Below are 57,671 nucleotides of genomic sequence, written 5' to 3' on the forward strand. Positions count from 1 at the left end.
TTCGATCGTGTGCGGGGGATCTCCGTCGATGACGGGTTCCTCACGGTCTAACAGGTCGCGGTCCTCGTCATCGAGCTCCGTCTCGACGACCACTGGGCGAACATTGCGGGCTCGATACATGAGGCCGTGTTGCGGTGAGGCAGATAGGTCCTCGCGCTCGAAGTCGACGTACTCGCCAGGTAGCAGCTCGGGCGTGCCTTCCACATCCAAGATCTCGCCAGCCTCAACCCAGCAACCGCCCGGTGTTTCGGTAGCGTCGAGAACTCCCCATTGGCCGTGCCAAACGCGAACAGTCCCTCGGACCGGCAACGCGACCTCCAAGCCCTCGCAGATAGACATTGACAGTACCGAGCGGACTACTGCAAGCACCGTTCCGGACAACTGTCGTCGAGCGGGGACAGGAGTACCGCCTTACCGCGTCGGATAGTGGCAGTCTTCCGGAGCCACCGCGATTGGGATCATCCGTGGGTTCGTGAGCGATCGAGCAGGTCGGCGACATCGAGTAGCAGCGGCTCGGTCATTGTCTGATCCGGGATGGCATGCAAGCCACGCGGAGTGGCGGCGACCCACACAGTGCCGGCACCGTCCATGGTGACGTCCGGCTGGGAGCTGCGGATCGGTGTGCTCGAGATCGGCTCGCGGGTGTGAGCATCAAGAAGGGTGAACAGCCAGTATTGGTGCTCGGTTGTGTAGGTAGGACGCCCGGGGAGCGGCCACCACCCCCCGCGGCCCGTGCCGTCGGAGGGATGCCCGACGATCCACATCACGTCCCCGATCTGCCCACCGCCCAGGACCCGGACGGGCAGCGCAACTGCGTCGACGACAGTGAGATCGTCGAGCACACGATAGGCATTGGTGCCGTCGAAGACGGTCGGTGGTATGCCGGCCAGAAACGGTCGGTACGAGTCCACCGCTGTGTTCAGCGGCGGCCCCAGGGTCGCGATGCCGTGCACGTCGACCCGGACCAGTCGGGTCGCGCCCAGGGCACCGGTGCTGACGTCCCGCTGGCGAAACAGCAGCAAAAACCCATCATCGACGGTGCACATCGACTCGAGGTCGCCCCACCCGCTGGCACTGCTCGATTCCGGATCCTGATCCGGTCGGACAAGCACCAATTCGGCAGCGTTGCGGCTCGGCACCGCGACGGCGAGCAGGACCTCGCCGTGGGCGGCGCTGTCGCGGATCGGCTCATCGCTGACCTTGTCCGCGGTGCCGTCCAGGTTGCAGTGGTAGATCCCGTCCCAGCCAGCCACCCAGCACCCTCCCGCATGCGCCCACACGCGCCGGGTTCGGACGGCCGGAGGGTTGTCGAAGATCTGCCCGGTAATCGTGTATTCGATGACCTGGCGGTCGGAGTCGACACGGACGACCAGGGGCAATTCGCGGTCGACCACCCACAGGTCGGTGCCGTGTGCCGACACGGCGCCGGGGACGATACTGGGGCGCAATGGCGGTGGTGAGACGTCGGTAAGGTCCAGATCGACCAGCACCCCCATCTCACGAACGCCGTCGTTGGGGGCGTCAGGGTCGGTGGTTCGGGTGCCACCGGCGAAGAAACGTGGTGCGGTCGTGACCTCGCGGTAGCGGGTTCCGGGTATCTGCTTCCACGGCGAGTGCGGGATCTCGGGATCTCGGTGGTATCGGTCGGCGGCCACCCGCACCCGCGTGATCCGCCCGCGGATCCGTCCGGTGGTGGCGTACGCGAGGTCACCGATCAGTCGGCCCGTGATTTCGACCTGACCGAGTGCCGGACGGCGGGTGTACCAGGTGGCCGTCCACCCGGCACCACGCAACAGGACAGCCCAATCCCACCACTGCTCATCGGTTCCGGGTTGCTGGCGTGTGGGTTTGCCCGAGTGTAGAGGTTCGGCCACAGCTCGGAGGGTGACGATCGACGGATCGGCCGGATCGGTGGGGAACTCTTGGAACAGCAGCGGAAACTCGCCGATCTCCCCGATCTCCGGTGGTGGTGTCTCACCGTCCTCGATCGACAAATCCGTCACCAACACCGACAGGTGTGTTGGAGGACGCCAATTCTCGGCCGGATCGGTCACTCCATCAGCTTGCACGAGGTGGTGCTGTCCTCACCGACTTTCGCAGGATGGTGTCGGCGGCAGGATCCCCACTGGGCAACCGGTGAAAGATCCCGAGGATGGTGCACCGAGATGAGCTATCGCACCGGCCGTCGTCGACGAGGTCCCGGTCAAGGATCCTCAACGGTGGCGGGCCCGAAACCACGCAGCGCGGGTTACCAACATCTCGCCGTAGCGCAGCGCCGCGGTGCCGTGACTAGCCCCACCAGTACGGTGGCTCCTGCTCTGGGTCGTCGAGCACGGCGTCGATTCGTTGGTCGGCCACGATCTGATCTATTGCTTCCACGTCGGCGCCGATGGTTGCGAAGTGCGGATCGACATCGTTGGTCACGCACCAGGCGCGATCTGCTGGCCAAATGAATGCGGGGTCAGGTGAGTAACCGTACGGCCACCGCGCAGGGTCACTGTTGTTCCAGTCTGCATAGTCCGCGAGTGTGCCGCGGAACAGCCAATAGACGCGGTTAGGGATCACGAAGTTGGGCGCGACGTGGATGGCAGTATCTTCCCGTCCGTCCCACATGCAGAAGTAGCACTCATTCGGTGTAGTTGTGTATTGCGACAGGAGGTCCAGTGCGACGCCGACCTGCTCTTTCTCGGTCAGTTCCTTCTGGTCGAACTCGACCTCGTTCGTCTTCTGGCCGGGGAAACTCGGATCGGGTATGAACCTCACCCGCGCATACTTCGAAAATCCGAGCGGACCTCGCCCCGCTAGTCGATACCACGGAAGACCCTGCTTGATTAGCCAATCCGCGGCAGAGGACTCTTTGCACAGTTCAAAGCTCACCTGACCATTGTCTACCGCGACCCCCGATTCGACGTTCCAACAGGGATCGGTAATCGGTCAGGGATCGGCCCTTGAGTCTGTTCGACGGATCAGACGCATAGGCTCTGGAAATGATGCGTAGAGCGGTGTTCGATCCCACCGACAGGGACCTGTTCATCGAGCAGAGACAACGCTTCGACTGGTCTCTGCTACAGAACGGCACCGTGTTCCGGTACGAGGTCGCCTTCCATTTCAACAGCGTCTGCGACCGACTCGCCGGACTCGGATACCTCGTGCACCGGATCGACGGCCACGACTGGACCTCGATCAACGACATGTATGACGCCTTCGCTCGGGCGATGAAGTACGACCGCGACTACGGCCGCGGTCCCGATGCCTTCGAAGACACCCTCAGCGATGTCGCGACCTTTGCCTTCGGCAGTGACCCGTCCACGACCGGCACCGTCCTGGCTATCGCCGGTTTCGACACCGTGGTACAACTCGACCACCACATCGCCCAAGTGACACTCGACGGATTCGCCCGGCAGGCCCGACTTGCGGGTCTGTATGGGCATCCGATGTTGTGCCTGGTCGAGTCGACCGCCACCGACCTCGGGCCCGTCGGCGGAATAGATGTGTACGAGGGCGGCATGTGGGAAGATCCACCACCAGATACCTGGCCGATCGGTGACACAGAGATCGTCGAGTACCAGTTCGAGACCACCGACAGGGACGCCGCCGCGTTCGTCAACGTAATCCGGTCCGTTCTGCCGGAACTGCTTGGCGCCTGGGCACGATGGCAGGTGCTCGCTCCCACCCCACTCGCTATTGACGACGCGGTCGATCAGAAGGCCGAACACCCACTCGGACCCTGCGAGGTAATGGTGTCCTTTGGTGTACGCGGCGAAGGCGATATCGGCGGGGTCGACGAAGCCCTCTACCACGAACTGCATAACGCGGGCATTCGAGTAGGGGCCTCCCGAGTCACCAGCTACCCTTTCGGCGCTGAGCGCGAGCGTGTTCTCGCTAAATACAGTGAACTTGGCGAATCTTGACCCTTCAGCGATCGTCATCCGGTGCCGATAGGCGGTCCCTACCGAGACACCCGCCTTGCCGCAGAGGGACGCGAGCGGTCACCCTCTTGAACCGGAAATCTGACCGAGGGGCCAGGCCACATGGGCGACGTCACCTTCTGATGCGAGTACCACGCATCGTCAGCGGAAGCGGATGGGGAGAAGCGGCGGCACGACGAACGACAGGATCGGCACCGTGCACAGCACCGAAGTGACTGATGCGATCCGCAGCTTTCATCATTCTGTCACTGCAGCCTCAGGAGTGGGGTTGCCGGACGCGGCTCGCTTTCGGGCCATAGGTGCATCAGATAGCGTTCCACCAGATCGTCCCCGGCTTCCTGCAACTCGATACCGGAGTCGCGTCCTGTTGCATAGATACGCACTCGGTATCGGCGGGCCTCGTCGACAAGGCTTGCATCGAGCAACTCCTTGTCCGCGTCCAGATCTCGAAGACCCACGTCGGCGATGCCGAACCGGACCGAGACCTCCTGCCACTCGTCCCATCCCTGCTTTTCCAGGGGTGGTTCCGAGTCCGTCACCTCGACGCGAAAGGCCACGGCACCCAGAGGGGTTCCGGTCGCCACGACGAGGAGACGCTGGTCGTCGACCCAGGTCAGGATGTCGGTGGTCGCCGCCGGCAGATCGGGCATCGGCATTCCGGACTGCTGGAAGGGCAGGGTGGACCCGAACTGCACGTAGAGTGCGGTGTCGATTACGTGTGTTCCTCCGTTCTCGGCACGCTCGCACCTACAGCGCGGGGGTCCATTCGGTTTCTGGTGACAAGAGACAGTGGCTTCATGCGCAGACAGTGTGATTGTTGCAGCGGCGGCCGGTGTGGTCGTCGGCGCTGTAATCGTCGCCGTCGCTGTGGCTGGTCCGTATGCTCGAGGTGACGGTGACGGTGACGGTGTCACCGCACCAGGTCCGGGCATCGACTTCTATGTCACCACCCCGAGCACGGGCGACTACCGCCTGTTCGTCCGGGTGCACGTGCAGGTAGCCGAGGTCGGCGGCCCGCAGGGCCACCAGGTGATCGTACGCGCCGAGGTAGGGCTGCAGATCCGGCAAGATGACCCTGCTCGACGTGATCACCGCCCACGGCGAAGACACCATGCAGGTGCTGCGCCTGGCCGGCGCCCTCGATGGCGCTCTCCTCGGTGTTCGTGGTCAGCAACAGCCTGCGGCTGCGCCGATTCCGGTCCCTCACCGGATAGCCGCAGGCAACGCATTCAGGAGGTGCGGGCGGGGCGTGCACGCCCCACCCGCACCGGTTAATCCGAATCCGGTCCCGAAAGGAAGATCATGGCAACGGTGACAACGACGTTGGTGCGCATCGTCCGACACCCCCCGACCCGGGCGGCGGCCCGGTGCGCGGTGATGTGCGCCGCATCGGCGATCGGCCGCCGCGTCGAGGGCCCACAGCACGCCCCGAATACCCCGGGAGGGCATAATCGGGGGTGCTCGGCATGAGACTCGGATTCCAGGAGGACACCATGGCCACCACTCCCGCGGCCACCCACGCACCTGCCGAGACCGACGGCCATAACCATGCCGCGCACGGCTACATCACCGAAAAAGACGCCTACCTCAAGCGCCTCAAGCGCATCGAAGGCCAGGCCCGCGGACTGCAGCGGATGGTCGAGGAAGACAAGTACTGCATCGACACCCTCACTCAGGTCTCCGCGATGACCAAGGCCTTGCAGGCCGTGGCCATGGGACTGCTCGAAGACCACATCAGTCATTGCGTCGTCGACGCCGCCGTTGCCGGCGGTCCCGAAGCCGACGCGAAGATCAAAGAGGCCACCGACGCGATCGCCCGGCTCGTCCGCTCCTGAAAACCCGGTGCACAGCCCGGCTCGAGGATCAGTCGTCGTCGTCCACCCCGGCGCTCTCGTCGGAGATTCGACGAGACGGCGCAGGCAAGCATCCGCACCGGTTCCGGAAACCCGTCCGCGAGAAGGTAATAGACGGTGCAGCCCGCCTTGCGGCGGGCTGTCTCGTCCTGTCACCATCACCTCGTCTGTTCCTTCCGCTCATCCGGAACGTCCAGTCCCTGCTCACCACGTTCGGTTCTCAGGCCGATCAACTGAGGGGAACTCGAAGCCACCCAACCGGACAGCAGATTCGCGCGCGAGCGGAAACCGAGCCGCCAGATCGGCCACACGACCGCCCCTCCAGGCGCATCCACGCCGAAGAGCCCGCGTGCAGTCATCCGATCAGCGTGCGACGCTGGTGGTTGTGCTGGTGTTCGGCACCGTATCCGGGCGGTTCTCCAGCCGCTGCGGGCTCTCACGCGGGTTACGCAGGTATTTCGGTGTCCCCTCTCTTCATCGACCACCCACAGCGCACGAACCGGTGGAAACGGGCAACGAAGACGAACACGCCAGCGGTCGCTGGATCGCGACACCCGCATCACCTCTCAGGCAAGCTCGTTCGTCAGCAACAGCAGTCATCCGAATTACAAGACAAGGACACCCGTGAACCACACCAAAATGTCGGCCATAGCCGTCTGCGCCGCATTGAGTCTCGCCGTCGCTGGGTGCAGTAACGACGAGTCCGCCAGCGCGCCCGACACCTCCAGCGCCTCGTCGAGCACGACACAGACTTCAGTCGATGCGCTGACAACTGCGCCGACATCATCGGCGGCGATTGCCACGCAGGGCGGAGTCACGACCCCCAAGCCGGACGAGGTAGGTGCAGCCCAACGCATCACAGGCCAAGGATTCACTGCGCTGATCCGTGTGACAGAACCAGTGATGGCGGAGAGCATGGGAACCAAGATCCTGGCGTTCCCGATCACCGTGATCGTCGAATCCGGTGCGCTCGTCGCCTCGCCCAACCATTGGGCAGTGCGGACGTTGAGCAGTGACAGCATCAAGGGTCTGAACGGCCAAGGCGTCACCACAGAGATCGGAACGGCGAGTATCGACTCACGCGCAGAAGGACTTGTTCCGTTCAAGGACTTCGGTTCGAAGCTGACCGATGACGTGTCCGTCACCGAAGTGGCCCTCTACGGCGACACCTACCAGAACGATGCCCCGCTCGCTCGGTGGAAGCTTCCGGAGCCGATCGCCATTCGCGATATTCTCACCAAGACCGAGTAGTCCCGCAGAACCGTGATGTGACGCAACCGATCCGCCAGCGGGCCTACGCGGTGGCGCGCCTGGCAGCGATGAAGCTACCGCGCTACTGTGATCGACGCACCGGGTCGAGACCCCATCGAGTCCCCGTGTAGAGGCCCCGCCCCATCCCCCACTGAGGCGGGGCCTCACCCCGGGGGCTTCCCTCTCACTCAATTGCGGAGACCGACCTGGGCGACCGTTCAGCTAAGGTACCCGGCATGTGGAGAATGGGCTGGCTTTGGAAGTCGGCTGTGGTCGGCTCTGCCGTTGCATTACCGATCGGGGCGTTGGTCGGCATTCAATGCCGCAGTTTCATCCTCGCCCTCATCGCCACCCTCATAGTCGAGTACTCGATGATCGTCGGCGCAGTCGCCATTCGCGGCGGGACGCACCCCGAATACGACGAGGACCAGGTCGATGACAGTGACAGCGACTCGTGAGGCCTGTCCTATTCCCGCGAGCCCAGCAACTCGCCACCATCTCCGATCAACTTGCCCGCGGCGAACCTGCACCGGGACGAGATGGTGTCCCAGCGCATGCCCCCGGCGGCAGTCGCCCCGCCCCCCCTCGTTCCGTAAGCGGACCCGCATAGATCGAGCCGTCGCTTCTTCTGAACTCAAATGAGATCGCGTAGTAGTTGCCGAACGCACGGATCCCTTACTGCGATTCCAGAGATCGTGGGCAGCAACCGCGTCAATGGTCTCGATCGGGTCAGTAGCCGGCCTACGTGTAATCAGGTCATCACGGCGGAGTCGACGGCAAGACAATCCGCATCGGGCTCTCGGCGAACGTCGCCGATAACGACGGCCGCCAGCCACATAACCGCAGCAGCTGCGATCACGGCGACCATCACCTCGCGCCATGACAAACCTGCTTGTCTGGACATCTGTCCGCCTCCCCGAGCTCATGTGATCCGACTGACCGTAAACGCGTTCACCGTCTCGGCTGCCTGCCCCGACGCCTCACGGTCTCTGTTGTTGTCCGTTGGCGAATCCGCCTACGGGACGAGGGCCCGGCATGCGCTGGGACACAACTCTGTCCCGGTGCAGATTCCGCTTTCGGGATAGGCACCCGGTCGCCGCCACCTCGGTTCTGATGCCGGCGCCGGTGGCTGCTCCCCGCGGGTCTAGTCCGGGATGCCGATCAATTGGTGATAGGCGAGTTCACGGTAGAGCTCGCTGGTACTGAGCAGATCGTTGTGGGTGCCGACCGCGTGGACCCGCCCGTGGTCGAGGACGATGATCTGGTCGGCATTCTTCACCGTCGCGAGCCGGTGCGCGACGAGGACGACGGTCTGATCGGCTCCGGTGGCCTCGAGCGCGGTTTGGAAGATTTCCTCGTTGCGACTGTCCAGGCTGGAGGTCGGCTCGTCCAACAGCAGCAGCGGTGGCCGGGCGAGCAGGGTGCGGGCGATCGCCAACCGTTGCCGCTCACCACCGGACAGACGGACGCCGTGCTCACCGATCTGCGCGTTCAAACCGTCTGCCTCGGTGTCGATCCGGTCGCGCAGGTTGACCGTGTCCAGGGCCGCCCAGCACTCCGAATCCGTCACCTGCGGGGCGGCGAGGGTGAGGTTCTCCCGGACGGTGCCCGAGATCGCGGGCGCGTTCTGTTCCACGTACCCCAGCTGCGAGCGCAGCACGGTCCGCGGCAGGGCGGTGATGTCCACCCCGGCCAGTTCGATGCGGCCGCCGTCGAGGTCGTAGAACCGTTCGATGAGCGCGAGGAGGGTGGATTTACCGGCACCGGAGAGTCCGACGATCGCGGTCCGCGAGCCGCGGGCGACGGTGAAGCTCACCGAGTCGAGGACGGGTTGATCCGGGCGGTACCCGAACCGGGCGTCCCGGAATCGGACCATCGGCGCCGCCGACGGGGCCGGGAGTGCCGGGTGGGTGATGATGTCGGCGGCGTCCTCGGCGGGAATCCGCTGGATGTCGGTGATGCGTTGCAGGGCACCGAGGGCCGCAGCGAGGGACTGCACCGCGGTGAAGGCGGTGTTGACCGGGCCCATGAACAACAGCATGAACAGGATGAACGTGACCAGTTCGGCGACGGTCAGATGCCCGGTCGCCACCCGGTAACCGCCGACGCCGAGGACGACGAGCAGCGACGCGTGGCCGGTGGTCTGCCGGAGCGGCTCGATCGCGGCACCGGATCGAGCCGCGCGGATACCGGCGTCGAACGCTGATCGGACCCGGTCGCCGAGCCGCGCCTGTACGCGGTCGGTGGCCCCGTTGGCGCGGATGACGCTGATCGCCGACAGGGTCTGGTTCAGGTCCCCGGTCAGGTCCCCGAGCCGGGACTGGGTCTCGAACGTCAACACTCTCAGCCGCCGGGTGATATGAAGTGACGCTGCGACCACGATCGCGACGACGAGGACGGTGACCCCGGCCAGGACGGGGTCGAGCAGCATCATCGCGGTCAGCGCGCCGACCAGGACGAGGATCCCGCCGAGGGGTTCGACGACACCGTCGGTCAGCGCGGCACGCAGCAGGGTGGTGTCCGAGGCGACCCGGGAGACCAGGTCCCCGACGTGGCGGCTGCGGTACTCGCTCATCGGCAACCGCACCAGGTGCCCGATCAGCTCGGTGCGGGCGGTGAGCACCACACTCTCCGCGGTCCGTTGCAGCAGGTAGTACTGGATCGTGCCGAGGACCGCCCCGGCGGCGAGGAACCCGACCAGCGCCCACACCAGGCCGCTGAGCGGGGCACCGTCTCCGACCGCGGTGATGATCCGGCCCACCAGCACCGGTTGCACCAGACTCAGCCCGGCTGCGGCAATGGAGAACACCGCCGCCGCCCCGAGCAACCGACGATGCTCACGCACATACGGCCACAACGCACGCACACCACCCCGTCCGGCAGTGCCTGCGTTTCCTCCCTGCGGATCCATCCGTCCCCCCAACCCCAGAAATAAGTTCCGCCATCATATTTGGCCCGGACCCGATCACTGGTCGATCCACCGAAGACCGACCGCCCCTGTGGGCAGGTAGGCCTCGTATGCGCCGTTCCTGGACCTTCGTTCCAGCCAAGCGTGAGCGCATGATCGAGAATCGTGCGCTCGATACGCGGTCGTTCGGTTCGCGACGTTCTCCACGTCTGGCTGAGCGCTTCGATGGTGTCCAGGATCGTGATGTCGCGGCCGCTGTCGGGTAAGTGGGGCGAACCTGCTGGAACACCGTGCCAAGGTGTCCGCCGAGGGCGGGGTGGACAAAGCCGCCCTGGAACACCGTGCCAAGGTGTCCGCCGAGGGCGGGGTGGACAAAGCCGCCGCTGAAACGGGCCGACATCATCTTGCTGTAGACGCGCAATCCAGCGGCCCACAGGCCGTCTCCGAGATCACCACCGAGACCGTAGAAGAGCTGCTCTGCGAGCTGGTACTGGTGCTCGGTGATACGACCCAGACCTTCGACGAACTTGTCTCCCGGCTGCGTCCGCCGGAACTGAGAAAAAACCTCTGCAACGGGCGGCCACCTCGGGCGGAATCAGTGGCGGTAGGCGCTTCAGATCGCCACCGACTGCCGACAAGTACACCGTACAGGCGGTCGGAAACCTGGCCCTAGTCCCCTCGCGCACAGCGGGTGTGGTCGCGATGAACAGAAAATTATCGAAAAGGTCCCGGTGCACTGGCGCGAACCGCCGCCAACCTTCCGGTCACCCCCACCGCCGTCGGTCACGATTCGCTGCCTGCAGCCTGCTGCCAAAGTTACGCATGGAGCGCCTGCTGTCATAGATACTGCACCGGTGATGCTGACCAATCGATCCTACTTTTCCGCCATATCGATGGTGATGCTCGCTGTCACGGGATTGCTGGTCGCGGCACCGGGGAGCAGCGGCGCAGCACCGCCCGCCTGGCGATACACGATGGTGGCGTTCAGCAACGCCAGCGACCGCGACCTGGACGTATACGAGTCTGGGGACGCCACTCAATACCAACCCGTCCGACAGTCGGCGTATCGGCCGCCGTCAGGCGTGGTGCGTGACCCGAGCATCTTCCGGCACACAGACGGGCTCTACTACCTCACCTACACGACAATCGACGGGGCGAACATCGGCTTCGCGCGCAGCAGTGACCGCATCGACTGGACGTTCCTGGGGGCCTGGCCGGTCCCGTTCTGCTGCGCCTTCCTGCCGGGCACCGGAGACGGAACGGGCTCGGCGAGCCCACCGGGCTCCTCGGGATCGGCCGGGTTCAGCGACGGGCCGTCGCTGTCGCCGTTCACCACGAAGGCCTGGGCACCCGAATGGTTCGTGGACGGCGACCGCGTCCACGTCATCCTGTCGATGTCCACCGGCGGCGGATTCGTGCCGTATCTGATGACGGCGCTGGAACCATCTCTCAGGTTGTGGAGCCCGCCTGTTCCACTCGCCGGGATCGGCGCGGACCACATCGACACCACCCTGGTCAAGGTGGGATCGACCTATCATGCGTTTACCAAGAACGAGACGAAGAAGGTCGTCGAGCATGCGGTCGCGTCATCGGTGACGGGGCCCTATTCATTCGTCCCGCCTGGAAATTGGGGCTCGCTGCTGGAGGGCCCAGCCCTGGTTCAGTTGCCGAACCACGCCTGGCGGATATATCTCGACGCCTATACCGAAGGAAAGTACCTCTATTCCGACAGCACGGATGGGCTGCGCACCTGGTCACCCGTGCAAGAGCTTCCAAGCCTTTCCGGGACGGCGCGCCATTTCGGCGTGATGAGAGAGCCTGCATAACGACAGTCCTAGTCGTCAGTCGGTTGGGATCTCGCGTCATGGTTTCACCGCATCACAAAGGCGAGGGCTCTGTAGCGCCAATGATCGTGCACAGATCTGACCGAACAGCGATCCCGTTCCGGGATGCGGCGCGGCCGGACATGCGCTCGGCGCCGATCTCGTCCCGCTGGTGGTTCCATCTGCGGGACACCGTGAACAGGCTCAGGAGCGTTTAACGCTTTCGGTTTGATCGTCGAGTTGGTGGAAGGCGGCGTCCACTGTCTGATCCAACAGTGTCGCGATCGTCATCGGGCCGACTCCTCCGGGCACCGGAGTGATCAACCGGGCGCGTTCACGCGCCACCTCGTATTCGACATCGCCGACATTTCCGGGGTTGTAGCCGGCGTCGATGACTACCGCCCCGGGCTTGATCCACGACCCCTTAATCAGCTCGGGTTTCCCCACGGCCGCGACAACGAGATCGGAGGCGGCCACGGCTTCACCCAGATCCGCAGTCTTCGAGTGGCAGTAGGTCACGGTGGCGTCCCGCGCTAGCAACAGCATCCCCATCGGCAATCCCAGGATCGGGCTACGGCCGATGACCACGGCTCGGCGTCCCGACAATGGCACGTCGTACGCGTCGAGCAGCCGCAGGATTCCGCCCGGTGTGCACGAGTGGAAACCCTCCCGAGCCATCGCCATGGCAGCGAACGTCGCGTAGGTGACGCCGTCGACATCCTTGTGGGGTGCGATGGCCTCGAATGCTGCGCGCTCGTCGATGTGTGCAGGAACGGGATGCTGCAGCAGGATTCCGTGGACGCGGGGATCCTCGGACAGTCCACGGACCGTGTCGACGAGCTCGGAAGTGCTGGTTTCGTCGGGCAGCGCGATACGCCGGGAGTCGATGCCGGTGGCATCGCACCGGTTGGCTTTCATCCGCACGTACGTGTGCGAGGCCGGATCGTCGCCCACCAGGACCGTTGCCAAACACGGCGCCGATCCTGTTCGGTGTCGAAACTGGTCGGCGCGTTCGGCCACAGCGGTCAGAGTTGTGGACGCGATGAGTCGACCGTCAATGTCTTCGGCACGCATGCGGGTTCCTTCACACTCGTGGTGTGAAGCACCCAGGCGGTCGATGCTCCATTGCGTTGCACTCCCCGGTGGTTGCCCACCTTCGCCAGTCGTGCCGCCGACAGTCTAGTGGGGTTTCGTGTCGGCACGGGTGCTGGCAGATACTGTGCTGCTGGATGATCCGGTTGCGGGACTAGTCGGAGCCTCGACGTTCGGACGCCTTGGGTTACAGCTCATCGCCTGATCGGACGCTATGGCTGATAGTCCCATCGGAGTAAACCGTCCTCGATGACCGGCACCCACCCCTCGCAGTGCACTCCTTGCTCTAGTGCCGTCGCCGTGCAATCGAGCAGGTCGGCGATCGAGTCCCAACGGATCGTTGCACCGCCCTCCTTGCAGAACTCGACGACACAGCCGCTGCGGTCACCGCCACGGGTGTCGACCGCAAGGTGGTCCCCGGCCCCGTCGCTTCCAATCGGGATGAACGCAGGTAGGAAGGTCTCGGTCTCGGTTCCTGCCGACAACGCCATCAAAGCCTCCGTGCCACCGAGGTCATCAGTGTTGTCTTGCCACAGTTCAACCAATTCGTCATGAGTTCGGACCGCGAGAGCAACCGAAATTGGCTCATTGCTCGGCAGCACGATCGACTCCGGCTGGCTATCGAACCCGCCGTCATGCAGTGCGAACCACTCGTGCAACTGCACAGGCCAGACCCGACCCGTTGCAGCCTCGGCTGCATGTACGGCTCGCTGTCCGGACGGCGGAAGCACCCGCGACGCTGTCGTCGGGGCATGCTGCTCGCACCATCGAATGATCCGACCCCAGTTCACCTCAACACTCATTGCGGTTGCGTCCAGCAGAGTGGTGTACGGACGGGATTCGGATCTGACCGGCGTGTCGTAGCCGATGAAGGCGGTCATCGCGTGATTTGTGAGTGTGTGTCGTAGCGGTTCCGTAAGGCGAATCGCTGTCAGGATCGGTGCCGATGCCTGGAACTGACTCACGCGTGATTTGGCCACCCCGGGTGTGCCGTGCGAAGGACCCGTCGTTCCGGGCGTCGGCACCGGCCCGCTCCGCCTGCTGGCCTGATCAGAAGCCTGTCCGTGCCGAAGGGCACGTGACCCGTCACAGATATGCCGCTGGGTGGTTCCACCCGGGCCGGTGCCGCCCTGACCCTTACACCCGAAGGAGCGCGAAGGCCCATGACCATGGTGGCAGAAACCGTTGATGCCGTCATCGGCGGCGACACACACCGCGACACCCACGCACTGGAGATGACCGCACCGAACGGCGCGACGATCGCGACATTGACCATCCCCAACAACGCATCCGGCTTCTCCGACGCTCTCGCGTGGATCGCCGAGCACGCCCCCGGCCCCCGCGTCGTGGTCGGGCTCGAGGGCACCCGCAGCTACGGAGTCGGCCTGGCTCGCGTGTTGACCGGTGCCGGGCTCACCATCGTGGAGGTCGAGTGTCCCCGTCGGCAGACACGGCGCCGTGGCAAGTCGGACCCGATCGACGCGAGACTCGCCGCGCTGCAGGTGCTGCGCATGTCAGAGGACCGAAAGGCGCTGCCACGCAGTGATGGTGACCGTGAGGCCATTCGTATTCTGCTCGGTGCCCGCCACGACATGACCGTCGCCCGCACCGCGCAGATCAACCGGCTCCGCGCCCTGCTGCTTACCGGCGACGACGAGGACCGTCTTCTCGCGCGGGTCACCATGACCGAGCACAACCTCGGTGCGATTGCCCGCCGCCGCGGCCGCACCGGTGAGTGCACCGAGACTCAGGTGCGTCGCGCCGAAGCGCGCCGACTCGCGTTGGCGATCCGTGACGGCGCCCGCGCCCTCGCCGACAACAAGCGGCAGTTGTCCGAACTGCTCGAGGCGTTCGCGCCCGGACTCCAGAACAAACTCGGCGTCGGCCCGGTCAGTGGTGGCCAGCTGATCGTGTCCTGGTCGCATCATGGCCGGTGCCGGCACGAGGCAGCGTTCGCGGCCCTCGCCGGGGTCAGCCCCGTGCCGGCCAGCAGCGGCCGCACGCACAGGCACCGTCTCAACCGCGGCGGTGATCGCCAGCTCAACCGGGCGTTGCACGACATCGTGCTCACCCGCTGGCGGATGTGCCCACGCACCCACGCTTACATCGCCGCGGGCCGCGCACGAGGCAAGTCCGACCCGGAGATCCGACGCTCACTCAAGCGCTACACCGCCCGCGAACTCTTCCGCGCGCTGAACGCCGCTGTCGCCCATTGACAAACATAGAAGCGTCCTTCGAGAGAGCTACCAACTCGACTCGACGAAAGAGCACGCGATGACCACTGCCCACGATATCGACCTGCACGAGTTCCTGACCGACCGGCTCACCGACGCCAGCCCCGACCTGCTGCGCAGCCTGCTGTCCACGTTCATCGACGCCCTGATGGGCGCCGAGGCCGACAGCCTGTGCGGCGCCGGTTTCGGTGAACGCTGCTCCTTTAAGTCCTAACCTTACCCGCGGCTGGGCGGCGAATGAGGACGGGGCCATCGTGGCGATCGCGGCGGAACTGCGGACCGTCGCCTACGTCATCGTGCAGGAGATGATGATCGCGACCAACGAGGCGGTGGCGTTGTGGTGCGTCGAGCAAGGATTGCCGATCCTGTTCCGCAATCACAGGCCCAACCCGGTCGCCGGCACCACCGACGAGCTGATGCACGAGATCGCCGCCGCGGCCGGGGACCCGGACTTGTTCGCGAAACTACGCGGCCGTCTGCTGTCGACGCTGCGGGCCGCGACCTACGACCCGACCGTGCACGGCCACTACGGATTACGGCTGAGCGCCTACACCCACGTCACCTCACCGCTGCGGCGGGTGGCCGACCTGATCAACCAGCGGATCATCTTCGCCCACCTCGACCACTCCCCCGCCCCCTACACCCCGGTTCAGCTTGCCGCCCTCGGCGGCGACATGAACCGGCGCACCCGCGCCGCCCGGGAAGCGAAGAAGAATCACTTCAAACACGCCGACCAACGGATCGTCGCCGAACAGGCGGCCACCGCCGATCTCACTGCACTCGACAGTCGCCGGTTCCACAAGGTCCTCAAAGCCGAAGCCGCCGGACCCCTTCGGGCTCAAACTCGCCGCCGAGCTCGCCCGCCGCGTCGATGCCGACCTGCTGACCGCCCCGGATGTCGCAGTCCTGATCGATGCCGCCGGCTCCTCCTGGCTTCCCATCCAACTCCGCATTCTGGACACTCTCGCTGACACTCATCCGGAGATGGGGCCCAGCGTTGTGTCGGTGTGGCGGCAAGCTCACCCCGATCAACCGCCCACGGATCTCGAAATCCGGCGCAGCGGCGCCGTCCACAACCCATTGTTCGCCGCCCGCGCCACTCACCTGGGGATCCGCGGCCCGTGGGCCACCGCGGCTGCGAAGAAGCCGGCCGAACAAGCGGCCCTTTGGGCGGCAGTGCGTGCGCAGCTGACCGGTACCGACCACGCCGACGCGGAACCGGATTGGCCCACCACCGAGCCATCCCCGCAACCGACGACTCCCGTACTGGCGCCCAGGTTTCCGGTCTCGCCGAATCCGCGGAACCACAGCGTACGGCTACGCCGGCCGTCCTGAACCTGGACGGGGCGAAGAAGTCCAAGGCTCTGTCGAACCCCATCGCTTGGCTGATGAGTCTCGCCCAGAACAACAATCAGCCCCCACCTGAGTGGAACTTCTGCACGGAGGGGCCCGCACACGCACCTCGGTTCACCGCCACCGTGCGCCTCGCCGGCCACAGCGCCACCGCTGACGCGACCACGAAAACGGCGGCGAAGACCGCAGCGGCCACCGCCCTCATCGAGACACTTTTCAGACAGCGCTGAAGACGACAGGTGCCTGCCGAAGGGGTTCCTGCTATCCGATCCCGCCCGCCGAGCTTCCGGTATTGCGAGGAGTGCTAGATGAGATAGCAGCATTCTGCGGTAGCACCGATTCCGCGATGCTGACTTGCCGAAACGACTTGCCCGCCTGCGGATACGGCACGTCCACTTTCAGATCAGATCCAGTCGATGTGGACGGAGTCGATGTGGTCGAAGTGGAATCCGAATTGGTCGCTGTATCTGTCGAAGCCCTTGTTCTCCGGGTAGTCGAGGGTGGCGTGCCGCTCGAGCAAGGCGACGACCCGGGCATGATCATCATTGGCGAGGGCGGCGGCGAGTTCACGGGACTCGTCAGGGCTGAACGGGGTGTCGGAGTTCGCGAAGTCCAGGGTGCGGACTCGGTAGTCGTAGCCCTCGTCGGCGCCGTTGCGGACCATCACACCACCCTTGACCCGGATGACCGCGGTCTTCGGTGTCCCATCCGGCCGCAACACCCCGGCCCGTTTCATGATGTCCTCGGCCCGCACGGTTTTGAGTTTTTTGCTGGCGTCGGCACGCAGTTCGTTCGTCTCCCCCGACCGGTACCGCGACACCGCCGAGCGAGACCTGCCGATCTTGGCGGCCACCGCGTCGATACCACCCAATCGTTCGATCGCCGCCCGCCGTTGCGCCCGCTCGAGAACATCCGCATGCGGGATACGGCCTTGTTGCGCCCACCGGCGCAGCGTGCGGTCCGAGGGCGGGGTGCGGCCGGCATCGATCGCCGCCTGACGTAATCCCTCGTTGCCGAGCTCGGTGCGTAACTGTTTGACCGTCACTTTGCTGGTCAACCCGGCCAGTCCCCCGGTTTTGACCTGCTTAGACTTCTCCACCCCGCTGGTCGCGGCATTCGCCACCGAGACCTTGAGGCCGTCGAGGCCGACCGCCTGCTGCGCCGGTTTCCTGGTCCGCGGCTTCGGCAGATGCAAAGCCATCAGTCCACCCCCGCCCCTTCATCATCGTCGTCGGCGGCGGCGTCCTGGTTGTCGGTGAAGGCGGCCTTGATCGCCAGGTTCACCTCGTGCACATCCGCAGCCGACGCCATGGAGGCGAGGAGGGTGTCGGTGAGGGCCACGTCCTTTTCCACCGTCATCTTTCCCAGCGCCTCGCTCGGGTCCGAAATGTCTTGACCTTCGGGGAGGAGGTACACCCAGGAGTCGGTGACGGTGCGGACCGGCCAACGATGGTGTTCGCGGGCGATGCGCATCGCGACACGGCGGCCCCGCCACCGGCAATGCGCAATGATCGACGCCCGCCACAACGGCTGGTGATGATGCTGCATCCGGGTCGCGGTCCACATGTCCGGGTTGACCATCCGCCCGATGTACCCCTTGTAGCAGGCACCGATAAATCCCTTCATCGCCGCATCCCGGGTGTCCACCGCGGTTTTGCGGGCCTCCCGCAGGATCTTCGCCCACTTGTCCAGCACCCGGCCCTGTTGCGGGTACACCCAGGCCTCGGTGATGTCGAGGTCGTCGAGGTCGGCGCCGATCCCTCCATCCGCGACCGGTTCCCGAAGGGCATCGAGGGTGACGGTGGTGACCCAGGTCTGCACCGGCTGATCGGCGAGCATGTGCGGGTGCGGCAACGGCAGCTTCTCCGGCAGCGACAACGTCTGCCCGGGTGGCAGGGTGATCCGCCACAACCCGAACGGGGTGCCCTTCGCCCCTGATGCTGCGGCGGCCGCCGCCGACCCGCCGGTGAGGTGTTTGGGTTGCCCGTAGCCGAGTTCGAGCATCCCGGCCGAGGCCAGATAGGCGGCGCGTTGGTCGATCGACACCAACCGGTCCGCATCCTCGAGGTCACTCGCCTGCGGGACCCGGGTCCAGCCGACCGCGGGCTCGAGGTCCCCGCGCGGGGCACCGTCGAGCGGCGGCACCGGACCGGCGGTGGTGACGACGATGCCCTTGCCCGATCGGGTGCGTTCGCGTTTGATTTTGTCGATGATCGCGGCGCCGGTGCGGGCCGGTGTCGGCCCGGGGAGCACCCCGAGATGCTGTGCGCACCATGCCAGCCGGCGGCCCAGTTCCCGGGCGGCCGGGAGGTCGTCGTCGGGGAGATAGGTGCCGGCGGCCGGTGAGCCGAGGACCCCCATGTCGCCGACCCGGTTGTGCCAGCCGAAGTCCTTGTTCCAATAGGTCCACACGTACGGTTCGATCACCACATCGACCATCGAGGTGAAGTTCCCGATCGTGCGGGACAGGTGCACCACATGCCCGGGTTCGCCGCGCAGTTCCCACCCCGCACTGAGTAGCGGTGGGAGGGTGGCATGCAGGGTGGCGGTCAACTCGGTGGCGGCGCGGGTCCGCAACGCTTCCATGTCGTCGACGTCGTCCTCACTGCCCGGATCGATGACCCACCCGAGTAGCTCACACGCAGCCAACCCGACAACCCAGATCTGTGCGGGTGCACCCAACGGGGTCAGCGAAGCCCACCGGATCAGCTTGTCCAGCTTCTCGAGGGAATCGACCGGACCGGTCAACTCCTTTCCCGAAGGGGTGTACGTCCCGGCGGCGGTCACGATCAACGCATGCCCATCCGCGGCCTCACCCGCCGGCAGCGCTTCCCACACCGGCGGATCTACCGCGTCGCCATCGGCCTCGGCCTCAGCGCTGGCCAGCTCGGGAGATTCGGTGTCCGTGGGAGTTTCGGCAACGTCCTCCTGCTCGTCCGGCCCAGCGGCCTCCTGCTCGTGCGAGTCCGCGTCCCCCGGCTCGCCGAAGTCAGGGTGTGTGGCAACGGTGGGTTCCGGGCCCGCCTCATCGGTGACACCCTCCTGATCGGTTGCGTCAGGGGAACCGTCTTTTTCGGCGGATTCGGGAGACGCCTTCGGGGTGGTGTCGGGCAGGGTGAAGAGGGGAATTTGCTCCCACGGGGAGCTCATGACTCCTGCTCGGCGATCCGGCCGTCGAGATCGGCCGGTGGGACGCTGTAGCGGTCGAAGAATTCCTGCAGGGCAACGTCCACCACGTTGGTCACCGTGGATTGACGGTGGTTCACCAGCCAGTTCAACCGGGCCTCCGTCGAGGCCAGTACCCGGGTGTTGAGCGGAACCTTCGTCGGCCCCTTCCGCGGCTCCAGCTTCGCCGTCAACTCCGCACTCGGCGTCCCCGAACCTGACACGCCTACCGCATCGGGACCGCGCTTTCCCGACCGAGCGGCACCGCCGCGTCCGCCCCCGGTCGGGCGGCGGGCGCCGCCCCCGGCAGTTCCTGCTTTCCCCATACCCACCCCACTCTCGCCTTCGCCCGTGTACTTCGGTTTCAGTCATCCTACCCATTACGCGCCTTCGTGCACGCATCTACGCGCGCATACTTGCTCGTATATTCTCGTGCAGGGTTGGTGCGGAACAGTGGCGACGGTATTGACACGCTGTTGCCCGCCCTTGCCGGTGGCCGGTTACCGTCTGTCGGTATGGGGACCACCTTCCACGGGCCGAGCCCGTGGCCGCACATCACCCGCGCCATCCGCACCCGCGGTGCCCGATACGCCGCGATCGGCTACCTCGGCCAGGACGCACCCGAGCTGCTCCCGCTGCGCGCCGGGGACCTGTTGGTCGTCAACGCGTCCAAGGCCGCAATCCGGGCGCACGCCACCTCCCCCGCCGCCCTCACCTACTACCTCGAGCGGGGGGTGCGGGTGCTGTCGTCACCGACCCTGCACGCCAAGGTGATCGCCACCAATACCCGGGCGGTGATCGGGTCGGCCAACGCCTCCGAGAACTCCACCCTCGCCGACGACGCCGTGGTCATCACCGACGACCCCGACATCGTCGCCGGTGTCCGCACGTTCATCGACGGCCTCGACGAGATCACCGAGGTCGATCAGGTGTTCCTCGACGACGCGATCCTCGAGTGGGAGATCGGCCGCGCCGTCCCCCTGCCCGGGGTCACCGGCCGCGTCCGCACCGACACAGATTTCCTGCCCACACCGGTGCGCCGGATGTTCGTCAAACACGCCGTCGATTACGAACCCACCGACACCGAACAACAGGTCCTCGACCACCAGCGGGGCCGGCACTCGACGGTCGGCGGGCCGGCGGTGAAATACCAACTCGAATCGCTCCACCTCGACACACCCGGCACCCTCCGACGCGGCGACGTGATCGTCTTCGTCTCCACCGACGACGAGTGGATCCACCCGCCGGCCGTGGTGACCTCCGACCCGATGCGGATCCCACGGTCGGGCGGAGCGGTGTTGTTCTTCCTGCGCACCCGCACCGACCTGCCACCGCTGCCTCTCACTGACGCCGAGAAGGCGCTCACCGACCTCGGGCACCCCGGGTCACGGCTGCGGACCGATCACTACGTCCGCTCACCCAACCTCCGGACCGCGCTCCTCGCACTGTGGAACCTCTGAGCGGACACGCACACGAAAAAAGCTGCGCACCACCACCGAGCCGCGACCCCTCGAACGCACCGAGGTCTGCACGGAACTCGACAACGTTCTCGTCCGCGAACTCTCGTACTCGACAATGCCCGGCGTGTAACTGCTGCTTTCCCCCTCACCGCCGAACACAGTCTCCGTCGATGCATCGAACCGGTTCCATCAATGACCGGTGTGCGCGAGGAAGACGTCGAGGGTCCTGAGTAGCCGTCGCGCCACGAGAAGTGACTGTCAGGGTGGGTCGATACCCATGAGCCATACAACGGGTGCTGTGCGTTGCCACCTCTGTAACCCTCGTTTGCGTTGCTAGCTATCGTAGCTGGGTTAGCTGTTCTAGCTTTGCCGTCACCGCCGGAGCGTCCGGTCGCTCGCGTGATGACGATGCCACTCGGCGGCAAGCCATCCGGTTTTCCTCGGAGAATATGGGCAACCTTCCCACCGGGCACTTACGTCACTGTGATGGAATTCTGCCCTCCCCGCCGCGCACGGGAAGGTGGTCACCGGTCACCACCGCTCAGCAACTGAACGTCATCCGGCCCACTTCGGGATATACGTCGCCGCATCGCGCGGGGTGTGTTGTTTTCTTGCGGCGACGGCGAACTCGATACGGCAGCGCAGGTTCGTCATCCAGATGTGGATTGTCGAACCCGGTCACCACCGCCTGCGCGGTTCCGATGTGATGTGGGCAGCCTGGTTTCCCCGACCCGTCGCCACGGCGCGCGAGCTCGTGGTTCGGTGATGGCGTCGGCAGTAACGATCATGTCGAGTTCGAACCCTGTGGGCGCCTGCGGCGCCGATGCCATAGACGGTGATGGCGGCTAACCTGTCCGGCGCGCCAGCCCGATTTCATCTCACCGCGGATTGTTGTCGGTAGGGCGGTTTATGGTTATTGCTGCGACGAGCAACAGGTCGCTGCACACACTGACCAGACCGGTGATTTTGCCGGTCCTGATCCGCGGAGATTCCTCGGATCGGATGTGCGGCGGCCTGTTTCAGTTGCAGAGCGGTTTGTTGGGGTGATTCTCCCGCCGCTTCCTTCCCTCCGCGGCGACCGAATCTCACCGTTTGGCTGGTAGATGGGGGTCGTACAGCTGGAGGGGAGTTTCGACTCCTAGTGACGCGCATCGCAGCCACGACGTCTCCGAGGAATTCAATGTCGAGGAAGGCTGGCCAGAGCTGTTCGCGCCGTTTGACACGATTCAGCGCCGCGCTGTGGTGCAGTCTTGGCGAGAGTGTGGCACGAGGGCTTGACCCCGGATCGTAGGGCCGTGGAGGATCTGACTGATCGTGCTCGCGGGCGAGTGACTATGCGGAGTATCGGCGGCGCTCTCACGAACGGTGAGATGGTGATCGACCGGACTTACGACGGCAATCACCGCGGGTCTTTGCAGTCATCCTTAAACTCGTGGATCCGAAAGTGGCTGGCAGGCCACGGCGCGGCGTTTGGTGAGTAGCCGGTCCCAGATCTCATCAGGCAGATTGGCGGAGCGCTGTGTCCTAGTCTTCGTGATGAATCAGGGGCGTGGATGCCACCGAGGTTATGCGTGGCCGCCGTCGCACCGCGGCGGAGTGCTTTTCGTCAGATGCGGACGACGCAGATCCTCGGGGAGCTGTCGATCCCTGGCACCCGCTGGATCGCGAGCCTGGGTGCAAATCAGCGCCTAGCATTGCTCGACATCGCCGCCTGACCGGCGAAGGCTGGAATATCAGCGGCCGCGGGACCGTTGAGCACGCGGTTCGATCCAATGCCCCGGTACCACATCAGAATCGTCGCTTCGAGCGACCTCTTGCCCACTGCCGGGCACCGTCACCCTGACCGGGTCAGACTTACAGGGCGTAGCGTGGCCCGAGCAGAGAAGCCGCTGACACCTGGTGTCGCGGCTTCCCCGTCAGAGGCCCTTGAAGCGCCTGAGTTGGAACATGATCCCTCATGTTTTCGCTCCGGCCGATCCGCGACTGCCCGAGTCTTCACGTCGACACGACGTGTCGAGCGAGACCATCGGGGGTACTGCGTCGATCAGGCGTGCCCGGCATTCCGGAGTATCGGTCGTGTTCAGGCCGCGCACGGTTCAGCACGGAGCCGGCGCGGCCGCCTAGTGTTGCAAGGGGGTCAGTGCGCTGCGTCGAACGCTTCCTGGACGTCGGCGGGGATCCGGCCGCGTGCAGATACTTCGTAGCCACTCGCGGCCGCCCACTCCCGCACCTCCCGGGCCCGCGACCGGGACCGCGCCGAGCCGGCCTTTGCGGTCGGACGGCGCTTCTGGCTCCCGACCTTGGTGGCATGTTCGATGTAGAAGTCCATCGTCTTGAGGAATTCTCGGGCGTTCTTCGTCTTGAGGTCGATCTCGTAGTCGACACCGTTCACCGAGAACGTGATGTGCTCGCCCTCGCCGGCCTCGATGAGAGTGCCGTCGAGGTCGTCGACCAGCTCCACGACCATTTTCCGCGCCACCTGCGAACTCCTTCCGCTCCGGTTACAGCCAGGCAGACACTACTGCCCGGGCGACGGAACGCCACCCGCTTCATTGTCGCAGGAAGTCAAGCACCCCGCGCCGCCGCGGACCCCTGTCATACCGGACAAATCGTGCGCTAATCATGACGGTACATACCCAATACACTGGAGGAACTTCGGAATTGGAGCGGCTGGCGTAAAGGCCATTCCTTCTAACCGGGTGACAAACCTGTTTACAGGTGCCGGTCCAGTGGTGCTATCCATGACGAGCGAACGCCAGATTATCGCCCGGAGGGGTGTGTGTTGGGTGCCGTGGCTCTTCATCGCTCGTGCCAGCTCTCCACCGAGGGTGGACGCCGTCGTGTTCACCGATGGCCTAGCGGCGCGGCTCACGACGCGGTATTCGACTGGCGGTGCAGGGTGTCCCTGCCCAGCCATTCGACCATGCACGCGTCGATGGGGTCTCGGTGTCGTTTGGTGCTCAGTTCGCTGATGTGAGGCTCGATGACGTCCTCGAATCCGGCGCCGAGGATGAGCTCGGCCGCCTCTCTCGCGAGCCGGAAGGAGCGGTCCCATCGTGGACCCTTGCGGTCGTCGTGCCCTGGACCGACCGATTCACAGTCGATGGTGTGAACCTGCACGTGTTCGGAGACCTCGGATAGCGCCCTCACTTGCTGCTCGACTTCGATGCGGCCATGCCTGATCGCAGCTTCTTGCGTCCCGTTCAGCCCCCTCCCTTTCACCAAGTCGTTGACGAGTTTTGGCTTCTCGCGGAGCCATACAACGTGCAGAGGGCCGCTCTGAGGAGTGGTGTGCGCTGGATCCGCAGGCAGCGTCGGTAGAAATCTTCCAGGAGCGACGTCGGTGCCCCTGTGCGCCCATACGTAGCGTGGCCAGGGCTTCCGTAGGTGCTCGGCGTGGAGTCGCGAACGGTAGTCGTTCAGCTCGTCACTGGTCGGGATCTCGTCGTTGACCCGGTATCCCTGGGCGATCTTGCGAGTGGTGAAGAAGCCGTAGCCGAGCATTCGGGCGATGAGTGCGGCGACATCGGCAGGCCACGGCCCGTCGGTCAACGACACCACCGCAACTGCAGGGACATGCTTGTAGGGCCACTGACGATCAGGGCTGCGCTCGGCGATCGTGTGGCGTACCGAGTACCGCAGCCGGTGAGTTTGAGGTTCGGCATCATTTTTCCGCTCGTCGCGCGAGTCCGCGGCGCTGCGCCATTGCGTAGGAGCGGTGGGGGCATACACCGCGCCGTACCTGTCCAACACCGGGTGCAGTTCACGTTCGAGTTCTGCGCGCTCGGTCTTGAGGGAGGCATCGCTGTGGTTGGCATAGACCCGTCGGAAATCGAGATAGTCGGCCACATGGAACTCCAGACCATCAGGGCCCTCGATGGCTGGCTGGACCGCGACTGCCCAGTTCTGAGTGGCGGTGGTTGCGGCGACGATCGCCCCGGTTGCTTCGGTGGTATCCGAGTTCCGTACCGACGTCTCGAGGTCGCGTAGCTCGCTGCGAAGCTCGAAGACCCTTCGGTGGAGCCACACCTCGTGCGCGAGCGCCTCGTCGGCGTCGGGTACGGCTCCCAGCATTCGGGCGAAGAAGAGCTCGTCGACGTCGCCGTGATGTGCCGCCGAGGACGTCCACTTGTTGCTCAGGCGGGGCAGATCGGCAAGTTTGGGTCTGCCATGACCGCGTCGCCAGTCGATGATCGTCTTGGCTGTCACCTGTTCGTCGTTGAAGAGTTCGGCGAGCTCACGCGGTGTCGATGCCCTCATGTCCCCTGAGATGAAATCTCTGAATCGCTGCCATGCCGGATCGGCTATGTTCGCCATCTGCGCAGTATGCCATTAATGGATAGCTTATTGGGCTGGAACGGCGGCGGTTTCGCGCTTACGTTGTTTTGAGTAGGTCACCAAGCCGGGGTACCTGCCCTATCGAGAGGTACATCATGTCCACGCGCACCCGTACCGCCACCATCGCAGCCGTTGTCGCGACCCTCACCGTTCTCGGGACTGCCGTCGGCGCTCCCATCGCCGGGGCGGCTCCCGTCGCTCACACAGCCCCCGTCGCCGCGCAGGGCCCCGGAGGGGCGATCATCAAGTCCCTCCAGAACGTCAAGTGGTTGAAGGAGATCAAGAACGCCGCCAAGGATTACGTCATCATGGAGGTCGTTGAGAAGGCCATCGAGCTCCTTCTCCCGAAGGGCGGTTCGAGTACCGTGATCCCGACCGTGTCGCCCGCAAGCATCAACAGCCCCGACTCCCTCGTCGCACGCAGCTCCAATCCTGCAGGGATCGCCCCTCGCGTCAGCTACGTGAAGTCGGACGACCCCCGCGGACTTTTCTACAGCACGCTCCGGGGCGGCCCCGTCAACGGGAGTGGCAACAGCTACAAGGTCGGGATCCAGTCGGTGAAGTTCACTCCGGGAACGTCGTCGACACCGCCCTCGATCACGATCTCGAATTCTGCCGTCACCAACAAGATCTTCGTACTCGGGATCTAGTCGCACCACCCACAGAGGCCCGCACCTGCTTGGTACGGGCCTCTCTACGTGTCGATCGACGAGCTTGGTCCAACGAACGCTAGAGCGTTGTCAGAGGCAAGATGAGGCAGGGCTTTGGCTGGGGACGGGACCTAGAACATGGCTCGGTGGTTTCACCCTGTTGATCGGGCGAATCTGAGCGCACCGGAGTCCTCGGGTTCGTCGCGGGCTACGTTTTCCGCGTCCCCTTTCGGAGGGTGCAGCTACCGTCCCGGCATTGCGATCGACCAGGAACTACCCTTCCCCGAGCGACCCAAGGCTGCTGCTACCGGCCACACCGCATCAGCTGGCCCGCTTCCTGCACGATCACCCGACTGCGCCGGCCACCCGACGACGTCGGGTCAGCGTGATCAACACCGTCCACCGTGGGCAGGGACACCTCGCACCTGGCACTGATGAAGCGATCAGTCGTTCCCTCAAACGAGAGCTTCTCGTGTGCAACGAGTGTCAGCTATCGTCGCCGAGCGACTCGCGCAGATTCCTGTCACCGGGTCGCCGGCAGGATTATTCGGCCGGCGCGATGCCGTCATCCTCTGCCCCTGGCTTCGCAACCGGGATGCCACTGCAACAGGCGATCGCAGTGCATCCCTACTGCTGAGCATTGCCGGTGACCGAATCGACCTCTCCAAATCATCCGAGATACCCATCGTGGCGGTCAAACGACAGTGGACCGAGATCCTGGGATTTCTGCTCAGAACCACAGCACCCGCCCAGCCCCTGGGCACTTCGAAGCCGATCGCGACCTCACCGGCTTCGAGTCCGCGGATCGCGCCGATGGCAGACCGCTGCTGACCTCGATTAACCACTGGGGTTATTCTCCGCTCGCTCTAACGCCGTCGACCGCACCTGTCGTCGCGGCAATAACCCACGCCCGCCTGTCCGGCAAAGCTCCTGCACAAACTTTTTCACCACGGTCGCAGCCGGAATCGGTGCCTGACATGTGCTTTGGTCGATGGGATATTGTCCACGATCCGCACTATTACGAACCGGGGATTACGGCCCGCCGCAGCGTCCATCAGGGCTTGAGCGACGTCATCGACCTCCTAATTAACGTCGAAGACTGCGCTGTCCAACTGTTGGCGGAGCTGGATGGAATCCTCGATGAGGCTTTCTGAGTGCCAGCCGCTGCTCAGCCCGGTCCATATCCTGTTGTCGATGGCCGCAGGAAGCCCCGACTCGAACGGACGATCCGCATGGAGATCAATGAACGGTTCTACGACGAGAGTGCCTTTCTGCCGATCGGATCGCCAATGCCGGAACCGAACACCACGGGGGGACTACTCAACCGACTGAAACTGGGCAGTGCTGATCACGTATCGCAATCCATCGGTATCGCCGAGTGGCTCCGCAGTCACACGCCATCGGCCAGCCTCGTCCGCAGCCTTCGTCGTCGCGGTTTCGGCGACCTCGTGGACGTGAGGAAGGACCCGCAACCATGCGAAGAACGCGACAGCAATGAGTAGTAGAACAGAGAGTATTGATACCGCTGTTGAACCTTGAGGGGGCGTGTGCGTTTCAAAGAAGAGCATCCAGAGCTGTTTCGCCAACTACATCCGACCCGCAATACCGGGGTCGATCTTGATGCGATCACGAACTCTTCCCACGAGATGCTGTGGTGGCGATGCCCCGTGGGTCATGAGTGGCGAGATTCACCGTTGCAACGGCGATCGCCCGCCAGGTGGTAGAACGGGGATCTCACCGCATGCCTGTACTGCGTAGCGCCTGGCTGCGTGGTTTACAGTTGCGGCCACCGCAGCCTCCGGCCCAGCGAATCCACCTTTCGAGTGCTCACCCACCCGTGCGACAAGTGCGAGATCACAGAGCACATGCGCCTGATCCTCGACGCGCATGAAGACTCGGCCGCCGCCGCGGTCCGCATCCTCGATGACAGCCCCCACTACACCCTGTTCTGCAGCAAGGCGGCCGACACAGTCGAGTGGTGGGACGAGATCTTCCCGCTGGTGGAGGCCTACTTCGTGCGGATGGTCAGCCTGTACGTCGCTATTGAGACCGTCGAACATCGACCCATATTGAGTTATCCGACATCGAGTCTGCTCGGGGCGTGCATGCTGCGCGTCCTCGACGCGCTGCCGCGGAGTTGCCGAGAAGAGATGCACTCGGCTGTGCCGGAAGATGCCGGACACTTTCGCGACCGGTTTCTTCCCGGCTCGCATGCCAGCGAGATGGGATGGGCGCTGAAGAAGCTCGGCTTCGACATCCTCGACGCACCCCTACAGGACGATCTCGAGCGGCGCGTGCAATTCTGCGAGCAGCAACGCTTCACCGCGACCGGTGAGCTGCCTCCGGCCAACCTCGCAGACAGGCACTACCCGAACTTCACCCACATCCCCCGGAACCGGAAGAGCGCGGCGTTGTCCGAGCTGCAACGATTCCGCCCGAAGCAGCTCCCAACGCGGATCTCGGCCGTACGGGTGACGCTCGGCGAATCCTCACCCGCCGACCTCGACGACCCGCTCGGCCGAACACATGTCGGTTACGCCCCGGATCTCACGCCGCAAGAACTGTGGGAGCGCGGCCGTGGGATCTGGAAGTTCCGTGCCGATCACGTCGCTGCATCAACGATCATGCTTCTAGTGCACGACAAGACAGTTGTGCTGGTTGCATCGGTTACCGGACTGACCCTGCACCGCGGCGGCCTGGCCATTCTCGGCGAGCCACTTACCGATCACCCGCTCGTCGGTAGGCCTGACCCGTTGCATACACCGAATCCCCTCGCTTATGGCGTCATCAACCCTTGATCGGGCCCCAGCGAGTAGTTGGACCAGATGTGCAGTCGAGTCCTGAAGCGTCCAGCCCACTTCTGAAACTGAAACCCCCAAAGTCTGGTACTGCGCGGCTGCACCTTTGGCCATCGTCATTGGTCATCCAGGCCCGGACGACCGGCATCGGTCGTTACGCGAGGTATGGGTCGGGTGCGCCACAACAGCCATGCAGAGGCCGTCAACACAGCGAGACCGAGAACTGCGGTCGCAGTCGCCGACCAATCCACAATCACTGCAGAAGTCCGACCACCGGTCGCGAACGTAACCTGACACCTCGCTGCGACGATCGGCAACCATGCCCGTGTCGCGTTGGAGAAATAGGTGACGAAATCAGAGCTGGCAAGGATGCCGGTCGGAACAATGCGGCCGCGGCATAGTTCGGATGGTGCGTGGTGGATGAACGCGGTCATGTAAAGAGCCGCACCCGTCACTGCACCGAACATCAGAATCCGCCGCATGGATTCAACGGTATCGCGTTTCTAAGTCAAGCCCCGAGTGCACGCCGCGCCCCACCGGGTTCCCACCTCGGTGTTCGAAGGATCGGGATGTGGGGGCTCTCGACCTCTCCGTCGATCGTCGTCATTGCCGCATCCGGCGGCGAGGGCGGTCAAGGTGGCGCCTGCGATGCGGGTTGCGCGGGCGTGTGTTCTGGCAGCTGTACTCAGTTTTCAGTTGAGGTCGTAAACGGAAGAGCAGATCAAGTTTGACTTCGGAATGAACCCCATCGAGTTCTTCCAACAGCGGCAGGCAGATCTACACAGCAATCCACCGGCCCCGTTGCGACCGGATGCCATCGAGCAGAGATGCAAGCCATCGCACGTCGCCAACTCTGGCTTGCCGGCGGCCCGTAGATGGATCGCTCTCCACTCGAGTCGAATTACGTGTCGGAAGGCGGGCCAAGCCCGAAACTCTCCGCAACGGCTAGCGGATCCGCGGGGCAGCCCCGACGACACATCGTGCTCGGCGACGCCTGGATCTCCCAGCGCGGACCAGGAATCCGTAGGACTTAAGTTCCGGTCCACCACCCCGAAACGCAGTCGGATACCGGGTTGACATCGACCTGGCGGCGATTTACAGCGAGCCCACCCACCGGCTCACGAGGTCACCTGAGCGGGCCCCGCTGCGGCGCACACTGGCGATGACGTTCCAGCGGACCCGGCAGCAACCGAAAGTTAAGGTGTTGTCCGTGTGTCGCGGTCGGGCGGTTGTGGCGCTCAGGCGGCACCCTTGCGGGGTGAAGGGGGTGGTAGTCGTGGTCGTGCGCATTTTCGGGGTGTCGGTGCTAGTTGCGGTCGCCGCCCTGGTGGCCGCCTTCCTCTATGGCGGGCCGCGGGCGTTGTTCCTCGCCGCCGTCCTCGCCGACCTCGAGGTCTCCCTGTCCTTCGGCAACGCCGTCATCAAGGCGGCACTCATGCTCAACAAGTCCAAAGCGTGGATCTCGTACTGCCGATCCCTGCTCAAACTCGCCCCCCGAGCTGCAAACCGCACTCCGCTACGGCGAACTCGCCGTCCGCACCGCCCGCTCTCTCGCACAGGTGCCGCCCGAGGCCCAGGTCCAAACCTGGGCCGCCGAACAACAGCGGAAACACAAGAACCCCGATCCGGATCCCACACCTGAATCCGAAAATCGGCTGCCGACAGGATCTCCCGTCACCGCCGCGAAGGTCACGCGCACCTTCCGCCGCCTGGAGGTCGACCTGACCACGCTCGCCAGGCCCTGGTCGACTACCTCGACGCCGACGGACTACGAACACTCATACACGCACTCACGGTTCGATATTGCCCTCAGTACCGAACTCCCTGTCGTGGGAAGCGTGGATCTGGTTGCTATCCAACAACTCCTATGGCACTGGACGGTCGCGTCGACGAGATCGGTGACGACGAGAAGTATCTCGTCGAGATGTGGCCGACGTCAGAGGTGGCCGCAAGCACGGTGCACCAGTTCAAGTCTGGAAGGTGACGACCTGCATCGAGTGGACGGGTGATCGTCAAGGCATTGGGCCGTCACTGCCGGTAGTTTTTCCGTCGGAGCTAGCGGTGTCCCGTGCGCCGGTCGTCATCCGCTTGTGGAGCCTTTCGTGCGCCGGTGCGCGGTCGACCGGACTGTCCCGCTGGTGGGTCGGCGATACCTCGACTGTCGCTCATCGACCCGATGTGTGCTTGATCTGTCTCGGAGGTTCAGCCTCTGTTGTAGGCCACATCTGGATGAGATAGTCCTCGACGGGATCGCCTTCGAGGTAACTGTCGAAGTGGACGTTCTTTCCGCGAGCGAAGATCCGAATACGGTACTGTCTTCGCCCCGGTGGCGTCAGGCCTCGGAGGCTGGGCGCGTTCTCACCTTCAGCTCGTGGTTCGATGTCCCAGAATGACACGACGTTGAGGCCTTGGTCAGTGTTGTGGACGAGGTCACCTTCGACGGAGTCTTCCCACTCACTGTCGTCGTATTCAGGAGGTTAGTCGTGCAACTCGACAGTGACGTTGACCGGGCCGGATCGGATTCCGACGTTCACTCGGAGGATGTCGCCGGCGAACAGTGCGAGCGGGAAAAGAGGATCGTGTCCGTGGATCAGCTCTCGCGGTGGTCCGGCTTCGATCGTGAACTGGTGGTAGTCGGTTTGGACTACTGACTGATACCGACCAATTGCCAAGGTTTCTCCTACGGTTCGACGAAAGTGGAGCATTGCCAGGATAGGCAGGATGTACCGGTCACCAGGAATGATCGACAACGGCTGAGGGATCGGCAATCGGAAAATGAGAGGCAGCGATATGGTTCGGTGTGCCCGAAATCGCCAGCCGGAGCCGGACCCAACCGCCGCCGCCTCGCATCGTCTACGAAGCCCTCACTAAGCCCGACCGCGACCCGACTCGTCCGTGGCTGATCCTGCACAACGACGAACAACGTCCCTCGATCCCAGAAGCTGCCGATCCGAACCTCGTCGTATGGACATCGATCTGGCTGTGGCGACCGGATGCACGGATCCGCTTCGGCATCATTGGCCCACCACACGGCAGCACCACTTTGTCCTGGACGTTGATCGTCGACGAACTGGTGCCGGATGGGGAAACAATCGTCCGCATGCGCAACGAATCAACGAACTCATCAACGCGAACCTGCGCTTCACGTTCGGTCAATAGCCACCCGATCAAGGATCCCTCATCGACACCCGTCGAACGGTCACCATTCCGGCATCGCACGCCATAGTCGCGCCAGTCGTACGTGGTCATGACCACCCCGACGGCTGCGCCAAACAGAGCGCCGGCTGGTGCGATCAACCACCACAGCAGATCGGTGTCGGACATCGTTATCCGTGTCAGTGACGGCAGTCGGTCGCCGAAATGCTCGATCGCAGTGCCGTACGGAACAGCCACTATGGTGAGCGCTGCGATAACACCTGCGCCGAATCCGAGCGCCATCAAGAGCGCAATCAGCGGGCGTCGGGGGCCAAGTCCATCGCGCACCAGGACCATCGAGAACCGGCTAGTCCGTAGCCGACAGCAGCGAGAACTATTGCCCCTAACACAATCAGTGCGGCGGCCATCCATGGCCACGTCGGCACCCAGGATGGGGACGGTGGTTCGTCCGAGAATCTGGCGATCGCACGTATCGGGCCCGGCGGCCCGAAGGTCGGCGGCCCGATCCACCTCCACGCCAACGACGCGAGCACTCCCAGGAGGGCGCCATAGATCGCCAACGCCGGAATCAAACTAGAGCTACCGGCAGAACGGCGACGTGCAGTCTCTTCGGTAGTTCACCAGACCGAGGCTCGCGCCTGTACCCGTTCGCCGATGCTTAACCGGACAGATCGGAGCCTCGTAGATGGCACAGACTGTGTTGATGCAGATGTCGTTCTTCGATGCCCTCGACAGTCTCGTCTCCTCGGCCGAGACGCGGATAAATCGACCGAAAGGAACTGCCCACCCGAGGTATCCCTCCGTGATTTACCCGCTGGACTATGGCTATCTGATTGGCACCACAGCAGTCGACGGCGAAGGCGTCGACCTGTTCCGTGGTACCGACTCGACCACCGGTATCACCGCGGTCGCGCTCACCGTTGACGTCATGAAACGCGACGTTGAGGTCAAAACACTGGTGAACTGCACGCCCACCGAGATCGACCGAGTCGCCGAGTTCCTCACCGGCAGTCTTCGTCTCGGTGCCACGATCGTCCACCGGTCGTTCCCGCCGATCAGGGCTCAGCCGAGCACCCCTGAGCGGCTCGAATCGGTGTCCGTCGATGTGTGAGTGCATCAAAGTGCGGGCAGCTCGTCGATCAACCTATCCAGCAGTTCTGTGTCGTGGCGGTCCGGGCGTGGTGGCGTCAGCTTCGCGATGTCGACCTCAGTCGGGAAACCGTGGAGGACGCGGCCCGGGTCGAGTCGATCCAGGGCGCCGTACCATTCGGCCAGCGGTTCGGCGAGAGCGGCGTGTAGGTCGAAATGACGGCGTCGTCGAGTGGGGTCCGCTGCTCGTTGCCGCACTAGCTGCTGCGGATCGGGGATCGACAACAGCACCACATCGGCGAAACCGAGCCGCTGCCGTGCGAACATGCGCCGGACCGCGGCGAGTTCGTGCTCGAATCGGGTGACCGGTGCCGCGCCCACTGCGGCCAGGCACCAGCTGTAATGCAGTTTCAGCGGGTCGCTGTCGCACACCGCGATACCCGTGGCGTTCTCCGATTCCAGCGCCTGTGTCCACCGCTGGGCGTTGGCCTGCGCCCAATAGGTTGCCTGCTCGACCGGATCGGACCCATCCGGTTCCTGGCCTGTCGGGCTGTATTCGGCGACGAACGGTCCACCGGTGGCCCGGCACCACGTGGTTTTACCGGCGGCGCTGGGCCCTTCGGCGACGATATCCACCCCGATGAAGCTTCCCGTGACTAAGCAATTTTTCGGACGAAGTATCGTTCCTCAGCATGGATTCTTGGGCGGCGTACGACGCGATGGGACAGGATTTCGCAGATCATGCAGCTGGTGGGGCGGCCAACGCGCACTATGACCGGCCCGCGATGCTCGCCGCGCTAGGGACGGTCGCGGACCAAGACGTTTTGGATGCGGCGTGCGGCCCAGGTTTCTACCTCCAGGAGTTGATCGAGGGCGGCGCTCGGGTGCGGGGATTCGATGGCAGCGAGGAAATGATCCGACTCGCCCGGCAACGCGTGGGTGAGGGTGTAGAGATCCGGCAGGCAAGCCTCGACCAGCCGTTGCCGTATCACGACGGATCCTTCGACCGCGTCCTGTGTGCCTTGGCGATTCACTACGCTGCTGATCGTCGCGCCACATTCCGTGAGTTCTTTCGAATGCTGCGGCCGGGTGGTCGATGTGTGATCTCGACGCAGCACGCCACGACCGATTGGCTCCGTAAGGGCGGTTCGTATTTCGATGTGGTGCTCGAAACAGACATCTGGCGCGTCGGTGGGGGCGAGCAGGAGGTTCAGTATTGGCGTGAACCGCTCAGCGAATTATGCGCGGCCGCCACGGATGCCGGCTTCGTGATCCGCCAGGTTATCGAGCCTCGTCCCGCGGAGAGTATGCGTCAGGCGTGGCCGGAGGATTACGCGCAGCTGATGCAGCGTCCCGGATTTTTGATGCTCGATCTTCTCCGGCTGCCTGAGGTGGGCACACCAAGGGATGCGGGTATGCGCTCCTGAGGGTGAAGTCGGCAGACAGCACGCAACCCTGGAGAAGATAGCCCAATGAACCGCCCCTCCCACGACGAAGCGACTCGGATCCTGTACCGCTGGACCGGCGGCGCGGACCCTCGACTGCTGGGTCAGGGGATGGAGGGAGTCGTGTACGAGATCGATCACGACCGAGTCGCGAAGATTTGGTTCGGCGAGTCGGAGGCGTCCCTGCAGCGGGATCGGGTCTTCTACAACACGTTGGCCGGCAAGTCCTTCCAGTTTTCGATCCCGCGAATCCACGAGGTTCACGTCGTCGAGGGACTCTGCGTCACGATCGAGCAGCGGCTGGCCGGCACGAACATCACCAACCACCTCGAGGCCGGTCGGACCAGCCTCGACGAGGCCCGGTCCACGTGTGTCGACGTGCTGGCCGAGCTGGCGGGAAGCGGGCCGCTGCCCGAGGGGCGACTTCTGTCAGTGATGGACGAGGACATCTCGCTCTACGACGCGGCCGAGGACTTCCCGGAGGCTCTCGGGGCCTTGGCCGAGCGTCGCCTCGCCCGATTCCGGCAGGTTCTCGACCCTGCCGTCGAGGAACTCGACAAGAAGATCGACGCGCTGCGCGGGCGGCTGCGCGAGATCGACAGTGGACAACGCTCCCTCATCCACGGCGACCTGATCCCGGACAACATCCTGGTGAACGACAACGGAGCCGCGAGCGCAGTCCTCGACTGGGGCTTCTTCACCACGGAAGGCGACCCGGTCTTCGACGCGGCCGTGGCCGCCTCGATCTTCGACATGTACAGCGAATCCGCCCTGGACACCGAACTCGGCCTCTACACGCAAATCGAGGAGCGCCTGGGCTACCAGCGTGAGGCACTTCTGGTCTACCGCGCGGCGTACTCGCTGATCACCGCGAACGTGTACGACGCCGGCGGCAGGGACGGGCACTTCGCCTGGTGTGTTGCTTCCCTGAACCGCCCGGACGTCGTACAGGCAGTCCTGCGCTGAGCCGAAGTCGCAGGCTGGGACTCGACGGTTGTGAGGTCCCGGTTAGGAACGCCCATCGGCACCGGATGACGATCGGCAATCGGAGGCGGGTCGGGCCGTGACCGCTGCACAGTCCTAAAGATGGGTGACTTTGACTTTTCTCAGGAGCCGCTTGAGTACCCATGCGTCCTTCCGTCCGAAAGCGGACTTATCGAAGACGCGGGCCTGCACCATGTCGAAAACGTCCCGAGGAACTAGCACCTGGTGCGTGACCGCCCCTCGAATGGCAGCCAAGACGGCATCATGCGGTCGGTCGTCCTCGACGGCGAACCTCACGTCATCGAGCGTGTCGGCGGCTAGAACAGGCCTCAACCCGGAAAGCACACGACGCGCAAAGAGGTGCATGTCATCGCTGCCCGCTGCGGTAAGGGTGACCGTCGCCACGGAGCCTAGGACTGCGTTCGCCCGGGCGAGTTCAGGCAGCCGCCGTTCCCAGTCGGGAGCAGACATGAGGTCCGCGCCGGCGAGCACGCCTACGGCGCCGAGATCGTGAACGTACTTGGTCCACCCCGGCGGTGGCACCACAACTCCCTCAAAGAGCAGATCGTGGCCGTCCTCGATCCGGAACGTGCGCCCGTCCGTCGAGCGCATCGGCAGGATCCCCGTCGTCAACGCGTGACGGTCACCTTTGAATACAGCACTGGGGTCACGCCATCCGCGTTCCGTCAACGTGCGCAACAACGGCGTGCGCATGGCCGGCGTGACGTTGTAGCTGAGGGCGACCATCGGAGTGATGCCTTGCTCCGTATCCGCATGAAACAGGGCGGCCGCATTCACTTCGAACTCCCCCATGCAGAGCCACCTTTCCACAGAAAGAGACCAAACGGAAGGTTTTGTGTCGGGCATGACGGTCGTAGCGGGTCAATCGGATCCGAAGCAGGTTGTTCAGTCCCAGTGGGCGATCGGGCTTCTGGATGACATCGAGGAGCACCGAGGCGCGACGTACTTGATCCCGATCTGGCCCGTCGCCTCGGCAGAAGCGGGCTGAGGCCGCCGGATCATTCGACTCTTCGTTACCAGGTGGTGTTGATCGGTGCCGGATTCCATGTCCCTGAACGGTGCGTGCGTGTGGTGTTGAGTTGGGCTGGTTCGGCATTGGGGTCGCGGTGTGTGTACTGCTCGAGCCCTCCCCAGTCGCGGTCCCAGTCACCGGCGAGGTAGGTGGGGATGGTGCGGCTGGTGGTGGTCAGGTCGATCCAGCCGAGCGGCCCGCCGCCGAAGTGGTCCTGCCACAGGCTGGTCATGATCGCTCCGGGGCGGTCGGGCAGAATTCGGTACTCGGGGATCTCGGCGACGCCGAGGTGATGGTTGAAGGGTTGCTGGCAGGGGAACTGCAACGCGACTTCCCAGTCGATCATGGTCGGGGTGTGTGAGCCGAGGAGCTCGTTGAGGGTCTGGGTCCGGGGAACGCGCGGTGGCGTGACGGCGAGCCACTGTTCGGGCTCACCAGGATCGGTGTGGGCGACGATGCGGACGGCGTTCGCCTCGGGAGGAAGCTGGTCGAACGGCACCCGGAGATTCCGCCACGATGGCGCCGGGCCGATGTCGAGCGGCAAAGCTGTTCCCAACACCTCCACTGTGCCGCCGGGCTGGTGTGTGCCGTATTCGAGTTCGACTCTGCCTCCTGGGGTGACGATGCCATCGGAGTCGACCGACTGAATGCGGCCGGCGGCGGCGATGGTGATGAGGTCGCCGTCCGCGGGGAGCGCGAACCAGTCGGAGATGAGCGATGCCGGTCCACTGCTGCCGAAGGTGCCCAGTACCGCGGTGGTAGCGGGATCGAGACCGAACGGCAGTGCCACGGTGCTGCCGTTGCTGCCGACAGCGCCTTGCCCGCCGCCGGTTCCCGCGGTGTTGCTGGAGGGGGCGTCGTCGTTGTCGAGGGAGTTCGCCATGCCTTCGGAGGATGCCTCTTCGTCGGCTTGAAGGTCGCCCGCGACGCCGTTCGGTGTGAAACCCTGACTCTGCCGGCCCAGTGCCTCCGCAGCGGGGACGGTGACCGGCTGCAGCATCGAGGCATTCGGGTCGGTCTCGACGAGAATGTCGTCGGCCAGCCCACAGGAGTGTCCGGCAAGGGCGCCTATGTTCGACCGGGCGAGGGAGAACGCGGGGTACTGCGCGGCTGCACCTTTGACCATCGACAGCAGGCAGAACACCACCATCCCGGCGGCCGCGACGGTGAGCGGCGGAATCGACCACCACCTGCTCGGGGTGTGGGCGCGGTGTTCGTAGGGTTCCCGGAAGAAACGCCATGCGGCGACGAGGCCGAGCAGCAGGGTGGCCGCGAGCAGAATCGTCCCGCCGCCGAACCCGGCGACCATCACCGGCTTGTCCCACCAGGGGACGCCGTAACTCGATACGTACCACCAGCTGTTGCTGCCGGTGAAGGTCAACGCGAGGAGGAACAGGACGGCCGCCGCGAGGAGCGCCCGGTTACGTCGGGACCGCACCACCACCGGACTGACCGCAATGGCCGTCAGCACGGCGAGCGAACCCGCCAAACCCGCGAACACCCCGAAGTGGTGCGTCCATTTGGTGGGGGTGAACATCATCAGCACCATCGCGGCGAGGGTGATCCCGATGATCCGCCGGGAGGGCCCAACCGCGGTGGCCGGGATCCGGCCACCACGACGCAGCATCACCACCATGGTGACCACGATCGAGAACGCCATCACCAGGACCGGGAACCGGCGGGCCACCGAGCCGTCGGCTCCGATCAGGAACAACCATTGGTAACGCATGTACTCCTGGAACCACGGCATCGACGGCCCGACCGCGTGGACACGCTGCATCTCCTGGACCGCGGCAAGGGTCTGGTCCGCGAACGCGGCGACCAAGATGACCAGCCCCGCCGCTGCCAACGGCCCGAGCAGGGCGAGGTAGCCGACCGCTTTCGCGCGGGCGACGACGATCTGCAGCACCGGGCGGGCACCGGCGATCAGGGCGCCGAAACAGATGATGCCCGACGGGCCGGCGGTCACCGTCAGAGCGCCGACCAGGATCGCGACCGCGGCAGGAAGCAATCGGCGCGTCGCGATCGCGCGTTCGACCGAACACCAGGTCAGTAACACCCCGACGGCAACAACCGGTTCCGGGCGGAGCCCGTTGTTGTAGGGCAACCAGAACGCGAGAAACACCAACGCCCCAGTCCACAGGGCGAGGCGGTTGCGGCGGACCGCGACCCCGAGACGGGGAGCTACCTCCCGGCTGATCACCAACCAGCCGATGACCCCGGCAAGCAACGCCGGCAACCGAACCCAGGGGCTGGCCGTCGACACCTGGGCCAGCAGAGCGAACAGGTCGTAATACGGTGTCCCGAACGGGGCCTCCGGCACCCCGAACCAACGGAAGTAATTGGCCATGTAGCCCGATTCCACCGACGCCCGGGCCATCGTGAACTGGTATCCGTCATCGGAGGTGGTGGCACCGATGAAGTGCCACACCACCAGGGTGCCGATCACGGCACCATCGATCAAACTCAACTGCCACCAGCGGGCAGGCAGGAAGCGGCGGGCGCGGCGGCCATCCATGGTGTCGATCCGGTGCAGGCCGATCAACGCGATCAGTGCCGCGAGGACAGCAACGACCATCGCGGCCAGCTTCACCGCCGACGGTGAGGTCGAGAACCGGGTATCGAGCTCCGCGTGCACTGCCAGACCCGGCGGGGCCGCCCCCTCCAGGTCGCTGAACACGCCCACCATCTGGGGGCGGACATCGCCCTCACGGGTGACGCCCTCCCCACCGGCTACCTGGGCGATGGTGCGCTCCGCGGTCGAGGCAACCGAAATCGATCTTCCGGCGAGGTCGTCGACGGGAAGCGATAGCAACGTCTGGTTCCGCTGGACGATGTCGAGTTGCGCGGGCCTGGCCTCGGTGGCGGGGGACACTCGGGCGATGAAGCCGAAGCGCTCGGCATTCTCCGCGCCCGGCGGCGATGTCGACACCACGACACCGCCCGTTCCCGACAACTGTTGTACGGCCGCGGCGGGAATCACCACCTCCAGCTTCAGCGGCGCATACGACACCAACGGTGCATCGATACTCGTCACCGAATCCGCCTGCGGCCAGGAAAGGCTCGCCGCTTCCTGCTCCACCGGCAGAAAGGGCACCGACAACGCGGCCAGGATCGCGAGGACGGAGGAAACCACCGACATGAGCCGCAGGCGCCCACGCACACCTTCTCGGTACGACAGCCGGGGCGGAACCGATCGGTTGGTGAGTTCTCGTTCGTCCAGGGCGCTGTCGGTCACGATGCACGATGCTAGCGAAGCGGAATACACGCCCCACCCTTACTCGACTCCCGCTCTACGCACCCCGGGTTCGACGGTGGCCCCAGATACCAGTCAAGGATCCGCTTCCGGAACAAGCAACGACTGCCGTCGCCTTGTGCCCCGGCGCTATCCGTCCGGCCGCGGCTCGCTATTGGAACTGGACTGGAGCGGAGTCATTGCCGCAAGGTAGCAACCCGTACGTGGCTATGGCTTTCGCGGATGGGGCGGCGGCAGTCTCCGTCCGAACAGGGGTTGTGAGGTTCGGGTGTAAACTCGCTCTCTTCGTCTCCGGATGGAGTTTTTGGGAGCGATACGCGATGCCCGAGCACAAGGAAATGCAAACGATCGCGTGGCTGATGAGCCGCACCGCGGAACTCGAGGGCAGGGACCATGCGTGAGGGCGTGGACCGAACACCCGCTCAGCTGGCCGGGGTAATACACGGCCGAAGTGACGTCGAGCTCGGACCAATGCGCAACTACCTGTCCGCCGTGACCAATCCCGACCGCACACCGGTGCATGAGGTCGGTCCGGCGTTCACCGCCCCGAGCGTCGAGATGGCCGACGTGCGCGTCACGGTGTCCCTGGGATGGCAGGATCCCCAGTTCCTGGGCACGTTCGACAGAACCGCCGCCACCCGCATGATCCGGGTGGCAATCAGCGCACGTTCCACCGGCAGCAGCGCGGAGGAACCCGACATCAAGTCTCGGGCAGTGGATCTGCCGGTCAGAGAGCAGATCGCCTGGGTGCGGGTGGTGCTGGGTGACCTGGCGGACTACGCATATCGAGTCCTCAACGACATGGCGCAGTTGCGGGTCCGTCCCGCGTTCTTCGCCGTGTTCGTCGATCCCCCCACCCCCCGGCTCGCGCCCAGCGACTTCAAGTGGCTCCTCGTCTGTGGAGGTCGCCGCGCCTACGCGGAGAAACTCGTCCCCGAGAATCGTGAGCTGCTCACCTACCTTCGCCGGCACGGCGACATGATCGACGCTGACCTGGTACCACACCCGAAGGCGCCCGCCCCCGAGGTGTGGGCACTCGAGTTCGTTTCCCACCTCGCCGCCACCCTCGCCGACCGGCTCGGCCGGATGGGTGATCGCCGATGGTTCACCTTCGAGGAGGTGAGCCTGCACGGCCGCGACCGGGTCATCGTCCGCTACACCTGGCATCTGGTCGACGGAGACAAGAAGATTGCGTTCGACATCGACCTCGGCGGTCTCCGCGCACAACGCCTGCGAGAGTTCGACGACCCTCGAGCACGCATCGCGGCATATGCGGTCGGCTACACACCGTTCGACCAACCGCAGTTCCCCTCTGCCACCCTGGTCGACGGGGTGACCTGGGTCCGATTCGGCGACTCCGACTGAACCGCGGAGGGATCCGCCTACGGGTCACCCATAAGGAGCGTTTGACTCGACGAACAATTGCCAGCTAAGAGACCTGCGCGATGACGTCGTCTGACGCTTGCAGGGCGATGTGCTCGTCAATGAGTACACGGCGGCATCCATCGATTTCAATGAGTACCGCCAACGGTTCGACATACTCTGGCCCCGCTAGTGTCACTGTCGTGCCAGCCGTGAGGCTCGCGACCGACGAACAATTGTTCGCAAGCGGGAGCGAGAAGAATGTCTGCCCCAGGCTGTCCTGGAGTTCTTCGGCTCCCGTGAAGGTGATAGTTCCGTCCGGGTCGGTGGTATAGCGACAGACTGCACTGCGGACCCAGTACTGGTCGGCGAAGAGGGGCTGAATGCCGATTTCAGGCGTCACCCGACGCGTGCTGCATCCCATCAGCTGTTGCAGCGAGTCCGGCGTGTGGCGGACGTAGTGTTCGATCCGATCGACCTGGTCTAGTTTTTCGATCTCGCGGAGTCCACCGATCTTGAGGAAGCCACAGTCGTCGACAGGGTAGGATGGGCGTAGTGCCCGTCCGCGCGCGTCTATGAGCCACAAGTCCGGTATCGGCGCCAAACTCGCCGTTCCGCAACTGTTCTGATCCAGACGTTGGCCCTCAGAGGGGGCATTGAGCTTGTCGATTGCCGCAGCGAAGTCGCCCTCCCATCGGTGTTCGGCAAAACTCCCTGTGAGATCAGCGGCGACCGAATTCGCGAGCCATTCGTCGCAGGTGATGGCCGCGACCGGCTCGAAATCCGACGGCACCGTTCCCGGGCGGGGCGACGGCGCCCGCATCAATTCGGCCGGTGGAGTCACGCCCAACAATTCACTGCCTTGCGGCATTCGACAGACCGCAGCGGCCACGATCTCAGCAGGATCGCGATCAGGGGCTGGTCCGCGGATCAGACTGCATCCGCTTATCAGTGCCGTCAGTGCGACCACTGCGGTGAGCAGGCGGCGACGGTCCATGGTGTGCACGCTACCGTTGACGAACATCTCGGTCCTCTGCATCCGCGCGGGCGCCCAAACAGAGCCACAGACCGGCCCTTGAGCGGATCCGTTTGCGGACCCTTCAGTCCGCCGGTGCGCGGTCGACCGGACTGTCCCGCTGGTGGGTCGGCGATACCTCGCCTGTCGCTCATCGACCCGATGTGTGCTTGATCTGTCTTGGAGGTTCAGCCTCTGTTGTAGGCCACATCTGGATGAGATAGTCCTCGACGGAATCGCCTTCGAGGTAACTGTCGAAGTGGACGTTCTTTCCGCGAGCGAAGATCCGAATACGGTACTGTCTTCGCCCCGGTGGCGTCAGGCCTCGGAGGCTGGGCGCGTTCTCACCTTCAGCTCGTGGTTCGATGTCCCAGAATGACACGACGTTGAGGCCTTGGTCAGTGTTGTGGACGAGGTCACCTTCGACGGAGTCTTCCCACTCACTGTCGTCGTATTCAGGAGGTTAGTCGTGCAACTCGACAGTGACGTTGACCGGGCCGGATCGGATTCCGACGTTCACTCGGAGGATGTCGCCGGCGAACAGTGCGAGCGGGAAAAGAGGATCGTGTCCGTGGATCAGCTCTCGCGGTGGTCCGGCTTCGATCGTGAACTGGTGGTAGTCGGTTTGGACTACTGACTGATACCGACCAATTGCCAAGGTTTCTCCTACGGTTCGACGAAAGTGGAGCATTGCCAGGATAGGCAGGATGTACCGGTCACCAGGAAGAATGATCGACAACTGATGAGGGATCGCTGACCGGAATAGGTCTCGCGTCGCGGGCCGTCGAAAGTAACGTGGCTGAACGTGAGCGACGGTGTCCCAACATGGGCCGATTCGGTGAACCGGCATGAGGCGAGCCACGACCTCTTCGTGTCATGCTCGATCGATTACGTGTTCCGGGTTCGCGAGGACGTCGAACAGACTGGCACTTTCGCCGTTTGGCATGGTCCGCAGGATCGTTGGCGCGTTGAAGTGTCGGAGCAACCTGTGTACATCCGCACCGGCGACCTTGCGTTCGCGCTGAAAAGGGCACGATGCAAAGGCAGGAGGCCACAGCGAGGCAATTCACGGTGCTGCAACCCGTCAATCCGCTGTGGTTCGTCGGCCCCAACTCACTTCTGTCGAGGTCCGGCGTTCTTGCCCACTCGGCCTCCGCAACCGCTGCAAAGGTTGACGGACGCAGTGGGTGGTCGTTCGTCGCCGACCAGCTGACTCTAGGGGCACGAAACACCCCGGGTGATCGTTTGGAGTTCGTCATAGATGACAAGACCGGACTGGTTCTTCGTATTGGATCGGTCAATGGGCGACTGTCCGGAGAACTCCGGGCAGTTCAGGTTTTCGAGTGGCTTCCGGATTCGTTGTTCGAGTGGTCCGATGAGGTCGTGGGGCCCAACGGCCTCGATGACTGAGACCGATAGCCGAACGATCCACAGGACGACCGTTGACGGGGTAGCGCAGGCAATCGAGACCACTATCCGACCGGTTCAGCTGCCCGACGGTCCCTTCTTCGCGGGCGATTGGGCGCGGACAGGCCTTGTCGCACCGGTGTCCTTAGAAAGCGATACTGTCCTGCGTGAGCATTACACGGTGCGCCGATATCGCGGCGGCGCGGTGGATCGAACAACGGCCCGAGGACTGGTGGCGGCTTGCCGTGCGGGGCCCGGTCTGCTTCGACAGGTACGCGCGCCTGCGGACCATTCCTGACCCGTCTTACCCAGGACAGCCAGAGACCGATGTACACGTCGACGTTCCGGAGGACAACGATCAGATTGGAATCGTGCTGGCAGCGTTAGCGCCGTACACCGATACGCCTGAGGACTGCTATTTCCTGGTCTGGGAAGGCTGGCCGAGCTTCCATACCGAGTACTCTTCCCCGAGGGTGTCGATCCCGAACCGTGGGTACTTCCATTTTCATGGCTCGCTAGCAGACTTCGCGGACTGGAACACCCAGGTCGAGGCACTACTAGGCGACACGGCGCCGCCCCCGGCGTTCGTCTGGCCAGCTGACCGAGCCTGGTGCGTGACGTTTGACGTCGATCCACACTTCGCCACGATAGGCGGATCCGCCGAAGTGATCGCCGCTACGCTGGCCCTCACGGATGTCGACGTCGTCGCCGACGACCCGGACATCGAGCCACCCTACTACCACTGAACGAATCGTCGGCTGTGCCTGTCCCCGAAACCTTCGATCCGACCGCGCGATCCGTCGACCGCAGCTGCACGGAGACGGTCAACCGATCCCGCGCATGCAACGCGGCGTGTTGCATGGCCAGTGTCCTGTTGCATGGCCAGTGTCCTGTTGCAGTAGAGCGAATGTCCTCCAGCGCCACTCGCAACTGCTCCGGGTCGCCGCCGAAAGGCTCGATCCCCGATCGGGATAGATGCTCTCGTCGACCAGGCGGATTGCGCCAGTGCCATCATTTTCAAGTGAGACTGACGATTCCCAGAGAGCGGTCAGCGACGTCTGTGATCCTGGTTTTCACCGGGCTCGGCGCGCTGCTCAGTGTGCTCGGACTTCTGGCGTGGCGTTACGCAACTCCCCTGGGTAGCCCCGTTGACGTGGGCATTCCACCCCCACCACCGCGGCCCATGGATGACGGCAAGATCGGCTACATGTACATCATCGATGGCTATGCATACATCGATGGACCTCACTGGTTCCCGGCAACTGTCTGGTTCCTCATTGTCGGAACCGCAGCAGCGTTGATGACCGCGGCGTTGCTGGTTCGAACGGGCTGGAGGCTTGTCCACGCCGCGCAGGGAGAGCCGGGGGAACGGTGGCCGATCGTCGCCGCCCTATCAGCATTCTGCGGACTCTTCGGCCTTGCGGTTTCGATCGCTGGTCGAGTCGCCCAGCCGCGGATCTACTCAGTCGTCCAGTCAGAGCCGCGTGACCCTCAAAATCCATATCCCGACTCGAACATCATTCACTACGACATGGGCCCGACCTGGATGATGTTCACCGGCGTGGGTGCCGCCGCCGGCCTCATAGTAGGAACCATGCTACTTCTCGCCAATTTACGAGCAGCGCACACTGACGGCGGCGCGCAAGAGTTGGCGTCCTAGGTCGTTCCGGTCGTCGATCCGCTTACGGGATCGCCAACCACTCGTGGTGTGGGTGTCAGGGCGTCCTGATCGCTCGTCGCGGCCCGGGTCATCGGCACGGCCCGTCTCGCTTCGGAATGGCTGAGGAAATGCCCGGGTCTTGAGACAGATTGCTGTGGCCATGCGGTGAGCAAGCAACAAGTCCGCAGTTCGCGGCGTCAGTTCGCGGCGTCTCAAAATGCCACTGGCAGCGAGACACTACATCTCGAGACCCGTGGCCAGATCTCACGCGAGACGGCCACTCGAACGAGTTGACCGCGTCCGGCGGCGAATGATTAAGTTGATCTTGAGCCGTCTCGCACAGCTTCACCCGAGTCACGTGCGCCCGCATCGCACACGACGTCCGAGGGCAAGGTCCACAGGATCTGCGAACATTCATCCAACACACTTATCGCGCGTGTAGTGGATGCGGGCTGCTGTACGCGCTGACCAGTGGTTGGAGAACCGACATGACGAAGAATTCTGCGCCTAAGCGTGCTGCCCGCAAGTACATGATCGAGCACCCCGGTGCCGCCTACCGCGAGGCCTTGGCGATCGTCACTGCTGAGCATGCCGCCTCAACGAACCCGTATGCCGATCTCGCTGCGGAGTTCCGGAGTGTTACCGAGTTGCTCAGTGACGCGGTCAACGGCGACATGCAGTTGATGGAACACGAGCTCGCCGTCGCTGAAGGGAACGGACTCGCATTCGAGGTGAGCATCCCCGAGATCACCGAGGCACCGATCGACGTCGTGGACGTCACCCCCGACTTGGCGACCCTTATCGTCGATGAGCACGAAGAGTTCGACGGCGGCACCACTATCGGCGAGGTGCGGGTCGAAGTAGATGTCGACTGGGAGGCGTGTGTCTACAAGCCGGACTATTACGGCGCTAGCAGCGGTGTGCCCTGGCACGTAATCGACCACGACTGGAACGATCACTACGTCCGGGTGAGCGGTAGGCTCCGCGCCGAGCTCACCTACCATTACGTGGCCGATCACGGGTCGCAGGTCGTCGACGACATCACCCTCCAGGGGATGGAACAGTTGTCGCCTACTGCGACTGCGTAAGTCGCTGACCCTCACACCTGCCTTCCACATGGGCTCTGTCCGACAGCTACCAAGCCCCGTCGGCTCGACCGGTGCAAGAAGGCCCGCCCCGAATGGGGCGGGCCTTCTTGGTGAATCAGGCGCGTCAGGCAGCGTTCGCCCGCGATCGGCCCCACGGTGCCGGGGTTGGCAGAGATTTCGGAGGACGAGTTCAGGGTGCGGAAGCAACGAATCGAGAGCGGCCAGCACCCTCTGCCGTGACCCGCTCCGGCGGTGTCCGGTCATGGATCCGCTTGCGGACTGCGATGATCGCCGGACTCCGTCCGGCTCCGGGGCTCTATGGTGGGCAGCACATGACTGCAGCAGAAGCACTGTTGGCCGGCCCACGTGGGCGTCGGATGCTGCTCGCCTACGCGAGGGACGCCGAACGCATTCTGCAACCCGAGTTCCGCAACGACTCGTTCGATTACGCGGTATCCCTTGCGTCGTATCACCTCGAGTCCGGTCGCGAAGGCGCACGCGTGCTGTTCGGGCCCGGCGCCGAAGAGGCCCGGCGCACCGTCATCACTGCAGACCATGTGGCGCACCGCCTGTCCCAGGGGACGTTTCCCGAGGTGACGGCGGTTGCGCTCCGTTCGGCCCTCGCCGACGCGGTCGACGCGGCACGCTACTGGCAGGACCCGGACGGTGAAGACATCCTCGTCGACGCCAAGCCTGTGCGGGGTGAGCTTTTACGGGTCGCCGAGCACATCGCACGATCCACGCATGCGCTGTGGTGGACGACGCCCGCTGCGACCGATCAGTGGTCGGTGAGCTGGAGCGAGGACGGTACTGATTCCGTTGACTCAACCACCGCGGAGCTGCTACGTGACTACCGTGATCGGACTGCCGCGCAGGAAGTGCGAGCAGAACGTGATCGTCCGGCGGATCCGTCGGCGAACTGGTCCGGCTGGTGGTGGTCGACTCCACCTACACGGTGTTCGTCCCGCCTGCAGTTCGACGGGACCCCGGCCGGCTTGTGGTTCGTCGAGGACAGCATGGGATGGGAGCGCGCCATCACGCGACAAGTGAACATCCCCGACGGCGCCCGCGTGTACGAGGTCGACGGTGCGCAGGCGTGGGCAGAACTCTGCAGGCAGTTCCCCGTCGAGGTCACCGCGCAGAAACGACACGATTGGTACCGCACCACCGGACGATCGGGACGATGGGTCATCCCCGACTGGCCGAGGTTCTCCGAACAGTACGAGGGCGTGCACCTCACGGTGGCGGGATACCTCGCCGCGGCGGGGACCGCGATCGCTGTCGACGCCGATACCGCGAGTGTCATCGCGGGATGGGCGCCCGACGAGACCTATTGGCTCACCGACACCGTCAACCTCGACCGCGACGATTCTCGGACCTGGGTGTGCGACACCAGTGGGAGTCATCCTCTGTGGGTGGAAGTACACCACTCATGACAGATCGGTACGAGGATCCGCTTCCGGTGCTACGAGTCGGGGTCGAGGGTCTGGAGTCGGCGCCGCACGCTGAGGCATTCCCGGAGTGGGAAGCTATCGCCCCTCGGGTAGTGACTCCGATGGCCCGACTTTACAAAGGAATGAGGGTTCGTTACGCGTCGGGGCGCGACAGACGAGTCGCTAGCGCGTGATCTGTGTGGAGAGCAACTCCTCCGGGGGCGCAATTCAGAGGAGACCGCAATGCGCGTTCCGCGGGCACGATCAGATGCGGATTGGGAGCGGCAGATTTCAATTGAACCGCACGGCCGAGCTCGGGAACGCTCTCGATCGGCACCGGCCGGGAAACAGGCGTCGATCGCCGACTACTACCGGGCTGTTCGCTTTGCCCATGAGGCCGACGCTTCGCCTGATGGGCACGACGAGTGACCCCATGTGTTTCCGTATTTCCGAACGCAGGCCGTACGGAAGGAGGACCGCACCCACCGGATGCGGTCCCGCCGACTAGTTAGACAGCCCGCACGTTCGTGGCCTGTGGGCCCTTCTGCCCCTGGCCCACCTCGAACTCCACACGCTGGTTCTCATCGAGGGACTTGAAGCCGCTGCCCGAGATTTCCGAATAGTGCACGAAGACGTCCGGAGTTCCGTCGTCGGGTGCGATGAAACCGAAGCCCTTCTCACCGTTGAACCACTTCACAATGCCCTGCGCCATGCCGATACTCCCTACGACCTCAATCCGGGCACTCACATCGAGTTCCCGATCTCGATACCACTGATCCTGCCACCCGACAACGGATCGGGGCCGACCGCATCTGACCGGCGGAACGCGCATACTGCTCGACATCGCCGCAACTCCCGACATTGCCGCCAGTCGCTCATCGAGCGCCGGGAGGGGGATCGGTAAGTGGTATCGATGCGTCCGAAAGCGCTCTATCGGCGACAGGCACGGCCACCAGAAGAAACGTCGTCACCGAATCCGATCATCGCAATCAGCCGAAGATCGGGCCGAAGATCGTGACCAGTGGGTACACCGTGTACCAGTAATGGTCACCGAGCCAGTACCACATCGGGGAAGGGGACATCGGAGATCCTCTCGTCGATCACACGGCAAGCGCTCGCGGACACCCCGACCTACGTCAACGTTCGCCCAGCTGGCGGGGCCCTGTCAACCGAGCCCCACACATCAAGGAAGCCAAGCACTCTGAAGGATCGCCTATCGGTGGGGTTCGACGATGCGCTGGAGGGTCCAACCGAAGGCACACAGCGCAAAGGCAGCCGCGATGCCGAAGAACAGCCCCAACGCGGGAAGTGTGAGCCAGGTGGGTCCCCCCAGCCCGACCCGAAGCGGGTCACCTCCATTCGCGCCAATGCTCATGTCCGTGACGAAGTACGGTTCGCCAAGCGCTGGAGGAAAGTAAGCGAGCAGAAGCCCTGTCACTAGTCCCACCATTGCTGCAAAGAGCGCAAACGTGAGTATGAGCGCGGATGATCCGAACGAACCTTGAGTGAGTCTCCACCCCAGCCGAGCGAGGAACCACCAAAGCCCAACGGCAAGCGCGCTTGTCCCTATGGGGAAAGGCCACGAGCGTTGGTAACCAATCCACTCCTGGATGCATCCTCGGTCCAGGGCCGAACCCTGCCTCAGCAAAAGTCTCTCCGATTTCGGGGTGAAAGCCCATTTGCGGCTCCACGAAATGCCAAGCCATCGTCGCAAGAATTCCCAGAAAGAAGCCAAATCCAGCCAACGCAACAAGAAGGTTCGGGACATGTAACCGAAGGCGCTGCACGTTCCGGCACCTTACCTGTGCGGCGTCAGGTGCCGGAAGCGGAACGCCAATCGGAACTCCCACGTGCATCGGCCACACCGATCAGCCTGCAAAACCATTGCTCGGCCGACCCGGTCGGTGGCCGGATAATCCAGGGCTTCATCATTTTCCGAAGCATGGTCGAACAGGGACGAAGGATACCGTCGGGTACGTTCTGATCATGACGCCGACGTGGGAACAGGTCCGAGGCTCGAATTTCGGCACGATGGGACGCACCGTTCGCGGAACTGTCCACCGGCCGGACGGATCCTGGACACTCGTGTGGCACGCACCTGAGGAAGCCTGGCGTTACGAGAACGAGTCCGGGGAGCCCACGTTCATCGAGAACGCCACCGACAGATGGTCACGCGACGAGGGCGGCACGATGGTGCACTCCGTCAAGTCCCCCAACACCATCTACGCAACCATCGGTACCGGCCCGCCGTCCCTTCTTCTACGCGCCTACGACCTGTTTCCTGCCGGGGCAACTCGGGGGTTCGACGACCAACGATTCGTCGGACCGAGTGCACCCAGAGCAGTCCGCGTTCGTGGCCGCGACGGTTGGGAGGTGAGTGCCCTCGACCAGCATTCGAACGACACGGTCACCTACGTGTTCGACGCGGAACTTGGTATCGCGCTGCGGTGGCAGCACGGCGAGGACTGGATGGAGCTGGAAAACCCCAGCCTTGACGAGGTATTCGAGCCCACGTTGTTTACCTGGGCAGGGCCGTCACGCTCGGCCGAGGACGATATGGCGAAATTCCATCGTGAGCACGAGGAACATCAGCGCGTTCTGGCCGGGATTCCTCAGGCGCTTCCGACGTGGCTGCCGATGACGACCAACGTACAGGCTCAATCCGGCGATGCCCGCACCGGCGAACTGAGTGTGTCGATCAGCGGGTATACGCCACAGTTCACGCTGCGCCGATGGGTGACAGCGATCGGTGAACGGACAGTCGAGTGGCCGAACGATTCGACACCGGAACGCTACCGCCGGTCCATCGGTGACTGGACGTACGAGATCCGCAGCTATCAGGAGATCGACCGGGCCGACTGTGCTCGGATCGTGGACTCGATCGTTCCGGTCGACCCACCTGCTCGCGATCCCGCTGAGATCACAGCCGAACTAGCCGCCGAGGAGCACCATCGCCGCGAAGCGGAGGTGCAAGCCACCCTCGGAACAGGACGAATCCTTACCGACCATCTCGAGGGCGAGTCACTGCTCATCCGTACCGACTTCACCGACGACGCCGCCTGGCGAGACATTGCCGCTGCGGCCATGGCTCCGGTACCGCAGGGGGGCGACACCGAATTCGCCGCCTACCTCACCTGCATCGACAATCCGGAATACGACGGGTTGACCGTCGACGGGCTCGTCGAGGCAATCGGTGAACCTCCGCCCTACTACGCGTTTCTCGTCGACGCCGAGACAGTGACGAATTCCGAGATGCCCATCCTCGCCGTCTACACCGGGCCCGACGAGCCGGAACGGCCTCGCGGAAGAACCTTCCGCGTCATTCCCTCGCAGATGTGGGGTGTGGAGAACAATCTGTCGATCGCGAACATGGACTTCGAATCCTTCGCGGACAGTGTCGACGAGGACGGGGTGTTTCGTGGTTTCCCTGAACCCGTGCATCCCATCGAGGAGGTGACCACACGCGAGATCGCTCACTGGATCGCAGACGATCTGGATACCGACGCTCTCCGGCAGTTCCACACCCAGATGGCCGGGCGAAAGTATCGCTATCCGGTGTCTCTGTTCGAGGTCGACCTGGCGGAGGTTCACGCTCAATCCCGCGACGCCGATCACGGAGCACACGCCGAGCTTCTCGGTTACGACGAGTTCCTGGACGCGACCTCGAGTGGAGGGGCGGCGCTGCGCGGTACCGTGCCGACGCACAACGGCTACTGGACGTTCGTCCTCCACCCTGGCTCCCATCGACCGATCGCGGCGTACCGCATCACGTTCGCACCCTACGTTCCCCCCGCACCCCAGGACGGAGTGCCGCAACCGATGAAGCTCGAAGTGCCGTTCGTCTGCACCGAACCGGTATCTTTTTCGATGCTGACCGATGACGACACCCTGATCGACCGAAACGTCGTGCAGCGAGCCGTTCTGGCCGAGGCTGCACGGCTGCACCCCGATAGCGACATTGAGGGCGGCGAACCAGTTCTCCGGCGGATCCCCCGCCTGGTGGGTTTCAACATCGGATGCCACGTGCACATCGACGGCCGGCCGGTGTTCTATGTGGCCATAGTGACCGACGTCGACGACACGTTCATCGTCCAGGAGGTGCCACCCGAGGGACTGCGGGTAGTCGGCCCAGGCGAAGACTGAACTATCACCCTCGGCGTAGACACACGCCGAGACGACCACCGCGAGTCGATCAGAAACCTCCTCGACGTTGATCGACCGGAGAATCATCGGTCAATCGGTAACCAAGGTAGCGAGTGCATGCGCCACCGTTGCCGGAGCGACCGGTGTCCGGCTACCGATCGGTGACCGGTCAGCGATTCGCCAACGGGATGGGTCGCCACAGACGTTCCACCGGCGGACGGCCTCATTGCGCGTGGAGGCGACGAGGACCCATTGTTCAACGAGAGTCTGAGCGAGTTCTTGCTGGGTCGCCGACCGGAGTCGACTGCGTGATCCGTGACCGTTGCCCAGCCGGAAGGTCCTCAGTTCGCCAGCCGCTGCAGGATGGCGTCGAGTGCCTCATCGCCGTGCTCGCCGTCGAAGATGTTCTGGCCGTGGTCGGAGCCCGGCAGCAGGATCACCTCGTTGTCATCACCCGGTGAGCGGTCGGCGGCTGCTGCGACACGCCGGCAACAGGCTCGTCCTCGCTGGCGATGAACAACTTGGGCTCCCCGCCGAGGCCGTCGACGACCCTGTTGGGCGAGAGCAGCACCAGCTGGTCAGGCAGGTCGGGCTGCTGCGAGGCCAGCTGCAGGATCGCGTCGGCGCCCGCGCTTCCGCCCACCAGCGCGACGTCGGGATGCCCGTCGTCCTGGAGCTTGGCGACGGCGGCCGCGATCGACTCCGGTGCGATGTCCTCGACGGCGATGACGGTGGCACCCTGGTCGGCGATCGCCGTCGCCTGCGCCTCCCAGCTGGCGGTGTCGAAGACCACACCGTGGGCCAGCACCACTCCGTACTCGCCGTCACCCCACTCCAGCGCGTCGCGGCCGCCGACCTCGATCTCGGTGCCGTGGGTGTCACCGCCCGTCGATCCGGGGGCGCTATCGTCGGCGCAGCCTGGGACGACGAGAGCAAGCAGCAACAGTGGGGCGAGTAGGGCCTTCATCTCTCAAACGTACTGCCGTGCAGCCCCCGGTTTTCTCGATCGCGGAACCGTTACCGGTGTTTCCCGGTAGCGGATCCTCATCCGGTGCCGATGGGCGTTCCGCGCTCGGGATGCCGCTGGAGAGGCCCGCCACCACCGCTGGGTGTGCTAGCTACCGTGTTGCTCCACACGCGTGGCCCGGTACCGATAACCGTCCTGATCGGTTACCTGTTCCCAGTCGAGTGTGACGGTGGCACCCACAACCAAGGTTCGGAACCCTTCTCCGACGATCTCGCTGTAAAAGGCCCAGCAACCGCCCGGTGTCTGAGCGGAGTCGATAACTCCCCACCCCTCCTCGCTATTCCACATCTGCACGGTGCCTATCGCCTGGCCGGTAACCCGGGGCAGAGCTGGCACCGGCTCCGCCAGTTCCGCCTCGGTGATCTCTTCGACCGTGCCGTCCGCGTGAACCGTCCACGCTCTCGACCTGAAAGCCTTCGGCTCGTCATACGGCTGTTCCCCGGCCGGCCAGGCCCGACTGCATTCATATGGAAGGCCCGACTCGGACTGTTCGTCGCGATACCATTCGAACTCCACCTGTTGTCCTTTGGACAATGCGGGGAATCCGTCTACCGCGACCGCGCCGAACATGATGTGGCATCCGCCTGGGATATCGTCGCCGTCGATAACGCCCTGCATACCCTCGATATCCCAGCTACGGACCACTCCTCGGCTTGGCATCGGTCGAGTATCTTCAGCGCCGCCATCAGGTGCGTCGGGAACAGGAATGAGGTCGGAGGCTGCACCGTTGATGAGCACCCCTACCGCCACACCGGCAACCACCACTCCGGCGGCCGCGAAAAAAAGGCGCTTGCGCACAGGGCTCCCTTGGTACCGGGGATCATTTACAGGTCTAAGGCTAACGGGCAACGACGCTGTCCGGCTTCCTTGCTATGGCAATCATCCCCGGTCGTGGATCGCTCACCGGTCATCGATCGCTTGCCCTCCTGCAAGGGCAGTTGGCTCGACCCTCATATGGGCTGACGGACGAAGCCAGGCTGTGCTCGGCACAGCCCATTCGGCGATGCCGACGTAGGGGCCGCCGGACTGACAGTGGGTATAGCCGCTGGGATCTTCTTCGGTGTAGGGCACTTGCGATATCAGCGGCTCGGCGCACAGCAGTCCACTAAGCGATACGTGGACCGCGTCCCACTCCTGGGCGATCGACGGCCAATCGGGAAACACGGTCCCTTCGTGCTTGCGGGGATGCGCCTTCAGCAGAGCCTCCCATGCGGGCGCCGAATCGACCCGCGCGATCCGCGCCGTCGCCGGGTCGAAATGAACGTCGTAGCGCAGGGGACTGCGCTCTGCGTCGTGTTCGCCATGGAGCAGCCAGGCATCGTTTCCGCAGGCGAACTTCGTTGCCGTCCAGAAGGCGCCGTCCGGTAAAGCGCTGGGTCGGTAGCGGTTAGCGACGCTTAGTGTGCGGAACTCGGTGAGGTTGCCGTGATGACTTTGTGGGGAGAGCAGAGTTTCGCGACCGGGTGAGCACAGTGCGGCCGCGACGGCCTCGCTCATCTCCACGATGTCGGGGTCGGAGGTGTCGAGGTCGATGACGTCCTTGACGTCGCCGCCGTACAGATACATGTGAAGGACCATCGCCACGCGGCCCGAGTAATCCTCGGTGTCGATCGAGTCGGCGTACTGCCCAGCGGAGGAGAACTCCGGGTGCAATGCGCGCCACTCTCCCCACCAATCGATCAAGATGCGGCCGGGGAACGTGTCCAGGAGGTTGACCGCAAGATCAGACGTCATGGTCATAGTGTCGCAGCGCTCGCTGTCAGCGGACCGCCCATCGGAGCCGGATGACGATCGCTGACCGGTCTACGATCCGGTGGCGGAGTAGGGCCGTACCGTCTTCGAGATGAGTAGGAACCATAGCTTCGAGGTCCACACCCTTGAACTCGGGCCGTATGACACCTTGACTGATCTCCACCGTGAGCTTTCAAACCACACGTCGACGTTCGCCAACATCGTGTTCGAGCGGGAGAACGAAGTGGTCGTTTCGATCTCTCATTCCATTGTGGTGATCAACGGGAAGCTCTTTGTCTCGGCTGTGACCACGACGGACGTGTGCACAGACTCCTAACCGTTTGATGAACGATGACCGGCACGTCCCGAAAGCCGGCCCATGTCCAGAACGAGCTGAGCTGCGCGGGTCCCGGTTATCTCCCGTCCGGTGAAGGAATCCGGTTGTGGGACTGGCCGGAGCCTCGACGTTCGGACGCCTTGGAGTACAGGTCATCGCCTGATCGGACGCTATGGCTGATAGTCCCATCGGAGTAAATCGTTCTCGATGACCGGCACCCACCCCTCGCAGTGCACTCCTTACTCTAGCGCCGTCCCCGTGCAATCGAGCATGTCGGCGATCGAATCCCAACGGAAGGTTGCACCAATCAGTCCGAGTTTCGAGGAGCACCATTCAGGTGGGAGGCCTACGTCCTGCTACCCCAGTCTGTCCGTCGAGGCCACCGGAACCGGCGTCGTCTCGCACGCCGGCACGGTCTTGATTGCTGCGCACCGCGGAGAAGACCTGCCTGACCGCCGCGCTTGCGCCATCGACGATGTACCACGACCTCGGACCCAGCCGCCTGATCGGTCAGGGTGAAAGCGCGAGGCTAGGGGCAGCTTTGAATGGTCAGGCACGGATCACTTTGGGATTTCAGTCTCGGCATTGTTCCGTCCATATTGACGGTGAGACCGTGAGGTCAGCGCGAACCTAATTCCAGCCACCGCGAAGAAGATTGCGCTGAACGCTCCAGCTGCCGTCCAGGCGAATGGATAGACTAGCGCGATAAGAATAAATCGCGATTCAATCGCGAAGCAGGCGAACATAATCGCGCTCGCAAGCGCGTTGGTGACCCAGTTCCGTTTGATTTCAGCTAAGAGTGCCGTCGCGATTGCACTGATCAGTATGGGAAGGTTGAACCATCTCAGTTGCCATTCCCAAAAGGTTCCTCCGCTCGTGAGGTTTCGCATCAGCGGAGATGTGACGGCGAACAGGACCGCCGCTAAGAACCAGTACGGTGTCGCCCGCCGCCACATCTCCGTCACCAATCTTTCAGTTGCTTACTGAGTCATCGCCCGATGACGCAAGATGCGCGCCGTCAGCGATCCGTTGTGGTGTCTCATGAGACCGGCTCCCGCTAACGACCGAATGAGAGACAACCCGAAACAGCGTATAACTATCCAGAGCGAACCCAACTGGTGTCCCGTTCGCCGTCCCGATTCGGGATGGTTATCCCGATCCGGACATACGATCGGTAGATGGGCCGCCGCTCTGTGTTCGACAAACCCGCGCTCGCGCTCGCGAACGACCTTCAGAGCGTCGGGCGTCCAGACCTGCATCACCGCATCGTCGAGGCCCTTCGGGATGATCCGCTGACCGACGGTCATGTCGGAGAGGTCCAGGAGCGACTGGTCGAGGTTCTGAACGATCCACAGGTCGCCGAACGTGACAAGAACGAGGCGAGCCGACTCATCGCCGTGGGTGACGATCTACTCGGTGCGATCGGGCGGTGTGGAGTGGTGCACATGACCTGGCGGCGGATTCCGGCCGGCGAGCCAGGGCCGGTGCAGTGGGCTCGACCTGTTCTGGCCGAGGACGAAGGCCTCTACCAAGGCTCCTGGGGCGGCGAGGAATCGTACGAGATGTCTCCGGAATTCACCTCGCTCGACGAAGCGCTCATGTGGGCACGCGTTCGAGCGCCCTCGGTGATTGTGCGCCCGTGGTGGGACAACGGGACCGAATACTGGGCCGGCGACAACCCGCCCCCTGAGCGCTATCGCGAGCTCAAGCGTCCGCACTGACTCAGTCTTCTTCGATGTTGTCCCAATGCCCGATCGGTGATCGGTCAAGATTCTCTGAGCTCGCCGAACTTTGTAAGAACCCGCTCCTGTTCAGCACCGACGGGGTAGCTGGCGGCCCAAGATGCCCCAACTCGAACGCCTGCGTTGCGCAGGTCTCGGTAGAGAGCGTCTTCGACTCCACTGATGTCACCTTCGCCGCGGATACCGAACGCCACAACGACGTTGCACCGCTCCCGACTGCCCTCGGCATTCTGATCAATCGTGTCGCCGACCGTGAGCGGAGCGGGAGGAAGCACCTGCCATCGTGCCCAGTCTCCGAGTAGTTCGGGCAGGGCGGATCGGACGACATCGATCAGCTTTGCGGCGTCTCTGTCGATGGTCTCGAACTGATACTCAACGATTTCTGACTCGCGGATAGGCCAAGCAACCGGTGGCGGATCCTCCCAGGTGCTGCCCTGGTGCACCCGGAGACAGCCGACGGGTCCGAGATTGGTCGCAGCCGACTCGACTAAGCACAACATGGGATGTCCGTACAGGCCGGCGAGTCGGGCCTGCCGAGCGAAGCCGTCGAGTGTCACTCGGGCGATGTGAGGGTCGAGCCGCACAACTGTGTCGAACCCTGCGATAGCCAGAACGGTGCCAGTAGTGGACGGGTCACTGCCGAAGGTGAAGCTCGCAACATCGCTGAGAGTGTCTTCGAAGGCATCGGGACCGCGGCCGTAGTCAGGGGCATATGACATCGCACGTGCGAAGGCGTCATACATATCGTCGATCGAGAGATCCAGCCGTGGCCGTCGATCCGGTGCACTAGGTATCCGAGTCCGGCGAGCCGCTGACAGACGCTCTCGAGGTGGAAGGCGATGTCGTACTGGAAAACTGTGCCGTTCTGCAGCAGAGTCCAGTCGAAACGTTGTCGTTGCTCGTTGAACA

Annotated in this window: 54 protein-coding genes, 2 pseudogenes and 1 riboswitch (1 of these 57 cut by a window edge); of the genes and pseudogenes, 30 read left to right on the forward strand and 26 right to left on the reverse strand. The window is 64.1% G+C overall.

The features are described 5' to 3' along the window. From L1080_RS33390 to L1080_RS33400, 3 genes are all read right to left on the reverse strand, one after another. A protein-coding gene (locus L1080_RS33390; RefSeq protein WP_250775505.1) for a hypothetical protein crosses the window boundary here: on the reverse strand, positions 1 to 93 show its start. 354 nt of this gene lie to the left of the window's left edge; 93 of the gene's 447 nt are visible here — the first part of the coding sequence; it begins with the start codon at positions 91 to 93; its stop codon lies beyond the left edge, outside the window. 365 nt (positions 94 to 458) lie between these two features. Further along, positions 459 to 2,054 (reverse strand): hypothetical protein, encoded by a 1,596-nt coding sequence (locus L1080_RS33395; protein WP_250775503.1) that lies wholly within the window; start codon positions 2,052 to 2,054, stop codon positions 459 to 461. A 235-nt stretch (positions 2,055 to 2,289) separates the two neighbouring features. Next, entirely contained in the window at positions 2,290 to 2,763 is a 474-nt protein-coding gene (locus tag L1080_RS33400) for a hypothetical protein (RefSeq protein WP_250775501.1), read from the reverse strand. A gap of 224 nt (positions 2,764 to 2,987) precedes the next feature. On the opposite strand from L1080_RS33400, the gene L1080_RS33405 reads away from it, so the two are divergent. Continuing rightward, positions 2,988 to 3,911, forward strand: coding sequence for a barstar family protein (locus L1080_RS33405; protein WP_250775491.1), 924 nt, complete (start codon positions 2,988 to 2,990; stop codon positions 3,909 to 3,911). Between the two features lie 263 nt (positions 3,912 to 4,174). Here L1080_RS33405 and L1080_RS33410 read toward each other — a convergent pair whose 3' ends face one another. Together L1080_RS33410 and L1080_RS33415 are read right to left on the reverse strand one after the other, a co-directional pair. Beyond that, on the reverse strand, positions 4,175 to 4,624 hold the full coding sequence (locus L1080_RS33410; protein ID WP_250775489.1) for a hypothetical protein: 450 nt from the start codon (positions 4,622 to 4,624) through the stop codon (positions 4,175 to 4,177). Positions 4,625 to 4,724: 100 nt separating this feature from the next. Continuing rightward, positions 4,725 to 5,042: a hypothetical protein gene (locus L1080_RS33415; RefSeq protein WP_250775758.1), complete on the reverse strand. Its 318-nt coding sequence runs from the start codon at positions 5,040 to 5,042 to the stop codon at positions 4,725 to 4,727. Between the two features lie 380 nt (positions 5,043 to 5,422). Between L1080_RS33415 and L1080_RS33420 the strand changes: the two genes are divergently transcribed. Continuing rightward, complete coding sequence (locus L1080_RS33420) at positions 5,423 to 5,764, forward strand: metal-sensitive transcriptional regulator (RefSeq protein WP_250775738.1); 342 nt, start codon at positions 5,423 to 5,425, stop codon at positions 5,762 to 5,764. 176 nt (positions 5,765 to 5,940) lie between these two features. Here the strand turns inward: L1080_RS33420 and L1080_RS33425 are convergent, their stop codons facing one another. Next, the gene (locus L1080_RS33425; RefSeq protein ID WP_250775487.1) at positions 5,941 to 6,141 is read right to left on the reverse strand and encodes a hypothetical protein; all 201 of its coding nucleotides are present in this window, start codon (positions 6,139 to 6,141) and stop codon (positions 5,941 to 5,943) included. A 265-nt stretch (positions 6,142 to 6,406) separates the two neighbouring features. On the opposite strand from L1080_RS33425, the gene L1080_RS33430 reads away from it, so the two are divergent. Then, positions 6,407 to 7,033 (forward strand): hypothetical protein, encoded by a 627-nt coding sequence (locus L1080_RS33430; protein ID WP_250775485.1) that lies wholly within the window; start codon positions 6,407 to 6,409, stop codon positions 7,031 to 7,033. Between the two features lie 245 nt (positions 7,034 to 7,278). After that, entirely contained in the window at positions 7,279 to 7,491 is a 213-nt protein-coding gene (locus tag L1080_RS33435; RefSeq protein ID WP_459032404.1) for a hypothetical protein, read from the forward strand. 293 nt (positions 7,492 to 7,784) lie between these two features. On the opposite strand, the gene L1080_RS33440 is transcribed toward L1080_RS33435, so the two are convergent. Beyond that, entirely contained in the window at positions 7,785 to 7,937 is a 153-nt protein-coding gene (locus L1080_RS33440) for a hypothetical protein (protein WP_250775481.1), read from the reverse strand. 240 nt (positions 7,938 to 8,177) lie between these two features. Beyond that, on the reverse strand, positions 8,178 to 9,944 hold the full coding sequence (locus L1080_RS33445; RefSeq protein WP_250775478.1) for an ABC transporter ATP-binding protein: 1,767 nt from the start codon (positions 9,942 to 9,944) through the stop codon (positions 8,178 to 8,180). Between the two features lie 295 nt (positions 9,945 to 10,239). Here L1080_RS33445 and L1080_RS33450 point away from each other — a divergent pair, with 295 nt between their 5' ends. Beyond that, positions 10,240 to 10,614 (forward strand): hypothetical protein, encoded by a 375-nt coding sequence (locus tag L1080_RS33450; RefSeq protein ID WP_250775476.1) that lies wholly within the window; start codon positions 10,240 to 10,242, stop codon positions 10,612 to 10,614. Positions 10,615 to 10,798: 184 nt separating this feature from the next. Beyond that, positions 10,799 to 11,767, forward strand: coding sequence for a glycoside hydrolase family protein (locus tag L1080_RS33455; protein WP_250775473.1), 969 nt, complete (start codon positions 10,799 to 10,801; stop codon positions 11,765 to 11,767). Positions 11,768 to 11,968: 201 nt separating this feature from the next. Here the strand turns inward: L1080_RS33455 and L1080_RS33460 are convergent, their stop codons facing one another. Together L1080_RS33460 and L1080_RS33465 are read right to left on the reverse strand one after the other, a co-directional pair. Next, positions 11,969 to 12,838: a bifunctional 5,10-methylenetetrahydrofolate dehydrogenase/5,10-methenyltetrahydrofolate cyclohydrolase gene (locus L1080_RS33460; RefSeq protein ID WP_250775471.1), complete on the reverse strand. Its 870-nt coding sequence runs from the start codon at positions 12,836 to 12,838 to the stop codon at positions 11,969 to 11,971. Positions 12,839 to 12,861: 23 nt separating this feature from the next. Continuing rightward, positions 12,862 to 12,941, reverse strand: a riboswitch (ZMP/ZTP riboswitch). A gap of 127 nt (positions 12,942 to 13,068) precedes the next feature. Further along, entirely contained in the window at positions 13,069 to 13,737 is a 669-nt protein-coding gene (locus L1080_RS33465) for an SMI1/KNR4 family protein (protein ID WP_250775469.1), read from the reverse strand. A 282-nt stretch (positions 13,738 to 14,019) separates the two neighbouring features. Here L1080_RS33465 and L1080_RS33470 point away from each other — a divergent pair, with 282 nt between their 5' ends. The 3 genes and pseudogenes from L1080_RS33470 to L1080_RS33480 all read left to right on the forward strand — a co-directional run. Further along, a complete protein-coding gene (locus tag L1080_RS33470; protein ID WP_250775467.1) occupies positions 14,020 to 15,072 on the forward strand; it encodes an IS110 family RNA-guided transposase in 1,053 nt (350 codons plus the stop codon). A 58-nt stretch (positions 15,073 to 15,130) separates the two neighbouring features. Next, a pseudogene (locus L1080_RS33475) lies at positions 15,131 to 15,286 on the forward strand (IS256 family transposase); the annotation flags it as partial. Positions 15,287 to 15,302: 16 nt separating this feature from the next. Then, positions 15,303 to 16,673: pseudogene (locus tag L1080_RS33480) on the forward strand (RNB domain-containing ribonuclease); the annotation flags it as partial. A gap of 173 nt (positions 16,674 to 16,846) precedes the next feature. On the opposite strand, the gene L1080_RS33485 reads toward L1080_RS33480, so the two are convergent. The 3 genes from L1080_RS33485 to L1080_RS33495 are packed head-to-tail and all read right to left on the reverse strand — an operon-like array spanning position 16,847 to position 19,934. Continuing rightward, complete coding sequence (locus tag L1080_RS33485) at positions 16,847 to 17,644, reverse strand: hypothetical protein (RefSeq protein WP_250775462.1); 798 nt, start codon at positions 17,642 to 17,644, stop codon at positions 16,847 to 16,849. Continuing rightward, on the reverse strand, positions 17,644 to 19,593 hold the full coding sequence (locus L1080_RS33490) for an ICP22 family protein (protein ID WP_250775460.1): 1,950 nt from the start codon (positions 19,591 to 19,593) through the stop codon (positions 17,644 to 17,646). The genes L1080_RS33485 and L1080_RS33490 overlap by 1 nt, the downstream gene beginning before the upstream one ends. Continuing rightward, the gene (locus tag L1080_RS33495) at positions 19,590 to 19,934 is read right to left on the reverse strand and encodes a hypothetical protein (protein WP_250775458.1); all 345 of its coding nucleotides are present in this window, start codon (positions 19,932 to 19,934) and stop codon (positions 19,590 to 19,592) included. The genes L1080_RS33490 and L1080_RS33495 overlap by 4 nt, the downstream gene beginning before the upstream one ends. 189 nt (positions 19,935 to 20,123) lie before the next feature. Between L1080_RS33495 and L1080_RS33500 the strand changes: the two genes are divergently transcribed. Beyond that, entirely contained in the window at positions 20,124 to 21,068 is a 945-nt protein-coding gene (locus L1080_RS33500; RefSeq protein WP_250775456.1) for a phospholipase D family protein, read from the forward strand. 2,137 nt (positions 21,069 to 23,205) lie between these two features. Here the strand turns inward: L1080_RS33500 and L1080_RS33505 are convergent. Together L1080_RS33505 and L1080_RS33510 are read right to left on the reverse strand one after the other, a co-directional pair. Further along, positions 23,206 to 23,547 carry a histone-like nucleoid-structuring protein Lsr2 gene (locus tag L1080_RS33505; protein ID WP_250775454.1) on the reverse strand — a complete coding sequence of 114 codons (342 nt, stop codon included), beginning with the start codon at positions 23,545 to 23,547 and terminating at the stop codon, positions 23,206 to 23,208. 389 nt (positions 23,548 to 23,936) lie between these two features. Beyond that, positions 23,937 to 25,385 carry a hypothetical protein gene (locus L1080_RS33510; protein ID WP_250775452.1) on the reverse strand — a complete coding sequence of 483 codons (1,449 nt, stop codon included), beginning with the start codon at positions 25,383 to 25,385 and terminating at the stop codon, positions 23,937 to 23,939. A 116-nt stretch (positions 25,386 to 25,501) separates the two neighbouring features. Between L1080_RS33510 and L1080_RS33515 the strand changes: the two genes are divergently transcribed. The 8 genes from L1080_RS33515 to L1080_RS33550 all read left to right on the forward strand — a co-directional run bounded on the left by L1080_RS33515 (position 25,502) and on the right by L1080_RS33550 (position 33,121). After that, positions 25,502 to 26,056 carry a hypothetical protein gene (locus tag L1080_RS33515; protein ID WP_250775449.1) on the forward strand — a complete coding sequence of 185 codons (555 nt, stop codon included), beginning with the start codon at positions 25,502 to 25,504 and terminating at the stop codon, positions 26,054 to 26,056. A 704-nt stretch (positions 26,057 to 26,760) separates the two neighbouring features. Further along, positions 26,761 to 27,210 carry a hypothetical protein gene (locus L1080_RS33520; RefSeq protein WP_250775448.1) on the forward strand — a complete coding sequence of 150 codons (450 nt, stop codon included), beginning with the start codon at positions 26,761 to 26,763 and terminating at the stop codon, positions 27,208 to 27,210. 393 nt (positions 27,211 to 27,603) lie between these two features. Then, positions 27,604 to 27,780 (forward strand): zinc-ribbon domain-containing protein, encoded by a 177-nt coding sequence (locus tag L1080_RS33525; protein ID WP_250775447.1) that lies wholly within the window; start codon positions 27,604 to 27,606, stop codon positions 27,778 to 27,780. Positions 27,781 to 27,921: 141 nt separating this feature from the next. After that, positions 27,922 to 28,854 (forward strand): hypothetical protein, encoded by a 933-nt coding sequence (locus L1080_RS33530; RefSeq protein ID WP_250775446.1) that lies wholly within the window; start codon positions 27,922 to 27,924, stop codon positions 28,852 to 28,854. Positions 28,855 to 30,112: 1,258 nt separating this feature from the next. Continuing rightward, positions 30,113 to 30,496: a hypothetical protein gene (locus L1080_RS33535; RefSeq protein ID WP_250775755.1), complete on the forward strand. Its 384-nt coding sequence runs from the start codon at positions 30,113 to 30,115 to the stop codon at positions 30,494 to 30,496. Between the two features lie 778 nt (positions 30,497 to 31,274). Next, positions 31,275 to 31,505 carry a hypothetical protein gene (locus L1080_RS33540; RefSeq protein ID WP_250775431.1) on the forward strand — a complete coding sequence of 77 codons (231 nt, stop codon included), beginning with the start codon at positions 31,275 to 31,277 and terminating at the stop codon, positions 31,503 to 31,505. A gap of 149 nt (positions 31,506 to 31,654) precedes the next feature. Further along, a complete protein-coding gene (locus tag L1080_RS33545) occupies positions 31,655 to 32,080 on the forward strand; it encodes a hypothetical protein (RefSeq protein ID WP_250775445.1) in 426 nt (141 codons plus the stop codon). Between the two features lie 615 nt (positions 32,081 to 32,695). Further along, the gene (locus L1080_RS33550; protein WP_250775444.1) at positions 32,696 to 33,121 is read left to right on the forward strand and encodes an inorganic pyrophosphatase; all 426 of its coding nucleotides are present in this window, start codon (positions 32,696 to 32,698) and stop codon (positions 33,119 to 33,121) included. Positions 33,122 to 33,126: 5 nt separating this feature from the next. Here L1080_RS33550 and L1080_RS33555 read toward each other — a convergent pair whose 3' ends face one another. Beyond that, the gene (locus L1080_RS33555) at positions 33,127 to 33,735 is read right to left on the reverse strand and encodes a hypothetical protein (RefSeq protein ID WP_250775443.1); all 609 of its coding nucleotides are present in this window, start codon (positions 33,733 to 33,735) and stop codon (positions 33,127 to 33,129) included. Positions 33,736 to 33,791: 56 nt separating this feature from the next. Here L1080_RS33555 and L1080_RS33560 point away from each other — a divergent pair, with 56 nt between their 5' ends. Together L1080_RS33560 and L1080_RS33565 are read left to right on the forward strand one after the other, a co-directional pair. After that, on the forward strand, positions 33,792 to 34,526 hold the full coding sequence (locus L1080_RS33560) for a class I SAM-dependent methyltransferase (protein WP_250775442.1): 735 nt from the start codon (positions 33,792 to 33,794) through the stop codon (positions 34,524 to 34,526). A gap of 45 nt (positions 34,527 to 34,571) precedes the next feature. Next, positions 34,572 to 35,510 carry a phosphotransferase family protein gene (locus L1080_RS33565; protein WP_250775441.1) on the forward strand — a complete coding sequence of 313 codons (939 nt, stop codon included), beginning with the start codon at positions 34,572 to 34,574 and terminating at the stop codon, positions 35,508 to 35,510. Between the two features lie 114 nt (positions 35,511 to 35,624). Here the strand turns inward: L1080_RS33565 and L1080_RS33570 are convergent, their stop codons facing one another. Beyond that, a complete protein-coding gene (locus L1080_RS33570; RefSeq protein ID WP_250775439.1) occupies positions 35,625 to 36,341 on the reverse strand; it encodes a hypothetical protein in 717 nt (238 codons plus the stop codon). A 52-nt stretch (positions 36,342 to 36,393) separates the two neighbouring features. On the opposite strand from L1080_RS33570, the gene L1080_RS33575 reads away from it, so the two are divergent. Beyond that, a complete protein-coding gene (locus tag L1080_RS33575; RefSeq protein WP_250775437.1) occupies positions 36,394 to 36,537 on the forward strand; it encodes a hypothetical protein in 144 nt (47 codons plus the stop codon). A 25-nt stretch (positions 36,538 to 36,562) separates the two neighbouring features. Here the strand turns inward: L1080_RS33575 and L1080_RS33580 are convergent, their stop codons facing one another. Further along, positions 36,563 to 39,703, reverse strand: a complete 3,141-nt coding sequence (locus L1080_RS33580; protein WP_250775736.1) for an arabinosyltransferase domain-containing protein — start codon at positions 39,701 to 39,703, stop codon at positions 36,563 to 36,565. Between the two features lie 519 nt (positions 39,704 to 40,222). Here L1080_RS33580 and L1080_RS33585 point away from each other — a divergent pair. Beyond that, positions 40,223 to 41,182 (forward strand): hypothetical protein, encoded by a 960-nt coding sequence (locus tag L1080_RS33585; protein WP_250775435.1) that lies wholly within the window; start codon positions 40,223 to 40,225, stop codon positions 41,180 to 41,182. Positions 41,183 to 41,246: 64 nt separating this feature from the next. Here the strand turns inward: L1080_RS33585 and L1080_RS33590 are convergent, their stop codons facing one another. After that, on the reverse strand, positions 41,247 to 42,203 hold the full coding sequence (locus L1080_RS33590) for a hypothetical protein (protein WP_250775433.1): 957 nt from the start codon (positions 42,201 to 42,203) through the stop codon (positions 41,247 to 41,249). 397 nt (positions 42,204 to 42,600) lie between these two features. On the opposite strand from L1080_RS33590, the gene L1080_RS33595 reads away from it, so the two are divergent. From L1080_RS33595 to L1080_RS33615, 5 genes are all read left to right on the forward strand, one after another. Beyond that, positions 42,601 to 42,831: a hypothetical protein gene (locus tag L1080_RS33595; RefSeq protein WP_250775431.1), complete on the forward strand. Its 231-nt coding sequence runs from the start codon at positions 42,601 to 42,603 to the stop codon at positions 42,829 to 42,831. Between the two features lie 937 nt (positions 42,832 to 43,768). Beyond that, entirely contained in the window at positions 43,769 to 44,347 is a 579-nt protein-coding gene (locus L1080_RS33600) for a hypothetical protein (protein WP_250775429.1), read from the forward strand. Positions 44,348 to 44,784: 437 nt separating this feature from the next. Then, on the forward strand, positions 44,785 to 45,261 hold the full coding sequence (locus L1080_RS33605; protein WP_250775427.1) for a hypothetical protein: 477 nt from the start codon (positions 44,785 to 44,787) through the stop codon (positions 45,259 to 45,261). 488 nt (positions 45,262 to 45,749) lie between these two features. Beyond that, entirely contained in the window at positions 45,750 to 46,349 is a 600-nt protein-coding gene (locus L1080_RS33610; protein WP_250775425.1) for a hypothetical protein, read from the forward strand. Between the two features lie 332 nt (positions 46,350 to 46,681). After that, entirely contained in the window at positions 46,682 to 47,785 is a 1,104-nt protein-coding gene (locus L1080_RS33615) for a hypothetical protein (RefSeq protein WP_250775423.1), read from the forward strand. Positions 47,786 to 48,290: 505 nt separating this feature from the next. Here the strand turns inward: L1080_RS33615 and L1080_RS33620 are convergent. Together L1080_RS33620 and L1080_RS33625 are read right to left on the reverse strand one after the other, a co-directional pair. Next, positions 48,291 to 48,494 (reverse strand): cold-shock protein, encoded by a 204-nt coding sequence (locus tag L1080_RS33620; RefSeq protein WP_073365012.1) that lies wholly within the window; start codon positions 48,492 to 48,494, stop codon positions 48,291 to 48,293. 501 nt (positions 48,495 to 48,995) lie between these two features. Then, positions 48,996 to 49,157, reverse strand: coding sequence for a hypothetical protein (locus tag L1080_RS33625; protein ID WP_250775421.1), 162 nt, complete (start codon positions 49,155 to 49,157; stop codon positions 48,996 to 48,998). Positions 49,158 to 49,768: 611 nt separating this feature from the next. Between L1080_RS33625 and L1080_RS33630 the strand changes: the two genes are divergently transcribed. Next, positions 49,769 to 51,925: a DUF6924 domain-containing protein gene (locus L1080_RS33630; RefSeq protein ID WP_250775412.1), complete on the forward strand. Its 2,157-nt coding sequence runs from the start codon at positions 49,769 to 49,771 to the stop codon at positions 51,923 to 51,925. 436 nt (positions 51,926 to 52,361) lie between these two features. On the opposite strand, the gene L1080_RS33635 is transcribed toward L1080_RS33630, so the two are convergent. The 3 genes from L1080_RS33635 to L1080_RS33645 all read right to left on the reverse strand — a co-directional run bounded on the left by L1080_RS33635 (position 52,362) and on the right by L1080_RS33645 (position 54,686). Beyond that, entirely contained in the window at positions 52,362 to 52,892 is a 531-nt protein-coding gene (locus tag L1080_RS33635; protein ID WP_250775410.1) for an alpha/beta fold hydrolase, read from the reverse strand. A gap of 147 nt (positions 52,893 to 53,039) precedes the next feature. Beyond that, a complete protein-coding gene (locus tag L1080_RS33640) occupies positions 53,040 to 53,750 on the reverse strand; it encodes a hypothetical protein (RefSeq protein WP_250775408.1) in 711 nt (236 codons plus the stop codon). 102 nt (positions 53,751 to 53,852) lie between these two features. After that, the gene (locus L1080_RS33645; protein ID WP_250775406.1) at positions 53,853 to 54,686 is read right to left on the reverse strand and encodes a hypothetical protein; all 834 of its coding nucleotides are present in this window, start codon (positions 54,684 to 54,686) and stop codon (positions 53,853 to 53,855) included. 109 nt (positions 54,687 to 54,795) lie between these two features. Between L1080_RS33645 and L1080_RS33650 the strand changes: the two genes are divergently transcribed. After that, positions 54,796 to 55,020 carry a hypothetical protein gene (locus tag L1080_RS33650; protein WP_250775403.1) on the forward strand — a complete coding sequence of 75 codons (225 nt, stop codon included), beginning with the start codon at positions 54,796 to 54,798 and terminating at the stop codon, positions 55,018 to 55,020. A gap of 560 nt (positions 55,021 to 55,580) precedes the next feature. Here the strand turns inward: L1080_RS33650 and L1080_RS33655 are convergent. Then, complete coding sequence (locus L1080_RS33655; protein ID WP_250775401.1) at positions 55,581 to 55,985, reverse strand: hypothetical protein; 405 nt, start codon at positions 55,983 to 55,985, stop codon at positions 55,581 to 55,583. Between the two features lie 213 nt (positions 55,986 to 56,198). Here L1080_RS33655 and L1080_RS33660 point away from each other — a divergent pair, with 213 nt between their 5' ends. Then, the gene (locus L1080_RS33660; RefSeq protein ID WP_250775399.1) at positions 56,199 to 56,741 is read left to right on the forward strand and encodes a hypothetical protein; all 543 of its coding nucleotides are present in this window, start codon (positions 56,199 to 56,201) and stop codon (positions 56,739 to 56,741) included. Between the two features lie 44 nt (positions 56,742 to 56,785). On the opposite strand, the gene L1080_RS33665 is transcribed toward L1080_RS33660, so the two are convergent. Further along, positions 56,786 to 57,481, reverse strand: a complete 696-nt coding sequence (locus L1080_RS33665; protein WP_250775396.1) for a hypothetical protein — start codon at positions 57,479 to 57,481, stop codon at positions 56,786 to 56,788. Positions 57,482 to 57,671 lie beyond the last annotated feature (190 nt).

The organism is Rhodococcus sp. MSC1_016 (assembly GCF_023667485.2).
In the GTDB taxonomy this organism is placed as follows: Bacteria; Actinomycetota; Actinomycetes; order Mycobacteriales; family Mycobacteriaceae; genus Rhodococcus_F; species Rhodococcus_F oxybenzonivorans.

Coding starts and splice junctions, on each gene's coding strand:
- L1080_RS33425 (WP_250775487.1), bottom strand. CDS start 6,141: ATGACTGCACGCGGGCTCTTCGGCGTGGATGCGCCTGGAGGGGCGGTC.
- L1080_RS33420 (WP_250775738.1), top strand. CDS start 5,423: ATGGCCACCACTCCCGCGGCCACCCACGCACCTGCCGAGACCGACGGC.
- L1080_RS33415 (WP_250775758.1), bottom strand. CDS start 5,042: ATGGTGTCTTCGCCGTGGGCGGTGATCACGTCGAGCAGGGTCATCTTG.
- L1080_RS33460 (WP_250775471.1), bottom strand. CDS start 12,838: ATGCGTGCCGAAGACATTGACGGTCGACTCATCGCGTCCACAACTCTG.
- L1080_RS33550 (WP_250775444.1), top strand. CDS start 32,696: ATGGCACAGACTGTGTTGATGCAGATGTCGTTCTTCGATGCCCTCGAC.
- L1080_RS33620 (WP_073365012.1), bottom strand. CDS start 48,494: ATGGCGCAGGGCATTGTGAAGTGGTTCAACGGTGAGAAGGGCTTCGGT.
- L1080_RS33645 (WP_250775406.1), bottom strand. CDS start 54,686: ATGACGTCTGATCTTGCGGTCAACCTCCTGGACACGTTCCCCGGCCGC.
- L1080_RS33515 (WP_250775449.1), top strand. CDS start 25,502: ATGTCCACGCGCACCCGTACCGCCACCATCGCAGCCGTTGTCGCGACC.
- L1080_RS33405 (WP_250775491.1), top strand. CDS start 2,988: ATGATGCGTAGAGCGGTGTTCGATCCCACCGACAGGGACCTGTTCATC.
- L1080_RS33530 (WP_250775446.1), top strand. CDS start 27,922: ATGCGCCTGATCCTCGACGCGCATGAAGACTCGGCCGCCGCCGCGGTC.
- L1080_RS33575 (WP_250775437.1), top strand. CDS start 36,394: ATGACGGTCGTAGCGGGTCAATCGGATCCGAAGCAGGTTGTTCAGTCC.
- L1080_RS33445 (WP_250775478.1), bottom strand. CDS start 9,944: ATGGATCCGCAGGGAGGAAACGCAGGCACTGCCGGACGGGGTGGTGTG.
- L1080_RS33485 (WP_250775462.1), bottom strand. CDS start 17,644: ATGGCTTTGCATCTGCCGAAGCCGCGGACCAGGAAACCGGCGCAGCAG.
- L1080_RS33510 (WP_250775452.1), bottom strand. CDS start 25,385: ATGGCGAACATAGCCGATCCGGCATGGCAGCGATTCAGAGATTTCATC.
- L1080_RS33650 (WP_250775403.1), top strand. CDS start 54,796: ATGAGTAGGAACCATAGCTTCGAGGTCCACACCCTTGAACTCGGGCCG.
- L1080_RS33635 (WP_250775410.1), bottom strand. CDS start 52,892: ATGAAGGCCCTACTCGCCCCACTGTTGCTGCTTGCTCTCGTCGTCCCA.
- L1080_RS33565 (WP_250775441.1), top strand. CDS start 34,572: ATGAACCGCCCCTCCCACGACGAAGCGACTCGGATCCTGTACCGCTGG.
- L1080_RS33665 (WP_250775396.1), bottom strand. CDS start 57,481: ATGTCATATGCCCCTGACTACGGCCGCGGTCCCGATGCCTTCGAAGAC.
- L1080_RS33615 (WP_250775423.1), top strand. CDS start 46,682: ATGACTGCAGCAGAAGCACTGTTGGCCGGCCCACGTGGGCGTCGGATG.
- L1080_RS33605 (WP_250775427.1), top strand. CDS start 44,785: ATGGATGACGGCAAGATCGGCTACATGTACATCATCGATGGCTATGCA.
- L1080_RS33465 (WP_250775469.1), bottom strand. CDS start 13,737: ATGACCGCCTTCATCGGCTACGACACGCCGGTCAGATCCGAATCCCGT.
- L1080_RS33495 (WP_250775458.1), bottom strand. CDS start 19,934: ATGGGGAAAGCAGGAACTGCCGGGGGCGGCGCCCGCCGCCCGACCGGG.
- L1080_RS33660 (WP_250775399.1), top strand. CDS start 56,199: ATGGGCCGCCGCTCTGTGTTCGACAAACCCGCGCTCGCGCTCGCGAAC.
- L1080_RS33470 (WP_250775467.1), top strand. CDS start 14,020: ATGACCATGGTGGCAGAAACCGTTGATGCCGTCATCGGCGGCGACACA.
- L1080_RS33435 (WP_459032404.1), top strand. CDS start 7,279: ATGGGCTGGCTTTGGAAGTCGGCTGTGGTCGGCTCTGCCGTTGCATTA.
- L1080_RS33490 (WP_250775460.1), bottom strand. CDS start 19,593: ATGAGCTCCCCGTGGGAGCAAATTCCCCTCTTCACCCTGCCCGACACC.
- L1080_RS33560 (WP_250775442.1), top strand. CDS start 33,792: ATGGATTCTTGGGCGGCGTACGACGCGATGGGACAGGATTTCGCAGAT.
- L1080_RS33610 (WP_250775425.1), top strand. CDS start 45,750: ATGACGAAGAATTCTGCGCCTAAGCGTGCTGCCCGCAAGTACATGATC.
- L1080_RS33500 (WP_250775456.1), top strand. CDS start 20,124: ATGGGGACCACCTTCCACGGGCCGAGCCCGTGGCCGCACATCACCCGC.
- L1080_RS33625 (WP_250775421.1), bottom strand. CDS start 49,157: ATGAGCATTGGCGCGAATGGAGGTGACCCGCTTCGGGTCGGGCTGGGG.
- L1080_RS33440 (WP_250775481.1), bottom strand. CDS start 7,937: ATGTCCAGACAAGCAGGTTTGTCATGGCGCGAGGTGATGGTCGCCGTG.
- L1080_RS33590 (WP_250775433.1), bottom strand. CDS start 42,203: ATGTTCGTCAACGGTAGCGTGCACACCATGGACCGTCGCCGCCTGCTC.
- L1080_RS33630 (WP_250775412.1), top strand. CDS start 49,769: ATGACGCCGACGTGGGAACAGGTCCGAGGCTCGAATTTCGGCACGATG.
- L1080_RS33570 (WP_250775439.1), bottom strand. CDS start 36,341: ATGGGGGAGTTCGAAGTGAATGCGGCCGCCCTGTTTCATGCGGATACG.
- L1080_RS33455 (WP_250775473.1), top strand. CDS start 10,799: ATGCTGACCAATCGATCCTACTTTTCCGCCATATCGATGGTGATGCTC.
- L1080_RS33580 (WP_250775736.1), bottom strand. CDS start 39,703: ATGTCGGTGGTTTCCTCCGTCCTCGCGATCCTGGCCGCGTTGTCGGTG.